Origin of the sequence: Enterobacter sp. KB-221C9, assembly GCF_041320715.1 — a bacterium.
Lineage (GTDB): Bacteria > Pseudomonadota > Gammaproteobacteria > Enterobacterales > Enterobacteriaceae > Enterobacter > Enterobacter asburiae_D.
In genome coordinates this window covers 1-56,108 of sequence record NZ_JBGIWG010000004.1, presented here as the reverse complement: position 1 = coordinate 56,108, position 56,108 = coordinate 1, and the positions used below count along the sequence as shown (strand labels likewise).

The window sequence follows — 56,108 nt, the reverse complement described above, 5'->3', positions numbered from 1 at the left end:
GATTATCGCATTCTCTATTTTATGTCTGGTATTCGGGTTGCCGTTGGGCGTGGCCGCTCTCTTTACCGGCGAACTGATTCTGGATTTTGTGTTCTTCTGGCCGCTGTTCATGTCGGTGCTCTGGATAACCGGCGGCCTCTATTTCTGGTATCAGCTTGAACGCCACTGGTCGTGGGATAAAGACACGCCCGCCCCGACGCTCGCCGGTGAGCCGCTCATCTCCATTCTTATCCCCTGTTTCAACGAGGGACGAAATGCCCGGGAGACCATCAGCGCCGCGCTGGATCAGCGGTATGAAAATATAGAAGTGATCGCCATCAACGACGGCTCGTCTGACAACACGGCGGAGGTGCTGCAGGCGCTGGCGCAGGAACAGCCGCGCCTGCGGGTGATTAACCTCGCGGAGAACCAGGGGAAAGCGCTGGCGCTCAAGGCCGGGGCGGCGGCGGCCCGGGGCGATCTGCTGGTCTGCATTGACGGCGACGCCCTGCTCGATCGCGATACCGCCGCTTATCTGGTGGCCCCGCTGATTCAGTACCCCCACGTCGGCGCGGTTACCGGGAACCCGCGCATTCGCACGCGCTCCACGCTGATTGGCCGCATTCAGGTGGGCGAGTTCTCCTCCATCATTGGGCTCATCAAGCGGACGCAGCGGATCTATGGCCGGGTCTTTACCGTCTCCGGCGTCATCGCCGCCTTTCGCCGACAGGCGCTGGCGGACGTCGGGTACTGGAGCCCGGACATGATCACCGAAGATATCGACATCAGCTGGAAGCTCCAGCTGCGCCACTGGGATATCTTTTTCGAGCCGCGGGCGCTGTGCTGGATCCTGATGCCGGAGACGCTGAAGGGCCTGTGGAAACAGCGTCTGCGCTGGGCCCAGGGAGGCGCGGAGGTGTTTCTGGTCAACCTGCGCAGGATTGTACGCTGGGAGCATCACCGCATGTGGCCGCTGTTTATGGAGTACGCGCTCTCAACGCTGTGGGCCTTCGCGTACGCGATGACGGTGCTGCTGTTCCTCCTCAGCCAGGTTGCGCCTGTTCCCGCCAGGCTGACCGTGGAGAGCCTTTTTCCACCGGAGTTTACCGGGCTGCTGCTGGGCGTGATGTGTCTGCTGCAGTTCCTGGTCAGCCTGTTCATCGAGCGACGCTATGAACGAAGAGTGGCCAGTTCGCTTTTCTGGGTCATCTGGTTCCCGATGGTGTACTGGATGATCGGCCTGTTCACCACCCTCGTCGCATTTCCAAAAGTCATGCTTAAACGCCAGCGCGCCCGCGCGCGCTGGATCAGCCCGGACCGGGGAAAAGGAAGCATTCAATGAACGAAAATACCTTAATTTTGACCGAGCATCGGCTATTGCCACGTCTTTTCGATGCCGCGTTAACGCTGGTGGCATGGGGAGGATTTCTGTTTTTCCTGTATGCCCGGCTCTGGATGCAGCTAACCGATGAGAGCGACCACCGCTGGGGCGTGATTATCGCGTCCTTTAATACGGTGTTGATCTATTTGCTGTTCGCCGCGCTCAACGGCTGGCTGCTGATTTTGTGGTATCAGTACAACCGCCGCCGCGCCCACGTGAGGCGGCGTCAGCCGGGCTTTTTTCACCAGGAGGAGCTGGCCCGCAGCTTTAACGTCTCACCGCAGATCATCTCCGAGATGAGCCAGTACAACCTGCTGACGGTGTACCATGACCAGATTGGCCGCATCATCGATCTGAAGATCAGCGAGCAGCTGGAAGAGGAAGAACAGTAACGAAAAGCCCCCGCAGGATGTCCTGCGGGGGCTTTTTTATCGCGGGTGTGAACTACTTATCTTTGACCACAATCAGCGGCTCGATATCGCTCTCTTTCTTCACCACCAGCGAGTCATCGCCGCGCAGGCAGGTTCCCCCGTAATTCCCGCCCACGGTAAAGGTACAGACCTGTATGTACTTGCCGTCAACCTTCGGCAGGCACCACAGCTGCTGGTAGATATTTTTACGGTCGACAAACTTGCCGCTGGATTTATCCAGCAGTTCGTCCTGGGCGCTGATCAGATCGATATTGCTGCCGCAGCGTCCGGCAATCGGCTTGACGGCGTATCCGGTCTGCTTCAGCAGATCGTTAACCTCAAAATCGGTGTCGAGCAGGTAGCGGTGGTTCGGGAACAGCTGCCACAGCACAGGGAGAATCGCCTTGTTGCCGGGGATCACGGTCCACAGCGGCTCAAAGACCAGCACCTCCGGGCGCAGCAGGACGTCAATCAGGCGCACTTCTCCTTCGGGATGTCCGGTGCGGATCGGCACGGCGGCGTATTCGGTTTCGCTGACCTCGCGGATCTGCTCTATCGCCGTTTCCCACGCCCAGGTTTTCCACACGCAGTTGACGTGACGGCCTTCGTCGTCAATCAGTTGCCCGGCGGTATCCCAGCTGAGCGCCTCCAGCCCGTGCAGGATTTTGGTTTCGAAGCCGGCCTGCATCAGCGAACGCTGAATAAAGAGCGCGTGATAGTCCTCTTCGACATCGTTGTCCTGCATGATGTGGACGAACGGCCGCGCGTGGCTGTGCTTCCAGGCGCCGGTCAGCTCTTCCAGCAGCCCTTCCGCCGGGTTATGCCCGTTGCCGCGATAGCCGTTTTTCACCCACTCTTCGAGAATCAGCCCGCCCTCGGTATGGCAGGACGCAGAGTCGGCGTTGTACTCGTAGACCTTAATGCCGCGCTCATCCATGCAGAAATCCATACGACCGGTGATCATATGGTGGCGACGCCACTGCCAGGAGAGGCGCAGGCGCGGCCAGAGGATTTTCGGGATGTCGAAAAGCGCCAGCAGGCTGTCGTCTTTCAGCACCTTATCCGTCGCGTGCAGGTACATCAGGTGCAGCTCGTTGGTGGCCTTGATCAGCTCCTGCTCGGCGCTTTCGGTAATGGTGAAGTACTGGCAGGGATCTTTGTTGATCACATGGCCGTTCGCGCGGATATACGCCTGCTGCAATGCGTCATTTTCGTTAAGCCATTTTCCGTCGAACTGACGCGTGTTTTTCAGCCGCGCGCCGCTGATTTTCAGCAGCTCGCCGTCGATTTCCGGCTGGGGAATGCTGTGTTCCGCGTCGTCGGTCTGGATCATCCAGCCGAGGATCTCCGTGTCGTTGAAGGTGTCATGGATCGTATAACACCCGTTCTCCACGCTCAGACGCAGCTCGCGCGTCCACTGCTGCCCGAGCGGCAGCGGGGAGTGAATCACGTTCTGCTCCGCAATACGCACCTTATCGTCCAGAAGCTGGGTGATCACCGCCACGTGGCCGGTCTCGTGAAATTCGCCGCCCTTTTGCCAGATCAGCAGCGCCCCGGCGCGCGGCGCGCGTTTCGAACCGTTGGCAAAAGCCTGAAGGGGCAGAATGTTATCGTTCACCACCTGACGCAAAAAGCGCAGGGAGAAGATTTCCCACGCCATGCCGACGTCGGTAAACACGAAGCCATAGTTGAGAAACAGGAAACGGCGGGCAAACTCAACGCACTGCCACTTGTGGCCCATGTATTCGTTGCCGATATAGCTGCGGAAATCCGCATCTTCCGGGTAGCTGCGCGGGTCCAGACTGCCGTAATTTGAAGAGTAAATCGCCACGCCACCGGGCGCATAGCCTAACAATGTCCCGAATGGCGCATCACTGCTTAACTTTCCTTTACGCATGTATCCAACCTAAAACAGGCAGGCGGCAATTTTTTTAGGGGTTGTCGTCGTCTGCACGTTGTGATTAACCTGACAGAGGGATATTTATCATACACCTGCGTGGCAAATTATTCGTCGCAACAATGACTAAAATTCACAACATCAGGAGTCAACATGAGCGTACAGGCGCAAGCGCTGGAATGGGGCCACGGCCCGCGAACCTTTGAAGTGTTTCTGGAACCAACCTGCCCCTTCTCGGTGAAGGCGTTTAATAAGCTGAATGCGTTTCTGGAACTGGTGGGGGAAGACAAGGTCACGGTCAAAATCCGCCTGCAATCCCAGCCGTGGCATCTGTTTTCCGGCACGATCGTGCGCTGCATTCTGGCGGCATCCACGCTGCCGGACGGCAAAACCGCCGCACGTAAGGTGATGCAGGCGGTGGCCGACCATCGCGAAGAATTTGAATTTACCGACCACTGCAGTGGCCCGAATATGCAGGCCACGCCGGACGAGATTATCGCCCGGATCGAGGGCTACAGCGGGGTGCAGGTTGCAGGCGCGTTTGCCCGGCCGGAACTGCAAAATGAGATCAAATGGCACTGCAAATACGCCCGCCAGAACGGCATTCACGTCTCGCCGACCTTTATGGTTAACGGCCTGGTGCAGGCTGATTTAGGCAGCGGCGATGACGTAGAGGTTTGGGCGAAGCGGGTACTGGGATAGCGTTGTGCCGCCGGTCATGCCGGGTGGCGGCTTCGCCTTACCCGGCCTACGAAACGCAACCCCCTGTAGGTCGGGTAAGCGAAGCGCCACCCGACACGTTTAAGGCTCAAATCTTAAACAACCAGCACGCCGCGAAATGCCCTGGCGCAATCTCCTGCATGGCAGGCTCCTGCGTCTGGCAAACCGGCATGGCGTGCGGGCAGCGGCTGCAGAACTTACAGCCCGGCAGCGCGGACGTGGGGCCTGGAATGTCGCCGCGCAGGGTGGCGTCTTCGAGATTGCGTATGCGCGGATCGGGCTGGGGAACCGCCGCCAGCAGCGCGCGGGTGTAAGGGTGTGCCGGACGCTGATACAGTTCATTCGCCGGGGCCACCTCCACCAGTTTACCGAGATACATCACCCCAATGCGGCTGGAGATATGGCGCACCATGGAGAGATCGTGGGCGATAAACAGGTAGGTTAGCCCCAGCTCCTGCTGCAAATCCTGCAAAATATTCACCACCTGCGCCTGCACCGAGACGTCCAGCGCCGAGAGCGGCTCATCGCACAGCACAAATTCAGGATGCACGGACAACGCGCGGGCAATACTGATGCGCTGGCGCTGCCCGCCGCTGAACTCGTGCGGGAACCGTTCAAGGTGTTCGTGCTTCAGCCCCACTTTGTAGAGCAGCGTTTCCGTGCGTTCCCGCTGTTCTTCACGGCTGTAGCCGTGGATCTGCATCGGTTCGGCCACCAGCTGTCGCACGGTCATACCGGGGTTGAGCGAGGAGTAAGGATCCTGAAAGATCGCCTGCATCCGCTTGCGCAGCGGCTTGAGCTCTTTTTCACGGGCGTGGGCGATCGCCTGCCCGGCGAAGTGGATTTCGCCCGAGGTGATATCGAAAAGGCGCAGGATGGCGCGCCCGAGGGTGGATTTGCCGCAGCCGGACTCCCCCACCAGGCCAAACGTCTCGCCGGGCTGGATATCAAAGCTCACGCCATCAACCGCCTTCACGGCCACGCCTTTACGCAGCAAACCGCCGCTAAGCAGATAGTGCTTGCGCAGATCGCGCACGCTCACTAATGGCGCCTGTTGTTCACTCATGCCTGAATCTCCTTATCGGCCCAAAGCCAGCAGGCGGTGCGATGGCCCTCTCCGGCGGTGTAAAATGCGGGCTGTCGTTCACACTGGGGCATGCGCTTCGGGCAGCGTTCCGCGAACGGACAGCCCGGCGGCGGGTTAAGCAGGCCGGGCGGCGAACCTTCAATGGGCGATAAACGCTGATTCACCTCATTCGGGCGCGGCAGCGAGGCCAGCAGCCCCTGGGTGTAAGGATGCGCAGGGCGATAAAAAATGTCCTCCACGCTCCCCTCCTCCATCACCAGCCCGCCGTACATCACCACCACGCGGCTGCAGACCTGCGCCACGACGCCGAGATCGTGGGTGATCAGCAAAATCGCGGTCCGGGTCTGCTGCTGGAGACTTTTCAGCAGGCGCAGGATCTGCGCCTGAATGGTCACGTCCAGCGCGGTGGTCGGCTCGTCGGCAATAAGAAGCTTCGGGTTGCAGGAGAGCGCAATCGCGATCATCACCCGCTGGCGCATCCCGCCGCTGAACTCGTGGGGATACTGGTCGTATCGGCGTTCCGCCTCGGCAATGCCCACCTGTTCCAGCATGGCTATCGCCGCCGCTTTGGCCGCTTTTTTGGTCAGCCCTTTGTTGCGCATCAGGATCTCAGCCATCTGCTTGCCGATGGTCAGCACCGGGTTCAGGGCGGTCATCGGATCCTGGAAAATCATCGCGATCTCGTTGCCGCGAATGGCGCGCATCTGCGCGGGCGTTTTCTGCGCCAGGTCCTCATTCTGGAAGCGAATGCTGCCGCCGGTTATCCGTCCGTTGCTCCCCAGAAGCTGGATAATCGACTTACAGGTGACGCTTTTCCCGCAGCCCGACTCGCCGACGATACCGACGAGTTCACCCGGCTGAACCTGAAAGCTTACGCCGCGCACCGCGTGAACCTCGCCCTCGCGGGTGCGGAACGTGGTTTGCAGGTTCTCAAGCGCTAATAAGTTACTCATCGCGATTCGCTCCTGGCTCAAAGGCGGTACGGAACACATCGCCCAGCACGTTAAAGCTAAACACCGTCAGCAGGATCAGAATGCCGGGGAACATCGCCAGCCACGACGCTTCGCCAATATAAGACTGCGCGTTGTTAAGCATACTTCCCCACGACGCCGCAGGCGCCTGCACGCCCAGCCCTAAGAAGCTGAGCGTTGACTCCATCAGAATGGCCGAGGCGATATTGAGCGTGGCCGCCACGATAATGGTCGGCAGCACGCCGGGAATGATATGGCGCACGATAATACGCAGCGGATGCTCTCCCGACGCGCGGGCATAAAGCACGTACTCGCGCTCTTTCACCGACAGGGTTTCAGCACGCACCAGTCGCGACATGTTCATCCACGTCAGCAGGCTGATAATCAGAATGATGTTATCCACGCCCGGCTTGAGGTAAGCATTCACCACCAGCAGCAGGAAGAAGGCCGGAATGGCCATCAGGATATCCACGGCGCGCATCATCAGGTTATCCAGCCAGCCGCCAAAATAGCCGCTCACCGTTCCCACCACCGTGCCGATAAGCGTGGAAAAGAGCATCGCCAGAAAACCGACCATCAGGGAGATCTGGCCGCCATACAGCGCGCGGGTAAAGTAGTCGCGGCCATACTCGTCGGTGCCGAACCAGTGCGCGGCATCCGGCGGTAGCGTGCGCGCGCCGAGCGCCATCCGATCCGGATCGTACGGACTTAACCCCGCACAGAGCGCGGCGACAACGAAAATAAAAAGCACAAAAAGAGAGAACTGCGCCGGACGGTTGCGGCGCAGCTGGTGACGAACCTGCTGCCAGCGTCTGCTCATCCGGGTTACCTCAGCGTACGAATGCGGGGATCGGCGAAGCGATAAAGCACGTCGGCGATCAGGTTACCGACGATCAGCATCATCGACGAGAGCATAATGATCGCCATGATCAGCGGGTAGTCCAGCGAGGCGATCGACTGGATCCCGAGCAGCCCCATCCCCGGCCAGGAGAAGACGCTCTCGGTTACATAAGCCCCCACAATCAGCTCGCCGAACGACAGGCCGAACAGGGTAATCACCGGCAGCAGCACGTTTTTCAGCACGTGGCGGAACAGAATACTGGAACGCGTGGCGCCGTAGGCAAGCTGGGTCTGCACGTAGTCGGCCGAAAGCTGCGAGATGGTGTTGGAGCGGATGTAGCGCACGTAGCTGGAGAGGTTGTAGAACGTGAGGGCAATACACGGCAGCACGCCGTGACGCAGCAGGTCCAGCCCGTTGTCCTCCATGCCGATGGTGCGCATCCCCATGCTCGGGAACCAGTTAAGCTGCACGGCAAAAACGGTGATGAGCAAAATGCCGAACCAGAAAATCGGTACCGAGATGCCAATATAGGCGAACAGGTTCAGGAGGTGATCCAGCCAGCGGTGCTTAAATGCCCCCGCCAGCAGGCCCAGCGGGATCGCCAGCACGACCGCCATCAGCAGCGATGCGCCCATCAGCCCCAGCGTGGCCGGAATGCGTTCGCCGATCATCTCCAGCACCGGGCGGTGGTAAATCAGCGAATAGCCGAGATCGCCCTGCAGGACGTTTTTCAGCCACAGGACGTACTGCGTGACCAGCGGCTTATCCAGCCCCAGGCTCTGGCGAATACGTTCGATATCTTCCGGGGCCATGCGCGGCGTGATGTACGCCGCCACCGGATCGCCGGGCGCGAGCTTGACCAGCAAAAACGCCACCAGCGAAATGAAGAAAAGCATCGGCAGCAATTGCAGCAGCCGACGCGTGAGGAGTGTGTTCACGACGTGCCCTTACAAAAGCCCCGACCTGACGGCCGGGGCAATCACTTATTTCTGATAGATTTTTGACAGATCCTGGAACAGATAGACCGGTTTCGGCTCTGCTTCCTGGGTGCCGCCGAAGCGCTTGTCCACCGCGACGGTCGCGTTGGTGTAGGCAATCGGGTAGTAGGTCATGTCGTTCGCCACGGTCTGCTGAATTTGCTTGTAGATATCGGCACGTTTCGCGGCGTCGGTTTCCACTGCGCCTTTATCCCACAGGGCATCAAACTGCGGATTTTTGTAGTGCGCGTAGTTATAGGCTTCGTTGCTCATGAACAGCGATTTGTAACCGTCCGGCTCTGAGCCCATGATGTAGCCGCCCAGGTTCAGCTCCCACGCGGTGTTGTTCATATTGAGGCTGCGCTGAGACATGGCGTTGGAGTCCAGCGGCATCAGCTCCACGTTCACCCCAATGCCCTTCAGCGCCTGCTGTATGTAGAGCGCCATGCTCTCCTGGGTTTTGTTGGTGTTCACATACGCCAGTCGCAGCTTGAGGTTGTCCGGCGCGCCGGACGTCTTCAGCAGGTCTTTGGCTTTTTGCAGATCGAATTTGTACTGTTCAACGTCATCCGTCTTGTAAAGCGTATCCGGCGTCAGGAACGAGGTCGCCGGTTTAGCGTAGTCGAGCGAGGTAAAGGCGGTCTGGGTCAGCTCGTCCTTATTGATGGCATACGCGATGGCCTGACGCAGCGCTTTGCTCTTCATCACCGGCACGTTCTGGTTGAACGTCATATAGGCCAGACGGCCTTCCGGATAGACCACAAAGTCAAACTTACCGGTATTTTTCAGGCGGTTCACATCCTGCGGGTCAACCATCTTGAGGTTGATTTCACCGTTTTGCAGCGCCAGGTTGGCGGCATTGCTGTCTTTGGCGAAACGGTAGGTGACCGAATCAAGCTTCGCTTTGCCGTTCCAGTAATCATCAAAACGGGTCAAGGCGTAATACTGCCCGGCGCGATACTCTTTAAATTTGAACGGCCCGGAGCCGACCGGCGCATCGTTTTTGGTGCTCTTTTCCAGGTCGCCTTCACCGGCGAACACGTGCTGCGGGATCGGGTAGATCTGTACCAGAGTGCCGGTAAAGGCCGCGCTGACCTGCGGTAAGGTGAACTTAACGGTGCGCTCATCCACCTTGCTCACCTCAACAGGCTTGCCGCCGTAGGTAAACATGCTGCGGAAGAAGCTGTGCTGTTTGGCGTCCAGCAGCTTATTGAAGGTGAAGACCACGTCGTCCGCTGTCAGCGGCTGGCCGTCCTGCCATTTGAGGTTGGGTTTTAACGTCAGGGTATAGCTCAGGTTGTCGGCGGAGGGCGTCAGGCTTTCCGCCAAGCCCCACTCAATGTTGCCGTTATTAAAGCTGTACAGCGGGGCATAAAGCGCCTGCATGATCGTTAACGTTGTACGGTCACTGGCATAGAGCGGATTAACGGCTAACGGGTCGCCGGAGGTAATACCGATAATCAGCGAACCGCCCTCTTTTGGCGCGTCGCTTTTTGCCGCTGAGGGCGTATTTGTCTCTTTATTTTTCGCATCATCACAGCCCGCCAGGCCTAACGCGAGCGAAACGACCACTGCCGATAACAGAAGCTTGCGCATCTCACTAACTCCTTGCCTTATAAAGTGTTTATTACTGCATCTTTTATTTATGTTGAAGCATCATATTCAGCTTTATCGGTTTACGCATTAATTATGAAAATGCGATTTTCGATTAAGCTTATGCCGGATTTGATATATATAAGCGCCGGAAGGAATAGCGGCAGATCGATTACGCTCAGTTCGTTAAACGCTTCACAAATCTCCTGCTACACTGCCTCAACACATCACTCAAAAGGCAGGCCAACATGTCAGACAACACGTATCAGCCACCAAAAGTGTGGGAATGGAAAAAGAACGGCGGCGGCGCGTTCGCCAATATTAACCGCCCGATTTCCGGCGCGACGCATGAGAAGGATTTACCCGTAGGCTCCCACCCGCTGCAGCTCTACTCGCTGGGGACACCCAACGGCCAGAAAGTGACGATTATGCTCGAAGAGCTGCTGGCGCTGGGCGTGACGGGCGCGGAGTATGACGCCTGGTTGATCCGCATCGGCGAAGGCGATCAGTTCTCCAGTGGATTCGTCGACGTGAACCCGAACTCGAAAATACCGGCGCTGCGTGACCACTCCACGAACCCGCCAACGCGCGTATTTGAATCCGGCAATATCCTGCTCTATCTGGCAGAGAAATTCGGTCACTTCCTGCCGAAGGATCCGGCGGGACGCACCGAGACGCTGAACTGGCTGTTCTGGCTGCAGGGCGCGGCGCCGTTCCTCGGCGGCGGTTTTGGCCACTTCTACAACTATGCCCCGGTGAAAATTGAGTACGCGATTGACCGCTTCACCATGGAAGCCAAACGCCTGTTCGACGTGCTGGATAAACAGCTGGCGCGCGGTCGCTACGTGGCGGGCGAGGAGTACACCATCGCGGATATCGCCATCTGGCCGTGGTTCGGCTGCGTGGCGCTGGGCAGCGTGTATAACGCCGCCGAGTTCCTGGATGCAGAGAAGTACGCTAACGTGCAGCGCTGGGCGAAAGACGTGGCGAACCGCCATGCCGTTAAGCGCGGACGCATCGTTAACCGCACCAGCGGCGAGCTGAACGAGCAGCTTCACGAACGCCACGCGGCGAGCGACTTCGAGACGAATACCGAAGACAAACGTCAGGCGTGACGACTGACCGGGCGGTTCGCCGCCCGGCAGCAACGATCCTTATCCAGGGCATGATTAGCTTAAAGGTTGAGTCGGTATTGCTGGCACTATCTGGACGTTTTTCTCGCGTCAGAGAGTGAGAAATGACGTCTCAACCGACAGCAGTCACAAAGGATCTGTTATGAAACTTATTAAAACAACGCTGGTTATCAGCGCCCTCATTTTTTCCACCTCTGGAATGGCCATCGACAAAACCGCCGCTGGCGCGGTAGCGGGCGCTGCCATTGGCGCGGCCACGGGCAAAGATCTGAAATCGACCGTTGGCGGTGCCGTTGTTGGCGCAGGCACCGGTGCCATGTTCAAAAACGGCGACAAAGGTAAAGCCGCGCGTAAAGGTGGCGCGGTAGGCGCTGCCGTGGGCGCAGGTGCCGCGGCGGTTACCGGCAAGAGCGTGCTGAAAGGTGCGGCGGTTGGTGCGGGTACAGGCGCGCTGATTGGTGAAGCGACGCACTAAGGCTGTGTGCCACCTTGTGAACAGGCATGAATAATAAACCCAGCGATCGCGCTGGGTTTTTTGTGTTTTTGAATCAGATATGCGCACGTTCGAACAACCGACGCGCGGCTGGCGTTAACCCTGACATATGAATGCAGGCATGCACCATTCCCGGCAACCGTTCACTGCGTACTGGCACCCCCGCCTCCTCAAGCCGCAGCGCATACTCTTCAGCCTCATCGCGCAGGGGATCATATTCACAACTCAGGATGGTTGCTGGCGGTAACCCCTTCAGCGAGGCCATATGCAGCGGCTCGGCATAAGGATGACGACATTCTCCCAGATAGTTTTCCCAGCAAAACGCCATCGCATCTCGCGTTAAATAATAACCTTCAGCAAATTCACAATAGCTTTGGGACGACATTTCGCGACTTAACGCCGGGTAGAGCAGCAACTGATGCTCAATGTGAGGACCGCCGCGATCCCGGGCCAGCAGAGCTGTCGCGGCAGCAAGATTGCCGCCTGCACTGTCGCCGCCCACCGCCAGACGGGTCGCATCTATTCCCAAAAGCGCGGCCTGTTCACTGGCCCAGCACAGTGCCTGATAAACATCTTCTAACGGCCTTGGGAAGGGGAACTCCGGTGCCAGACGGTAATCAACGGAGAGTATTTTCCGGCCAGTCGCATTGGCTAATGCCTGACAGGGCCGATCGTACAGCGACAGCGAGCCCAGACACCATCCGCCGCCGTGAGCAAACAGCATTGCAGGCTGCGCGATTTCAGCGTTTGAGGCAGCAGGCGTATACGCGCGAAGACCGATAGCGTAACCATCGTCAGCGATAACAACGTAATGTTGAATGCCGCCACCTGTTTCCTCCTCACCCTGTAGCCGCAGCAAATCGACCTCGGTGGCGGCACGCAGGTCTGCTAACGACGCCGGTTGCGGCGCGCCCGATGATGCAGCCAGAAAGTCAGCAATGTGTTTATCAAGCGGCACGAGTGATGTCCTCTGAGAGAAAGGGTACGATTAGCCCAATAAACGCCTCATGACACTCTTCGGTAATAAAATGCCCGCAGTCCGCCACCGTCTCGCCACGCAAATCAAGGGCATTGCCCTGTAGGGTTATCAACGGCGCATCGCGCGTCGCATGTTCGGCCCCCACCGTTAACACCGGCATGGTTAAAGGCGTTTGCGCACGGCGCTGGTTCTGCCGGATGGTTTCCGGGATAGCGCGATAATAGTCGAAGCCCGCACGCAGCCCGCCGGGTGTTGAATAGGCGGCGATATACACTTCTGCGGCAACCCGTTCACGTCGATGAGACCAGCGGTCGAAAATATAGCTGAGATACTGTGATTCGCGCCCGCTGGTCAGGGTTTCGGGTAGATCCGCCAGCTGATTGAACATGAAGTGCCAGAGAAAGATGTTCTCTTCCGGTGCGACAAAAATCGGCGGAGGTGGGGCCAGTCCAGGGATAACCGCTTCTGTTAGCACAAGTCGTTCTATCGCCTGAGGAAAATCGCTCGCCATGGCGTATCCAACCCACATGCCAATATCGTGGCCTACTATGCTATAACGCGCATGACCCAACTGCGCCATCATGGTATGCAGCATGGCGCCGACACGTCCGGTATCATAGCCGTCGCGCGGTTTATCTGACTCGCCAATGCCCGGAGGGTCGACCGCTATCGCCTGAAAACCCGCCGCCGCCAGCGCCTGAAGGACATAGCGCCAGGTATACCAGGTCTGCGGCCAGCCCGGTATCAGCAATACCGGTTGTCCTTTTCCCGCCACGACGCAGTGGATGCGCTGTCCGTTCACTTTCGTATAGACGTGTTCTGCCCTGAGATCCGCGTGCGCGATCTCACCGTATTGTTGTTCCATGGGGACTCCCTGTGATGTCGTGGCTTAGCGAATGCCGAGTAATGCGTTGATTTGCTGAGGGTTAACTGGCGCACCGGCGAAATCATCGAAGACTTTATCGGTGATGTGAATAATGTGGTCGCGGATGAATGCTGCCCCTTCTCTGGCACCATCCAGCGGGTTTTTCAGACAACACTCCCACTCCAGGGTTGCCCAGCCAGCATAATCGTATTGGGTCAGCTTCGAGAAAATAGCCCTGAAATCAACCTGGCCGTCACCCAATGAGCGAAAACGTCCTGCACGATCGACCCAGGACTGATAGCCACCATAAATACCCTGACGCCCGGTCGGATTAAATTCAGCGTCTTTGACGTGGAACATGTTGATCATGTCCTTATAAATATCAATAAACTCCAGATAGTTAAGCTGCTGTAGCACCATGTGGCTGGGATCGAAAAGTATCCGGCAGCGGGGATGCTCTTTCACCCTTTGATAAAACATTTCAAACGTCACCCCATCATGCAGATCTTCGCTCGGGTGGATCTCATAGCAGAGGTTAATACCCTGCTCGTCACAGGCGTTGAGCACCGGCATCCAGCGCCTGGCCAGCTCGTCAAAGGCAGTTTCAATTAACCCTTCCGGGCGCTGCGGGAACGGGAACAAATAGGGCCACGCCAGCGAGCCAGAGAAGGTACCCAGATCGCTGAGCCCAAGCCTGGCAGAGGCCTTGACCGCCATCAGTAGCTGTTGCTGTGCCCATTCGCCGCGGGCCTGTGGGTTGCCGTGTACTTCCGGCGGCGCAAAGCTGTCGCATAAGCTGTCGTAAGCAGGATGTACCGCCATCAGTTGGCCGAAGATGTGGCTGGTCAGCTCACTCACCACCAGGCCATGCTCCGCCAGCATACCGGTCAGATCGTCGCAGTAGGTCTGGCTTTCTGCCGCCGTCGCCACGTCGAAGAGACGGCGATCCCATACCGGGATTTGCAGAGCGCTAAACCCCGTTTCCGCCGCCCACCGGGCTATTGCAGGCAAATTATTGAATGGGGCCGCATCATCGCTGAACTGAGCCAGATGGAGAGAGGGACCTTTAAGGGTTTTCATCGTATACTCCTATTGTTTGTCGATTGACAAACAATAGGAGTAAAGCCGGATAACCGCAAGCGAAAATTATAAATTCATTGGTAATCCAGATGATTTAGGCGATCCTGTTTCACTGAATTCAGGACCAACCGGAGCAACAAAATGGCAGGCAGACCGCGCCAGTTCGATCGTGACCAGGCGCTTATCAAAGCGCGCAACCTGTTCTGGCGACAGGGTTATGAAGGAACCTCAATGTCGGATCTGGTGGCGGAGCTGGGGATTGCATCGGCACGGATTTACAAGGCGTTCGGTTCAAAAGAGCAGCTCTTTCGGGAAGCTATCGCCGATTACGAAAAACAGGAAGGCGGTTTTGCGGATCGAGCCCTATCCGCAGGTGGCAACGTGCGGGATACCATCCAGACGCTGTTAATGGATGCGGTTCACCTGTACTGCCATCCGGATTTGCCGCAAGGATGTATGGTGGTGGCCTCTGCTGCCAGCGTCAGTGCGGAAAATGAAACGCTCAAAACCTGGCTGGCACAGCATCGCCTGCAGCGTACGCAGCAGATCATCGACCGTCTCCATCAGGCAGTGCATAACGGTGAACTGCCGGATACGACCGATGCGGAGAGTTTGGGAGACTTTTTTGCCGTCTTTTTACATGGTTTGTCGGTGCAGGCCCGGGACGGTGTTCCGGAATCACGTTTGCAGGCGGCGGTTAAGCAGGCGCTTAGCCTGCTGCCGCATTGCTGAGTGCGATGCTGAGAAAGGCCGGGCACAGCGGTCTCTCATTTTTGCGATCCGCTTTCAGAAATCACATCTTCCCCACTGTCACAACCCTGTGAACAGTTGCCTGTCGTAGCCTGAAGATTACAATGCATTTGCTTATCGTAAACTACAGGCTACAATAATGGCTAAGGTTAAACACTACATCACAGCTGACGGGTACGACCCTTTTGATGCCTATCTGAGAAGTGTGAAAGATCCCATAGCAAAAGCCATGATTGCTACGCGTGTCGCCAGAATGTCAACGGGTAACTATGGTGATTGCAAACCATGCAGAGAGAGCGTTTCAGAGCTCAGAATTAACCAGGGGCCGGGTTACCGTGTCTATTTCAGCGAAGTCTCCGATCCGGCAGATGGCGCAGTGAGTCTGGTGTTATTGACTGGAACGAAGAAAAAGCAAAATGCAGATATTGAAAGGGCCGTTGAGTACCTCAACGACTACAAGCGCAGAATATAAGAGGAAATCGCAATGGCTAAATCAGTACTTCATGATGACGCAATGGTACAACTCCTGAAAGATTCTCCGGATTTCGCGCCCGTATATCTTCATCAGGCTTTCATTGAAATTGACGAGCCCGGAGGCTATGAGGCGTTTATGATGGCTTTACGCCATGTCATTGAAGCCTCTGGCGGGATGACCGTCATCGCAAAACGTGCAGGTATTTCCCGCGAATCACTCTACAAATCACTTTCACCAAACGGTAACCCCTCATTTAAGCGTATCGCAGAAGTGGCATCTGCAACGGGAAACCCGATTTCCCGAATTGCAACAGCAGGATTAAACGCAACAGCGTGAGAAGTGCTTCAAAATAGGCCCGGATGTGCCACCCGGGCGAAGCATCAATGATGATCGTCGTACTGATGCTCAATCACCATCCCTTCCGCCACGCTCGCCACATGCCGCGCACGCGGGTGATAAACCGGAGCTGGCGCGGCATAAACAGTTTGTGACGGTGCTGGCGCGACGGTTACCGCCTGCGGAACCGTGGTGGATGACGGGACAATCACCACTTTATAACCGCTCGGAACATCCACGGTGACGCTTTGCGCCATTGCTGAATTGACCATAGCCAGGCCTGCCATGGCGGCCAATACGATATAGAGCTTTTTCATAGACTGTATTATTTCCGATAAAATAAGAAAATTAATTATGTCGGGAGGAGCTTAAGACTATATTAATGCCCATCGCTTTTACGATGCAGAAAATGCCAAATATATTGTTACATTAACACATGAAAATAATAACGCAGGCCGGGTAAGGCGCAGCCGCCCCCCGGCAACAGAAGACAATCTTAATTAATCGCGATATTTCCTTCCGGCGTATTTATCCAGCGCGGCGCTTTCAGCGTATCGGCGTAATATCCCACCAGTTCACACAGCAAATCCTCTATCACGCGCGCCATCTCCTGTGGCAGGGCGCGGCTAATCAGCAACTGGGTTAAAACCTGGCAGTATTGACCGAGTTGGTCGCTTTCCGGTTCGAAAGCAGGCAGCCGTGCGGGAAGATCGTTCACGATAAAATGCGGGATCAAATGCGCCGGAACAGGTTCATGGAGCGTGGATTGCAGCAGTGCCAGACAGGTGGAGAGACGCCCGCATAACGCCAGCTTCTCGGTAATGTCGTCGCATTCCACCAGAGAATAAGCGTAGTGCTCGCAGTTGTCCGCCAGCTCGGTGAAATCGGTGGTATGAGAAAACGGCGTGGTAAATAACGCGTGTGTCTGGGTTGGGGTTGTAGCCATGATGGCAGCCTCCGATAAATAGTTTAAAACCCACCGTCAGAGGTTCCAATCTCATGGCGGTGGACTGTGCGAGGTTGGAACTACCGGCTTTATCGGATACCGGCGCATCTTACGATGCCCCCGCCAGCCCACCATTGAGGTGCAGCAAAGCGTACGACATAAAGCTTCTCATGTCGCCGATAAAGTCACTCAGGGTTCCAATCCCGACGCCTGATTTTGCAGGCGCGGCAAGAAGATACTGCGATTAGCGCGAGGCGACAAGGTGCATTCCCGGAAGCCGTCTCGCAAATCTGATCAATACTTAATGTCCCGCGCTTTTTGTCTTCCGGACTGTTTCATCTGACGCTTGTCCTGACGGCAGTCGTGATTACTCTGGTTATTGTTCACCACGCAGGCCTGCTTCACCTGCCGTGACGCGTCGCGGGTTTCCTGCCTGACATCACGCGCCACGCGCCGTTCCTGCGCCTGCTGGGTCGCACTGGCAAAAACCGAGAACAGCATCAGAAATATGAAAGAGAGAACAGGGATAACTGATAACGATCTGTTCATAGCAACACCTCATAGAAGAGAGTCCAGAACGTCAGGGGGATTAGCAAAAGAATAGCAGTTTCAGCGCGCGCTGAATGGGAAAGGCGTTAATAATGCAAGGCCGCACAAGGCGGCCTTGCAACGTTGCGTTATGCCGTCAGGCGGAACTTTTGCACCGAGCGCTGAAGATCTTCGGTCTGGCGCTCCAGCGCCGCCGCCGCCGCGGAAACCTCTTCCACCAGCGAGGCGTTTTGCTGGGTCACGCCGTCCATCTGGGTAATGGCAATCCCGACCTGCGAAATGCCCTTGCTTTGCTCCTCAGAGGCGGAAGCGATTTGCTTCATGATGGTAGTCACTTCCGTCACGTCACGCAAAATGGCATCCATGGTTGTGCCGGTGTCGCCCACCAGCTTCGCCCCCTGCTCTACGCGGGAAACGGAGTCGGTAATCAGCCCCTCGATCTCTTTAGCCGCGTTGGCGCTGCGGCTTGCCAGGTTGCGAACTTCACCTGCCACCACCGCGAAGCCACGACCCTGCTCGCCCGCGCGCGCCGCTTCAACCGCCGCATTGAGTGCCAGAATATTGGTCTGGAAGGCAATGCTGTTGATCACGTTGGTGATTTCAGCAATTTTCTTCGAGCTTTCCGAAATTCCGCTCATGGTGGTCACCACCTCTTCCACCAGCGAACCGCCGCGGCTGGCGGTGGTTGAGGCCACATCGGCCAGCTGGCTTGCCTGACGCGCGCTTTCCGCGTTCAGTTTCACCGTGGCGGTCAGCTGCTCCATGCTGGCTGCCGTCTCTTCCAGCGCAGCCGCCTGCTCTTCGGTACGGGAAGAGAGATCGTTGTTACCGCTGGAGATTTCCGTCGCGCCGCGCCAGATATTTTCACTGCCGGAGCGAATCGTGCTGACCGCTTCGCGCAGGCTGTCCTGCATGGCGCTCAGCAGCGGCACCAGCTGCCCCACGCAGTTGCGGCCAAACGGCTCAATGGGCTGGCTGAGATCGCCCTGGGCAATCTGGCGGAACTGCTGGCGAATGCGGTCCAGCGGTTTGACCAGCATCGCCACCAGGTAGCGGTCGGTGAAGAGCAGGATCAGCAGACCGATAATCGTGGCGACGATAATCACCGTGCGGGTCATGCTTGTCAGGCCGTCCACCACCACGCGGGTGCTGTCGAGCGACTTCGCGGCAGCATTGTTGAATTCCTCAGCGGCCGCGCCGAATGCCCGGCTCAGCGGAGGCGTGACGTTATTGGCCTGCTGGCGATACCCCTCCAGAGCCTCCAGCTTTGCCTGCTGCATTTGCGGCGTGACGCCCTGTTCAAGCAGCGCCTGCCAGGTGCCGATCACCCGGGAAGAGATCTGCTCATCCATCGGGCCCGGGGAGATCGCTTTCATCTCGGCCAGTTTCTTGCCCATGTTATCCAGCGCCTGTTGGGCAGAGGCCAAATCCGGCGTGCCGCCTGCGGCTTTAACTTCCATCGCGCGGCTCAGACGGGTCACAAAGCGGAAATACTGATCGTTGCCCTGGCTGAGTACCGTCATCTGTTTAACCAGCTGGCGATCGACTTCATTGCCATCCGTTACGCGAGAAAGGGACCAGGTGCTGTACAAGCCAACGCCCGCCCACATTAAACAAAAGATCCCGAGAATCGTCAGCATGACGAAGCGGATCGTGAAATTACGGAGCATATTCATAAGTCTTCCTTGCCGTGAGGGTGAGTTCGCCCAGAGGCGAGTACTACTCTCGTTATCGGCAGGAACGAGGGAAATTATAACGTTTTGTGATCATTTTTAATTAGCGTGGCTTCACTGGTCGCACAGCCACCGTTAACCATTATCTTCGCTCTTTGTGATGTGATAAGTTCAGAATGAAAACGACGTTTCAAAAAATTATCGATAAGAAAAGGAGACATCATGTCCTGGCACCCTGACGCTACCCGCTATGAACATATGCAGTACCGCTACTGTGGAAAGAGCGGCCTGCGCCTGCCCGCGCTGTCGCTGGGTCTGTGGCACAGCTTCGGCCACGTCCAGCCTCTTGATACCCAGCGCGCGCTGCTGCGAAAAGCCTTCGACCTTGGCATCACCCATTTCGATCTCGCGAATAACTACGGACCTCCGGCGGGCAGCGCGGAAGAGAATTTCGGCCGCCTGCTGCGCGAGGATTTTGCCGCATATCGCGACGAGCTGGTTATCTCCACCAAGGCGGGTTACGACATGTGGCCTGGGCCGTACGGTTCGGGCGGTTCGCGTAAGTATCTGCTCGCCAGCCTCGACCAGAGCCTGAAGCGTCTGGGCGTCGAGTACGTGGATATTTTCTATTCCCACCGCGTGGATGAAAACACGCCGATGGAAGAGACGGCCTCTGCGCTGGCCCACGCCGTGCAGAGCGGCAAAGCGCTGTATGTGGGCATTTCCTCCTACTCGACCGAGCGCACGCAAAAAATGACCGAGCTGCTGCGCGAGTGGAAAATCCCGCTGCTGATCCACCAGCCGTCCTATAACCTGCTTAACCGCTGGGTCGATAAGACCGGCTTGCTGGATGCGCTGGAAGCAAACGGTACGGGGTGTATCGCTTTTACCCCGCTGGCGCAGGGTCTGCTGACCGGAAAATACCTGAACGGTATTCCTGAAGGTTCACGCATGCAGCGCGAAGGGAATAAAGCGCGCGGCCTAACGCAGAAGATGCTGACCGACGCCAACCTGGAAAGCCTGCGTTTGCTGAATGAGATGGCGCACGCCCGCGGTCAGACCATGGCGCAGATGGCGCTAAGCTGGCTGCTGAAAGATGCGCGCGTGACGTCCGTACTGATTGGCGCAAGCCGCCCGGAACAGCTGGAAGAGAATGTTCAGGCGCTGGAGAACCTGCACTTTAGCGAAGATGAGCTGGAAAGAATCGATCGGCATGTTGCGGATGGGGAGTTGAATCTGTGGCAGGCGTCGTCGGATAAATAGTGCGGTCTGATGCCCTCATCCCGGCCCTCTCCCTGTGGGAGAGGGTTAGGGTGAGGGGAAATTATTTCTTACTGATCTTATCCAGATACCCCATCACAAACGCAGACAGCACAAACGTCAGGTGGATGATGACGTACCACATCAGTTTGTTATCCGGCACGTTCTTCGCGTCCATAAACACGCGCAACAGGTGGATGGAGGAGATCGCCACGATCGACGCGGCCACCTTATTCTTCAGCGACGAAGCATCCATTTTGCCCAGCCAGCTGAGCTTCTCTTTACGCTCGTCGATATCAAGCTGGGAGACAAAATTCTCGTAGCCGGAGAACATCACCATCACCAGCAGCCCGCCCACCAGGGTCATATCCACCAGCGACAGCAGAACCAGAATCAAATCCGCTTCGGCAATGGAAAAAATGTTCGGCAGAACATGCCAGATTTCCTGAAAGAACTTAATCGTCAGCGCGACAAGTGCCAGCGAAAGGCCAAAATAGACGGGAGCCAGTATCCAGCGAGAGGCGTACATGGCATTTTCAAAAAAGCGTTCCATAAAGTCCTGTTTGCAAAAGAAACCAGCGCCCAGTATATCTCAACGGCGCTGACTGTTTGCAATAACTCAACGGTACGTTACTCAGACGTTGTCCGGGTTAACCTCGGGACGTGCGTACTCCGGCCAGACCAGCGCCACCAGCTCAGGATAGGCTTCCAGACTGAACTCGCGAAAACACTGCCGCAAATTTAATACGTCCAGATCGGAATAAGATACCTTCTCGCCGTTAAGGCAGCGCTTTTTGATATTGTCATAATATTTATACACTGCTGAATTCAGGTCGCTACAGCGACGCTGCGCCTCAAACAGTCCAGGCGTGTCATTAATTTCCGACATTTTCATGCGTTTAATTGTCGCGTGTAAAAAGTCGATATATTCGTGGTTCACCCGCCAGTACCAGACAGGCGTAACAGAGTTCATCAATACAGAGAAATGGTCTTCACCTTCCTCTTTTGTCATCAGTTCAGGTTGCGGGGGTTCACTGGCGTCTTCCGACACTTTCGTTTTATTGAACTCCTGCATCAATAAAAGAACACCAGCGGTCAGTAATAGTAATGTGATGACCGTAAAAAAGATGCTGTTCATGGGTAGGCTCCATTTTTTTTGATTTTAAATTTGCCTCATGATATTGTCAACGAATCTCACGCCTTTACCAACCCCACCCTGTTGAAATTAAAGGAAATTAAAAATGCTGCCCGACTATCTCGTCCCGGCTAAGTACCACATCACGCCTGTGGAACAGCAACCGACGGAAGCAGAAAAAGAGGCCAGTTTCACTCAGGGGAAAAGAAAGCTCTCTGATTTCGAGCCCGATATATTAATTGGTGTTTCCCGAACTGGCAAATCCCGAAATATGTTGCTGGAAGAGCACGATCGCCATATAAAAGACCGCTTATTTCGCGCCATAAAAATTGAAGCCTTTGTCCACCTGCTGAATGACCTGCAGGCCGAAGGTGAAATAGATGCGCAGAAACTAAGTCAAATAATAGCCGAGAAAACTGAAGAAATTAATGAAGCGGGCAATGAAATTTGGCTTAACTTAATTACGCGCGAAAAAAATAACCCAATTTTTTATACCCTGGGGGAAGATTAACGTGAAAGAAGTTAAAAATAACGACGTTTATTTGACTTTAGATGATAAAAAAAGTGATGAATTTATCTTAAAGCAAAATCTCGACGCACTCAGAAAAACAAAAAATGACGAGATGACGCGTATTACACAAGACCTGGTATCGATCCCGGCGACGCTGGTTCGTCTGAAATGGCAGAATCGCCGTGAAATTTATCCGCTACAGGTTAAAGAAGAAATATACGGTGCCGTGATGAACGCCATCATTGAACAGCGGCCAGAACTGAAAGAGAAGATTCTCGGACGTCTTGAGGCCAATTATCAGTACCTGCTTGCGAGAGAAATCGCCACCCTGCGCCTGACGCGCAAGCTGTCAGACGGTGAGTACCGTACGTCAAACGTCACCTGCGTGGCGCTTGATGAGGACGCGCTGACAACACCCCCTACCGCACCGACGGATAGCAAAAACGCATAAACCGACAGGCATAAAAAAAGCCGGCTTTCGCCAGCTTCTTTATCACTTCGAGGCCGCCTTCTCTTCGCCGACCAGTCCAATCTTCAGGTAACCCGCCTGATGCAGCGTGTCCATTACCTTCATCATGGTTTCATAATCAACGGTTTTATCCGCCCGGAAGAAGACCGTGGTGTCTTTCTTACCGCCGGTAAGCTGCTCCAGCGCCGGGATGACCGAGTCGGCCGTCACCGGGTCGTTCCCGAGGAACATGGATTTATCCGCCTTCACCGACAGGTAGATAGGCTTCTCCGGGCGCGGCTGCGGCTGGCTGGAAGAGGCAGGCAGATTCACCTTCACATCCACCGTCGCCAGCGGCGCAGCCACCATGAAGATAATCAGCAAAACCAGCATAACGTCGATAAACGGCGTCACGTTGATTTCATGCATTTCGCCGTTATCGTCCAGATTTTCGTTTAGACGCATCGCCATACTATTAACCTGCGCGCAGTTTAGACGCCGCATGCACCGGCTTAACCGAGCTGGCATTCAGGTCGAGATCGCGACTTTGCAGCAGCAGAACCTGCGCGGCAACGTCACCCAGCGTGGCTTTGTAGTTGCCAATCATACGCGCGAAGATGTTGTAGATAACCACCGCCGGAATAGCGGCTACCAGACCGATTGCCGTCGCCAGCAGCGCTTCCGCGATACCCGGCGCCACGACAGCCAGGTTGGTGGTTTGGGTCTGCGCGATACCGATAAAGCTGTTCATGATGCCCCAGACCGTACCGAAAAGACCGATGAACGGTGAGATCGCACCGATGGTCGCCAGATAACCATTGCCGCGTCCCATGTGTCGGCCAACGGCCGCAACGCGACGCTCCAGGCGGAAACCGGTACGTTCTTTAATGCCTTCGTTATCTTCACTGCCAGCGGAGAGTTCCAGCTCGTTCTGTGCTTCATTCACTAACAGGGTGGTCAGGCTTTTCGCATGGAAGGATGAGGTCATGTCTGAAGCCTGATCCAGAGAGCGGGCTTCAGCCAGCTGCTGCTGTTCCCGCTTAAGGCGACGCTTCTGCGAAAGCAGCTCGGCGCTTTTGCTGAAGAAGATAGCCCAGGTGACAACGGACGCCAGAATCAGGCCGATCATCACAATCTTAACCACGATGTCAGCATGCTGATACATGCCCCAAACGGAGAGATCCGTCTGCATCAAATTATTACCCACTCTGTATCTCCAGGACGCAAATCACAAAATCTGAGCGTAATAATATCAAAACGTCGTCGAATTGATAGTAGTTCTCATTAGTATTTGCATGGTGCCGTAATTTTCGCTCACTTTCCTTGCGCTTACGCAGTAAAAATTTCTTATGCGGTTTTTTGCTAATATTTTCTGCTTATTCGATAAGCCTCCGGGTGCAGTTTTTTCCAATCGTGGTAGTCTGGACGTCCAGACGTATAAAAAACAGGGTTAGCGAACATGACAAAAAAGCATCTTGATACCACGCTGGTACAGGCAGGACGCAGCAAAAAATATACTCAGGGATCGGTCAACAGCGTGATTCAACGAGCCTCCTCGCTGGTGTTTGATACCGTTGAGGAGAAAAAAATCGCCACGCGCAACCGCGCGAAAGGCGGGCTGTTTTATGGCCGTCGCGGCACGCTAACCCATTTTTCTCTGCAGGAGGCGATGTGCGAGCTGGAAGGCGGCGTGGGCTGCGCGCTGTTCCCGTGCGGGGCGGCTGCGGTCGCCAACACCATTCTGGCGTTTGTGGAACAGGGCGATCACATCCTGATGACCAACACCGCCTACGAGCCCAGCCAGGACTTTTGCACCAAAATTCTCAGCAGGCTCGGCGTGACCACCGGCTGGTTTGACCCGCTGATTGGTGAAGGCATTGCCGAACTCATTCAGCCAAACACGCGCATCGTGTTCCTGGAATCTCCAGGGTCACTCACCATGGAAGTTCACGACGTGCCGGCTATCGTGAAGGCCGTGCGCAGCAAAGCGCCAGAGGCGATCGTGATGATCGACAACACCTGGGCGGCGGGCGTGCTGTTCAAAGCGCTGGAATTCGACATTGATATCTCGATTCAGGCGGCGACGAAATACCTGATAGGCCACTCTGACGGCATGATTGGCACTGCGGTCTCCAACGCGCGCTGCTGGGATCAGCTGCGAGAAAATGCCTATCTGATGGGCCAGATGGTGGATGCGGACACGGCCTACATGACCAGCCGCGGACTCCGCACGCTGGGCGTTCGCCTGCGTCAGCACCATGAAAGCAGCCTGAAGGTGGCCGAATGGCTGGCGCAGCATCCGCTGGTTGAGCGCGTTAATCACCCCGCGCTACCGGGCAGTAAAGGCCACGAATTCTGGCAGCGTGACTTTACGGGCAGCAGCGGTCTGTTCTCGTTCGTGCTGAAAAAAAGGCTGAATAACGACGAGCTGGCGAGCTATCTGGATAATTTTACCCTCTTCAGCATGGCCTACTCCTGGGGCGGGTTTGAATCCCTGATCCTGCCTAACCAGCCGGAACAGGTTGCGGCTCTGCGCCCCGGCGGAGAAGTGGACTTCAGCGGTACCCTGATTCGACTGCATATCGGTTTAGAAAATGTTGACGATCTGATTGCCGATTTAGCGGCAGGGTTCGAGCGTATCGTGTAAAGTGCTGGCTGAAAATGTACTCCCTGGACGCTTTTGTGGACACCGCAAGCAGAAAAGTCTGCATGAGTTGCGCCCGGGATCAAACCCGAAGGACGAATAAGGGAGTACAATAGCGCTATATCTGCTGTTCCACAGGAAAGTCCATGGCTGTTATTCAAGATATTATCGCGGCGCTCTGGCATCACGACTTTGCCGCGCTGGCGGATCCTCACGTCGTCGGTATCGTCTATCTCGTGATGTTCGCAACGCTGTTTCTGGAAAATGGATTACTGCCAGCCTCATTTCTTCCCGGTGACAGCCTGCTTTTACTGGCCGGGGCGTTAATCGGCAAAGGCGTTATGGACTTCACGTCAACGATGGTTATTCTCACCTCCGCCGCTAGCCTGGGCTGCTGGCTGAGCTATCTGCAGGGCCGCTGGCTGGGGAATACCCGCGTCGTGAAAGGCTGGCTGGCGCAGTTACCGCATAAATATCATCAGCGTGCGACCTGCATGTTCGATCGGCACGGCCTGCTGGCATTGCTGGCGGGGCGTTTCCTGGCGTTTGTTCGCACGCTTCTGCCTACCATGGCGGGCATTTCCGGTCTGTCGAACCGCCGCTTCCAGTTCTTCAACTGGCTGAGCGCCCTGCTGTGGGTAGGTGTAGTCACCACGCTCGGCTACGCGCTGAATATGATCCCCTTTGTGAAACACCACGAAGATCAGGTGATGACCTTCCTGATGGTGCTGCCGATGTTCCTGCTGGTGGCAGGGCTGGTAGGGACCATCGCGGTAGTGATTAAGAAGAAGTACTGCAGCGCATAATTCAACAAAGCCGGGTGGCGCTGTCGCTTACCCGGCCTACATTTCCCGTCAGGCTCCCTGCATCGTTCGGATGCGTGATGCATCTTCTCCCGGCGTAACGCCGAAATAGCGCTTAAACTCCCGACTGAACTGCGACGCGCTTTCGTAACCCACCCGCATCGCCGCCGCGCTGGCCTTCATGCCGTCGTGAATCATCAGCATCCGCGCCTTGTGCAGCCGATAGGTTTTAAGGTACTGCAGCGGCGAGGTGCTGGTCACCGATTTAAAATTATGGTGAAACGCCGAGACGCTCATGTTCGCTTCCGCCGCCAGCTGGTCGACGCTGAGGTTTTCCGTGTACTGGCTTTCGATACGCTTGAGCACGCGGCTTATCAGGCTGAAGTGGGTCTGTCGGCTCACCAGGGCCAGTAACGCCCCGCCGCCCGGGCCCAGCAGCACGTGGTAGAGAATTTCGCGGATAATCTGCTTGCCCAGAATGCGCGCGTCCAGCGGCCTTTCCATGACGTCCAGCAGACGCTCAATGGCGCAGAGGATCTCTTCCGACAGCGTCGCCGAGTTAATCCCGCTCGACGCCATTGACGGCTGGAAGAGCTCATCTTCGCCAATCTCCATCAGCAGCTCCTGCAGCTGAAGGATGTCAACGTTGACGCGAATACCCGCCAGCGGAACGGCCTCTGTCGCGAAGGTTTCACATTCGAAGGGTAAAGGTACTGTCAGAAGCAGATATTCATTAGTGTCGTAGCGGAACACGCGCTCGTTGATATAGCCAATTTTATGGCCCGAGAAGAGAAAAACGATGCCCGGCTGGTACATGACAGGCGTGCGCGTCCCCGGCTGCGTGCCATAGAGCAGGCGAATGTCCGGCAGCAGATCGCTGGCATGATTATCATTATCTATCAATTTCTTAATCTGCGCAGTGAGCTGCTGGCAGATAGCCTCACGGTTCATCTTGCGTTACTCCGGGTACGGTTTTCGACGTTAACAGTGTGCGTCGTTTTCCATGCTTTCTCCAGCGCTCTGTAGAAATGGGCAAGACATCGGCAGGAATGTGCATTGAGAGGATAGCCCCGGGCGGCCACAATGTGCAGCATCAGGTAGCCCTCCGCGCCACCACGGTTTTTCACCCACTAAAGGGAACGAGCAATGAACAACTTTAATCTTCACACCCCAACACGCATTCTGTTTGGTAAAGACGCTATCGCCGATCTGCGCGCGCAGATCCCTGCTGACGCCCGCGTACTGATCACCTACGGCGGCGGCAGCGTGAAAAAAACCGGCGTGCTGGATCAGGTTTACAGCGCGCTGGACGGTCTGGACGTGCGTGAGTTCGGCGGCATCGAGCCAAACCCGTCTTACGAAACGCTGATGAACGCGGTGAAAATCGCCCGCGAAGAAAACATCACCTTCCTGCTGGCCGTCGGCGGCGGCTCCGTGCTGGACGGCACCAAATTCATCGCGGCGGCAGCGCACTACGCTGACGGCATCGATCCGTGGCAAATCCTGGAAACCCGCGGCAGCGACATTAAAAGCGCCATCCCGATGGGCTCCGTGCTGACCCTGCCAGCGACCGGCTCTGAATCCAACAAGGGCGCGGTGATCTCCCGTAAAACCACCGGCGACAAACAGGCCTTTATGAACGAACACGTTCAGCCTGTGTTCGCCATTCTGGACCCGGTTTACACCTACACCCTGCCCGCGCGTCAGGTGGCGAACGGCGTGGTCGATGCCTTTGTTCATACCGTTGAGCAGTACGTAACATATCCGGTGAATGCCAAAATTCAGGATCGCTTCGCGGAAGGCATTCTGCTGACGCTCGTCGAAGACGGCCCGAAAGCGCTGAAAGAGCCGGAAAACTACGACGTGCGTGCCAACGTAATGTGGGCCGCAACGCAGGCGCTGAACGGCCTGATCGGGGCTGGCGTGCCGCAGGACTGGGCCACCCACATGCTGGGCCACGAGCTGACGGCAATGCACGGTCTGGACCACGCTCAGACGCTGGCCGTTGTGCTGCCTGCCCTGTGGAACGAAAAACGCGATACCAAGCGCGCCAAGCTGCTGCAGTACGCTGAACGCGTGTGGAACATCACCGAGGGTTCTGACGATGCGCGTATTGATGCCGCCATCGAAGCGACCCGCAGCTTCTTTGAAGGTCTGGGCGTGCCAACGCGCCTGTCCGGCTACGGTCTGGACGGCAGCTCCATCCCTGCCCTGCTGGCGAAACTCGAAGAACACGGCATGACCCACCTGGGCGAGCACGGCGACATTACGCTGGACGTGAGCCGTCGCATCTACGAAGCGGCGCGCTAAGCGTTTTTGCCCTCCCGACTTTCGTTTTTTGACATTTCGTCCAGACTTAATGCACACCCCATCGCCGGAGGAACCCTCCGGCGATGCGCACCTGAAGGAGGAAAAATGGCAAACCAAACCGTAATCAAGCTGCAGGACGGCAACGTGATGCCCCAGCTGGGGCTAGGTGTATGGAAAGCCGGTAACGACGAGGTCGTCTCCGCCATTCATAAAGCCCTGGAAGTCGGCTATCGGTCCATTGATACCGCTGCCGCATACAAAAACGAGGACGGCGTGGGTAAGGCACTCGCCAACGCCGGCGTCCCCCGCGATGAGTTATTCATCACCACTAAACTCTGGAACGACGATCAAAAACGCCCCCGCGAAGCCCTGCAGGAGAGCCTTGAAAAGCTCCAGATCGATTTCGTCGATCTCTGGCTGATGCACTGGCCGGTTCCGGCTATCGATCACTACGTTGATGCCTGGAAAGGGATGATTGAACTGCAAAAAGAAGGGCTGGTGAAAAGCATCGGCGTCTGTAATTTCCAGGTTCATCACCTGCAGCGGCTGATTGACGAGACGGGCGTTGCGCCGGTGATTAACCAGATCGAGCTGCACCCGCTGATGCAGCAGCGCCAGCTTCATGCCTGGAACGCCACGCATAAAATCCAGACCGAGTCCTGGAGCCCGCTGGCGCAGGGCGGCGAAGGGGTGTTTGATCAAAAGATTATCCGTGAGCTGGCGGATAAATACGGTAAAACCCCGGCGCAAATCGTCATTCGCTGGCATCTGGACAACGGCCTGGTGGTCATTCCGAAATCGGTCACGCCATCGCGCATCGCCGAGAATTTCGACGTCTGGGATTTCCGCCTGGATAAAGATGAGCTGGGTGAGATTGCGAAGCTGGATAAGGGCAAGCGGCTTGGGCCGGATCCGGATCAGTTTGGCGGGTAATACCTAAAATGAGCCCGGTCTTCCGCCGGGCTCATTTTAATCTATAAACCGGACTGACATCTCGCTTCTCCGGGAAGGTCAGGCAATGTGCAAATAACGTTATACGCTTTCCCTTCAAGGTTATGTGGCCCACCGAGACCGCCGCCTGCTTCTGCTTCATATTCCTTTCCGTTGACGCTTATCTGGAGCGGGGTGTGATAAATCCAGTCCATCGGACCTATTGGCAGAAAAAAGATCCACTCATGCTGGCCCTGAAGAGCAAAACGACCGTTTTCGTCAGAAAGCGTCTGCTCCCTCTCTAATACTATTTTTGCGTCCGGGACTGGCTTACCTGCGCTGTCGATTAGACGTCCTTCCACTTCTGGCTGTGTCTGGCGGTGCATTACACAACCGCATAGCGTCAGGCCAATCAGCATCGCTCCTGTTAACTTCCTTATTTTCATTTTGGGCCTCATACCCTTATGCAGAAAAAAGCCGGGTGGCGGCTTCGCCTTACCCGGCCTACGCGCTGACCTGTAGGCCCGGTAAGCGCAGCGCCACCGGGCATTGTTACAGGTTTAACCGATCTTACGTTTTACGTTCTTCTTCGTTCCCGCCCCACCGTTCGAACGCTGATGCACAATCGGCGTGTGCTTGGTCAGCGCCGGGCGCGTATTGCGGTTCTGGCGACGCGCTTCGCGCATCTCATCCAGCGTCGGGGCCGGTACCAGGCAGTCGCGGCGGGAGCCGATCAGGTGTTTTTTACCCATCTCTTCCAGCGCCTGACGGATCAGCGGCCAGTTTTTCGGGTCGTGGTAACGCAGCAGCGCCTTGTGCAGACGACGCTGTTTATCCCCTTTCGGCACCACCACCTCTTCACTCTTGTAGCCAATCTTACTCAGCGGGTTCTTGCCGGTGTAATACATGGTCGTCGAGTTGGCGAGCGGTGACGGATAGAAGTTCTGCACCTGATCCAGGCGGAAGCGCCGCTGCTTCAGCCACAGCGCCAGGTTCACCATGTCCTCATCGCGCGTGCCCGGGTGCGCGGAGATGAAGTACGGGATCAGATACTGCTCTTTGCCCGCCTGCTTCGAATAGGTGTCGAACAGCTCTTTAAAGCGGTCGTAGCTGCCCATGCCCGGCTTCATCATTTTCGACAGCGGGCCTTCCTCGGTGTGCTCCGGCGCAATCTTCAGATAGCCGCCGACGTGGTGCGTTGCCAGCTCTTTGATGTAGCGCGGATCTTCCACGGCGATGTCGTAACGTACCCCGGAAGCGATGAGGATCTTCTTGATGCCCTTCAGGTCACGCGCGCGGCGGTAGAGGTTGATCGTCGGCTCGTGGTTAGTGTCCATGTGCTCGCAAATGCTCGGATAGACGCAGGAGAGGCGACGACAGGTTTGCTCCGCGCGCGGCGACTTGCAGCGCAGCATGTACATGTTCGCGGTTGGGCCGCCGAGGTCAGAGATCACGCCGGTAAAGCCCGGCACCGAGTCGCGAATGGCTTCGATCTCATTGATGATCGAATCTTCAGAGCGGCTCTGGATAATACGGCCTTCGTGTTCGGTAATGGAGCAGAACGAGCACCCACCGAAGCAGCCGCGCATGATGTTGATCGAGAAGCGAATCATCTCATACGCCGGGATACGGGCGTTGCCGTACGCCGGGTGCGGCACGCGCTTGTACGGCAGCGCAAAGACGCTGTCCATCTCTTCGGTGGAGAGCGGGATCGCCGGCGGGTTGATCCAGATAAAGCGCTCGCCGTGCTTCTGCATCAGCGCGCGGGCGCAGCCCGGGTTGGTTTCATGGTGCAGAATACGGGACGCGTGCGCGTAGAGCACCTTGTCGGCTTTCACCTTCTCGTAGGACGGCAGCAGCACGTAGGTCTTTTCCCACGGCTTCGGGCGCGGCGGCTGCACAACGATAGCCTTCGCTTCCGCTTTTTTTGGCTCAACCGGCTTGTTATCGGCACACGGCAGATCTTCGCCGTACGGGTGCGGGATCGGGTCGATTTTGCCCGGCATATCAATGATGCGGGAATCCACCCCGCTCCAGCCCGGCAGCGCCTCTTTGACCATGATCGCGGTATTGCGCACGTCGCGGATGCTGCTCACCGGTTCACCCTGCGACAGACGGTGCGCCACTTCCACCAGCGGACGCTCGCCGTTACCGTAAATCAGCATGTCGGCTTTGGAATCCACCAGCACCGAGCGGCGAACGGTATCTGACCAGTAGTCGTAGTGCGCGGTGCGGCGCAGGCTCGCCTCGATGCCGCCCAGGATCACCGGCACGTCTTTCCAGGCTTCTTTACAGCGCTGGGTATAGACCAGGGTCGCGCGGTCGGGGCGTTTACCCGCCACGTTATCCGGCGTGTAGGCGTCGTCATGGCGCAGCTTACGGTCGGCGGTATAGCGGTTGATCATTGAGTCCATGTTGCCTGCGGTGACGCCGAAGAACAGGTTCGGTTTACCCAGACGCATAAAGTCGTCTTTGCTGTTCCAGTCAGGCTGGGAGATGATCCCCACGCGGAAGCCCTGCGCTTCAAGCATACGGCCACAGATGGCCATACCGAAGCTCGGATGGTCAACGTAAGCATCGCCCGTGACCAGAATGATGTCGCAGCTGTCCCAGCCCAGTTGGTCCATCTCTTCACGGGACATCGGCAGGAACGGCGCCGGTCCAAAGCAGGCTGCCCAGTACTGGGGCCAGGAGAAGAGGTCACGATCCGGCTGGATCAGGGAAATTGCGCTCATAATGCTTCCGAAGAAAAAATAGACAAAAGGAGCGGGATTATACGCTGGATCAATGTGGGAAATGAAGGGGTATTTATTGCCCGGTGGCGCTACGCTTACCGGGCCTACGGGCCTGTAGGTCGGGTAAGGCGAAGCCGCCACCCGACTCGTTTTACGGTGCCGGATTCACCAGCATCTGCCCCACGGAGCCCCTGTCCATCATCTCCAGCGTCTGGCTGTGGAACAGGAACGGGAAGTGCGGCCACGAAGGCTGACCGTAGTAGACGAGCAGTTCAACCTGACCGTCCACCCAGACGGTATCTTTCCAGCCGCGATCTTCCGGGAACGGCATCGCGCCGTTGACGTTGCGGATCAGGAATGACACCCCTTCAATGTGGAACGACTGCGGCATATCTGAACGGACCGTCCAGCGCTCCCAGGTGCCCTGCTGCGCGGTAATGTCGATGCGGTTGACGTCCCACAGCGCGCCGTTGATCCCCGGATCGTCGCCCAGGCTGATATCACGGCTGCGCACCGGCGAGCCGCTCATGATCTCCTGCGGCAGCAGACGCATTGGCAGGCTATCGGTCACCAGCGGCAGCAGACCGGTTGGACGCAGGGTCAGCACCAGGGTCGAGACAAGTATGCTCGACGGTTCAAAGAACCCGCGAATACGGTCAACAATGCTCGCCGCTTCGCCGCAGGTCAGCGACACTTCATCCCCGTTGGTCATATCCACGAGAATTTCGCGACGTTCACCCGGCGAGAGCGCCAGCTGTTTGACGGAAACCGGCGCAGGTAAAAAGCCCTGGTCGCCGGAGATCACGTGCAGCGGACGGCCATCGCTCATTTGCAGCTGATAGCGGCGCGAGTTGGAGGCGTTGAGCAGGCGCAGGCGCACCCAGCCGCGCGAGACTTCGACATACGGGCTTTGCGCGCCGTTGACCAGCAGCGTATCGCCGACGAAGCCGCCGCTGCCCGGCTCGCTGTATTCCGGCGTACCGAAATTATCCAGACGTTTGTCTTGGATGATAATGGGGAAGTCATCCACGCCGTAGTGGTTCGGGATCGGCAGGGATTTGCTGACCTCATCTTCCACCAGCCACATTCCGGCCAGACCATTATAGACCTGCTGTGCCGTGCGGTTAGGCGTGTTGGCGTGATACCACAGGGTTGCCGCGCTCTGGCGAATCGGCAGAACGGGCGCCCAGTCGGCGCTGGGTGACATCATTCGCGCCGCGCCGCCAATCAACGGGCCTGGAACCTGTAAGCCGCTGACGGTCATGGCAACATTTTCAGGGGTTCGGTTGCTGTAGATGAGCTTTACGTCATCGCCATTCCACACGCGTATGGTCGGCCCAAGATAACGTCCGTTAATGCCCCAGATAGACGCACGCGTCCCCTGGGTGAAGGACCAGTGGCTACGCTGCAGCGTCAGGAAAAGCGGCTGACCACGACGAGATTCAATTAATGGCGGAATAGGCAGCGGCTGTTGCTGCCCGGCGGCGCTGGCTGTCAGCGGCATCGCACCCGCACAAAGGGCGATCCCGGAAGCCTGAATAAACTGACGCCGACTGAGTGACATATAAGCTCCATCTGAAACGACTAACAACGCGGGAATTCGTTTTCCCTTCAACGCCGGATTAAATCTTACCGGCGGCTTCTCTCTCTGCGACTTCTTTGTCGAGCAGCGCAATATGCTGAGCCATCAGCTCACGGCAGTGCGCTGCCAGCTCGCGCACCTGGTCTTTACCGTATTTGCTGGTATCGACGGGGGGCAGCATTTCGACAATCACCAGCCCGTTATTCAGGCGGTTAAGATTAATCTTATTCGAAGTATTGGAAACGCACACGGGAATAATTGGAACACCTGCCGCAATTGCGGCATGAAACGCACCGGTTTTAAACGGCAGCAGGCCGCGGCCGCGGCTGCGCGTTCCTTCCGGGAACATCCAGATTGAGATTCTGCGCTTTTTGAAATGATTCACCACTTCCGCAATGGTGCTGTGCGCTTTTGCACGGTTGTTACGGTCGATCAGCAGGTTACCGGTAAGCCAGTACAGCAGGCCAAAAAACGGGATCCACAGCAGGCTTTTTTTCCCCACCGTCACGGTCGGCGGCAAAACGATATTTGCGGCGGTCACCATATCGTAGTTGTTCTGATGGTTAGCGATATAGATGGCGTTGCCGAAATTTTCAGCGCCTTCAGGCAGACGTTTTTCAACCTTAAGACCGAACAGCGGCGCAAGACGACCGAACATGTGGCCAAAGGTAGCAACATGCTTCGGATTACGCGGGCTGAACAGGCAATATATGCAGCCGAAAATACAGACCAGAATGCAGTAGATAACGGTAAGAATGAGACGAACAATGTATAGCATAGCGACCTCTGAAGCCCTGACAGCTGACAATTATACTTCACCTGTGGCCAGGTAAGGACTTTATTACGAGCGCGTATTGTTAATCGCAACGCACGAATTAACAACGATTTTACGGGAAATTTTACTGAAATTCCCCCTCCGGACGGAGGGGGAGATCACGGCATTACTCTTCGCTGTCACCCGCGGCGCTGCGTGCAGGAGAGTCAATCTCCACGCGGTCGATACGCTGCAGACCGCGCATCAGCGAGCCGCGGCGACCGCGCTCACCCACCACTTTCTGCAGCTCTTCCGGGCGAAGCTTGATCTTACGCTTGCCGACGTGAATGGTCAGCGTGCTCTGCGGCGGCAGGAGGAAGAGGTGCGCCAGGCCATCTTCGCCTTTCGCGGCTTCCGCCGACGGGATGTTGATGATCTTGTTACCCTTGCCTTTCGACAGCTCCGGCAGATCGCTGACCGGGAACATCAGCATACGTCCGGCGGTAGTAATCGCCAGCAGCATGTCGCTTTCGTTCTCAATCACCAGCGGCGCCATCACGTGAGCGTTGTCCGGCAGGCTGATCAGCGCCTTACCGGCACGGTTGCGGGAGACGAGATCGTTAAAGGTACAGATAAAGCCGTAGCCCGCATCGGACGCCAACAGCAGCTTCTGGTCATCGGCTTCCATCAGCATATGGTCAACCGTCGCACCCGGCGGCAGCGTCAGCTTGCCGGTGAGCGGCTCGCCCTGCCCGCGCGCGGAAGGCAGCGTGATCGGGTCGATGGCGTAGCTGCGTCCGGTGGAATCGATAAACGCCACCGGCTGGTTGCTCTTACCTTTCACCGCCGCTTTGAAGCTGTCGCCCGCTTTGTAGCTCAGCCCCGGCGCGTCGATATCGTGGCCTTTGGCGCTACGCACCCAGCCGCTCTGCGACAGAACAATGGTCACCGGCTCGGACGGCTGCATGTCGTGCTCGTTCATCGCCTTCGCTTCTTCGCGCTCGTGCAGCGGAGAGCGACGGTCGTCGCCGAAGGCGTCTGCATCGGCCTGCAGCTCTTTCTTCAGCAGGGTGTTCATCTTGCGCTCGGACGCGAGGATCGCCTGCAGCTGATCGCGCTCTTTTTCCAGCTCGTTCTGCTCGCCGCGGATCTTCATCTCTTCCAGTTTGGCGAGATGGCGCAGCTTCAGTTCGAGGATCGCTTCGGCCTGGGTTTCGCTGATGCCAAAGCGCGACATCAGCGCCGGCTTCGGCTCGTCCTCGGTACGGATGATCTCAATCACTTCGTCGATGTTGAGGAACGCCACCAGCAAACCTTCAAGGATATGCAGGCGCTTAAGCACTTTCTCCAGACGGTAATTCAGACGACGGCGTACCGTATCGCGGCGGAACGTCAGCCATTCGGTGAGGATCTCCAGCAGGTTTTTCACCGCCGGGCGTCCGTCGAGGCCGATCATGTTCAGGTTGATGCGGTAGCTTTTTTCCAGATCGGTGGTGGCGAACAGGTGGTTCATCACCTGCTCCATGTCCACGCGGTTCGAGCGCGGCACGATGACCAGACGGGTCGGGTTCTCGTGGTCGGATTCGTCGCGCAGGTCGTCCACCATCGGCAGCTTTTTATTGCGCATCTGGGAGGCGATCTGCTCCAGCACTTTGGCACCGGAAACCTGATGCGGCAGCGCGGTGATGACGACTGCGCCGTCCTCTTTGTTCCACACCGCGCGCATGCGCACGGAGCCGCGACCGTTCTGGTAGATTTTGCGGATTTCCGCGCGCGAGGTGATGATTTCGGCTTCGGTCGGGTAGTCCGGCCCCTGCACGATATCCAGCAGCTCGTCCAGCGAGGTTTTCGGCTGCTCGATCAGGGTGATGGCGGCTTTCGCCACCTCACGCAGGTTGTGCGGCGGAATGTCCGTCGCCATACCGACCGCGATACCGGTGGTGCCGTTCAGCAGGATGTTCGGCAGACGCGCAGGCAGCATCTTCGGCTCCTGCATCGTACCGTCGAAGTTAGGTACCCAGTCAACGGTTCCCTGACCCAGCTCGCCCAGCAGCACTTCTGCATATTTAGAGAGACGGGATTCGGTATAACGCATCGCCGCGAAGGATTTCGGATCGTCCGGCGCACCCCAGTTCCCCTGCCCGTCCACCAGCGGGTAGCGGTAAGAGAACGGCTGCGCCATCAGCACCATCGCTTCATAACAGGCGCTGTCGCCGTGCGGATGGTATTTACCCAGCACGTCACCGACGGTACGGGCGGATTTCTTGAACTTGGCGCTGGCGCTCAGACCCAGCTCGGACATCGCATACACAATGCGGCGCTGAACGGGCTTCAGGCCATCTCCGATAAACGGCAACGCCCTGTCCATGATGACGTACATGGAGTAGTTCAGGTAGGCGTTTTCCGTGAATTCATGTAGCGCGAGGCGCTCTGCCATATCGCTCATTACGTGTGATTCCTCAACTCAGAAACCGAAGGGTTTCAGGCAATATTGCCGCAGATACTACCTTATCTGGCGAGTTGAGTCACAAAGAAAAAGGGCCGCATCTGCGGCCCTTTTCGGGTTATTTGTTCAGCTTAATAACCTGCTTCACGTCGATTTCAAAATCGTTCCACTCTTTATCGACCTTGCCCTGGATTTCCACTTTATCCTGCGGGGTGACGGTCACGCCGTTCCAGCGCTTGTGGTCAATCTCCACGTTGACCGTGCCGGTCTCATCGCGGAAGGTGTAGCGGTCATCGGACAGGCGCTCGGTAATGTTCCCGCGCAGCTTCACCCAGGCATCGTCCTTCAGGTCTTTCACTTTTGCCGCGGTGGTGAGGTTGGCGTTGTTATCGACAAAACCGCCCTGCTGAGTTTGCGTCTGGGTCTGTGTGGCCGATGGGCCAGTAAAACCGCCCTGAGCAGCAAAGACCGGCGCGGTGGTCATCATCATGATGGCAGCAATTGCAGCGAATTTTTTCATCTTCATCTCTCCCTTTAATGTCGTTTCGCAATCCATTTAACAGGGTAATCCTTAACAACTTCTTAAGGGAAAAATTTATTTATTATTGCTGTACAGCGGGCGCTTGCAGAGGGTTTACTGACGGCATCAAGGAGGGAACATGCGCATTTTACTGGTAGAAGACGACAGGTTAATTGGCGACGGCATCAAGGCGGGATTAAGCAAAATGGGCTTTAGCGTGGACTGGTTTACCGACGGAAAAACCGGTCAGGCCGCGCTCGCTTCTGCACCCTATGATGCCGTGGTGCTGGATCTGACGCTGCCGGAAATTGACGGTCTGGAGATCCTGCGCGCGTGGCGCGAAAGCGGGCGCAGCGAGCCGGTACTGATCCTGACCGCGCGGGATGCGCTGAACCAGCGCGTCGAAGGGCTGCGCCTTGGCGCGGATGATTATCTCTGTAAGCCGTTCGCTCTGATTGAAGTGGGGGCTCGCCTCGAAGCGCTGGTCCGTCGCAGCCACGGCCAGGCGTGCAGCGAGCTACGCCACGGTAAGGTTACGCTCGATCCGACCCGCCTCGTCGCCACGCTGGACGGCGCTCCCCTGACGCTAAAGCCCAAAGAGTTCGCGCTGCTTGAGCTGTTAATGCGTAACGCGGGCCGGGTGCTTCCGCGAAAGCTTATCGAGGAAAAACTCTATACCTGGGACGATGACGTCTCCAGCAACGCCATCGAGGTTCACGTCCATCATTTGCGCCGCAAGCTTGGCAGCGAGTTTATCCGCACCGTGCACGGCATCGGCTACACCCTGGGTGACGTATGAAGCTGACGCAACGCCTGAGCCTGAAGCTGCGCCTGACGCTTCTCTTTTTACTCCTGTCTCTGACGGCCTGGTTTGCCGCCAGCGTTGTCGCCTGGCAGCAGACAACCCACAAGCTCGACAAGCTGTTCGATACCCAGCAGATGCTGTTTGCCAAGCGGCTGCTGACGATGGATCTGGACGAGATCCGCGCCCCCGAACGCATGCGCGAGATCCCGAAAAAAGTGAAGCATGGTCGTCTGGACGATGACGCGCTGGCGTTCGCCATTTACGCCGTCGACGGCAAAATGATCCTCAACGATGGCGAAAACGGGCGCGATATTCCGTACCACTATCGCCGCGACGGGTTCGATAACGGGCAGCTACAGGGCGACAACGACGAATGGCGCTTTTTATGGCTGACCTCACCCGACGGGAAGTACCGCGTGGTGGTCGGCCAGGAGTGGGAGTACCGCCAGGAGATGGCGCTGGACGTGGTCAGCTCGCAGCTTACGCCGTGGCTGGTGGCGCTGCCCGTAATGCTGCTGTTGCTGATCCTGCTGTTGAGCCGCGAGCTGAAGCCGCTGAAAAAGCTGGCGCAGACCCTGCGCTCCCGCTCGCCGGATGCCACCGATAACCTGCCGACGGAGGGAGTCCCGACGGAAGTGCGCCCCCTGCTCGACGCGCTGAATCATCTCTTCGCGCGCACCCAGGAGATGATGACCCGCGAGCGCCGCTTTACGTCCGATGCCGCCCACGAGTTACGCAGCCCGCTGGCGGCCCTGAAGGTGCAAACTGACGTGGCGCAGCTCTCTTATGACGATCCGCAGGCGCGGGAAAAGGCGCTGACGCAGCTGCATGCGGGCATCGACCGCGCCTCCCGGCTGGTGGATCAGCTCCTCACGCTGTCGCGTCTGGACTCGCTGGATAACCTTGACGATGTCGAACCGATTATCCTGGCCGACTTGCTGCAGTCGGCCGTGCTGGATATCTGGCATCCGGCGCAGCAGGCGGGCATTGATGTTCGCCTGAACATCCATGCACCAGAGGTTAAACGCCCGGGCCAGCAGCTGCTCCTGAGCCTGCTGGTGCGCAACCTGCTGGATAACGCGATTCGCTACAGCCCGCGCGGCAGCGTGGTGGACGTGACGCTGGACGCGCGTAGCTTTACCGTGCGCGACAACGGCCCCGGCATTTCACCGGACGCGCTGGCGCGCGTCGGCGAGCGCTTTTATCGTCCGCCGGGCCAGGATGCGACGGGCAGCGGGCTGGGATTATCCATCGTAAAACGCATCGCCGCCCTGCACGGGATGCGCGTTTCGCTGAGCAATGCCTCTGAAGGCGGTTTTGAAGCGAAGATCAGCTGGTAAGGGATTATTGCGTTTAATGCAAAAGACTTTGCACATTTTGCTCATTTTACCGCACCGTCCTCGCGCGTAGAATACTCGCCATACTCTCATCATCGAGGACAACTCATGAGCAACATTCTGATTATCAACGGCGCAAAAGAATTTGCGCACTCTAAAGGCCAGCTGAATGACACCCTGACCGAGGTCGCGGACGGTTTCCTGCGCGACGCCGGGCATGATGTTAAGGTCGTGCGTGCAGACAGCAACTACGACGTGAAAGCCGAAGTGCAGAACTTCCTGTGGGCTGACGTGGTGATCTGGCAGATGCCAGGCTGGTGGATGGGCGCGCCGTGGACCGTGAAAAAATACATGGACGACGTGTTCACTGAAGGTCACGGCTCACTGTATGCCAGCGATGGCCGCACCCGCTCTGACGCCTCTAAGAAATACGGCTCGGGCGGCCTGATTCAGGGCAAAAAATATATGCTCTCCCTGACCTGGAACGCCCCGCTGGAAGCCTTCACCGAGAAAGATCAGTTCTTCGAAGGCGTAGGCGTTGACGGCGCGTACCTGCCGTTCCACAAGGCGAATCAGTTCCTGGGCATGGATCCGCTGCCGACCTTTATCGTCAACGACGTGATTAAAATGCCTGACGTCCCGAGCTATATCGCAGAATATCGCAAGCATCTCGCGGAAATTTTTGCTTAACTGGTAGCCTGGAATTAAAGGAGTAGTAAACATGCTTACCGTTATCGCAGAAATCCGTACTCGTCCAGGTCAACATCACCGTCAGGCGGTGCTGGATCAGTTCGCGAAAATTATCCCGACCGTACTGAAAGAAGAAGGCTGCCACGGCTACGCGCCGATGGTGGATGCTGCCACTGACGCCAGCTTCCAGGCGACCGCGCCAGACTCGATCATCATGGTTGAGCAGTGGGAAACCGTCGCGCATCTTGAAGCGCACCTGCAGACCCCGCACATGAAAGCGTGGAGCGACGCGGTGAAGGGTGACGTGCTGGAAACCCACATCCGTATTCTGGAGCAAGGGGTTTAAGCTCGTGGAATTTGCCGGGTGGCACTGCGTTTACCCGGCCTACAAAACCTGAACCGTAGGCCCGGTAAGCGCTAGCGCCACCGGGCTTTGTTTTAGCTGCTTTTCTTCCCCGGCTTTAACCCACGATGTAACTCGTTGATGCGCTTCATCGACTTGATGGTGCGCTGCGGCTCGGTGGAGGCCACGGATAAAATAATCATCTCCAGACACAGAAGCACCGTGCCGTGGAGCGGAATTTTGCCCTTTTCGCCGCCGCGCGGAACGTGGATCACCACGCTGGCCTCCTTGCTGAAGCGCGAATCAAGGGCGTTGGTCAGCAGGATGGTGGGAATGCCCAGACGTTTTGCTTCACGCAGCGTGGTTTGCCCCTCCCGGTGCGCGGATTTCTGCGCCATCATCACCAGCACGTCGCCGCGCTGAAGCGCGATCAGCTGCTCGGCAAGCCCTATCCCGGTACGGTTAAGCGGCGTAGCGGGTAACCCCATACGACTGAACAGCCTGGCGGTGTACTCGGCCAGAATGCCGGAGGCGCCAATACCAAATATGGCGACCTGCCTCGCCTGCGCCAGCAGAGAGACCGCCTGCGCCATCGCGTAGCGGTTGTGAGGCTCGGATAACACCTCGCAGGTGTGTTGATGCCCCTCCAGCACGAAATCAATGCTCGCGTTAACGTCGCTGGCGAGCGTGTTCACCGTGGAGGACATCTTTTCGCTGGAGGTGACCACCGGGCCAAACCACTGCTCCAGCGTCTGCTTGAGATCGCGCAGCCCGGCGAAACCCAGCGCCTGAATGGCGCGAACTACCGTGGCATCCGACGTTTTCAACAACGCCGCAATCTCCATTGCGGTCTGTTCCATCACCGCTTCGCGGTTGTCATGGATATAGCGTGCAACCTGCAGCAGACGCGGCGTCAGCTGATGCGCGCGGGCGCGAAAGCGGTCGCCGTAGACATCCACGCGCCCTTTCTCTTTGCGGATCACCGTGTCGCCTCCGGCAGCGGACGCCCGGCAATTTGCGACTGCACCTGCGCGGCCATCATCCCTAAAGAGGCGAACGAATTCGAGATGGCCTCTTCGCGCGAGATCAGCACGTAGTGCCCGGTTCGGCAGGCCTTCAGGAACTGACACCAGCCCGGCATCACCGCCTCCATCGCCGCCAGCTCGTCCTGCGGTTTACCGCCCGTATCCCCGCGCCAGGTGGCGAAGACGAAATCGGCATCCAGCTCCGGCAGGCGCTCGGCGCTGACGTCAATCCGCCCCCCTTCCGGGATGGACTCAATCAGCGGCGGGAAGGTGAACCCGGCATCGCGCAGCACGCGGCCCAGCGAGTGGTAGCTGTGCATGGCGTTAATCTTTCCCTGATTCGCCTGAATCACGGACACGGTCACCTTGCGGGTATCAATAGTCGCCTTCAGCGCCTTAATCTGCTCCTGATAGCGCCGCTCCAGAACCTTGAGTCGCGCCTGCGTTCCCGTCAGCTGAGCCAGCTTGCGGTAGATCTCCGGCGCGCCGCCGTCGAGATGATCGATGCTTACCGTCGGGGCAATTTTTTCCAGCTGTTCCACCGGGGTGTTGCGGGTCGGCTCGGTAATAATGAGGTCAGGCTTTGCGGCGGCGATAGCTTCAATGTCGATATCGGCCGTGCCGATAAATTTAATGTCGGAATTATCGAAGTCGACGCCGGTCAACATGCCGCTTGAGCGCAGAAAGTGGCTGCCGTCCGGCCGCGTGCGGCCATGGCTTGCCACCGGCGGTACGCCAAGTTCAATCAGCGGAATGGTGATATCCAGATCGTGTAAGGAGACAATCCGCTTCGGATGAACCGGCACCACCACTTTTCGGTTGAGATCGTCAGTAAACGTCTGCGTCGGCTCCGCCGCACTCACCGCGAACCCCACCAGCAACAGCATCGAAAACACTACACGCATTATAGTCCCCTAAAATCTGTCCCGACGCTGCCAGAGCAGCAGCAGGAAAAACGGTCCGCCAATCAATGAAATCACAATTCCCGCCGGCAGCTGCAGCGGGAGGAATGCCAGACGTCCGACGTTATCCGCCAGCAGCACCAGCAGCGCGCCCAGCGCGGCGCTTCCCGTCAGGAGCGCCGTTTGCCCACCGCGCAGCAGCAGGCGCGCCATATGCGGGGCAATCAGCCCCACGAAACCAATACTGCCCACGCAGGAGACGCAGGCCGCCGTCAGCACCACCGGGGCAAGAACCCGCAGCAGCGCCAGCCGGGTTGTGCGCACGCCAAGGCCCGCTGCGGCCTGATTGCCGAGCAACGCCACGTCCGCTGCCCGCGCGGTAAACAGCAGCAGCGCAAACGCAGGGGCAGCCCAGAGCGCGGCTAACCCCACCAGCGTCCAGTTTGCCGCATGCAGGCTTCCCGCCAGCCACAGCATCGCCGTCTGCACGTCCCGCACGTCGGCGGTGGTGATAAAGACGCCCATTGCTGCGGCAAAGGCCCATGACACGCCGATGCCGATCAGGATGAATCGCGGGCGCGAGATATCGCGCGCCAGGGCGATTACCAGCAGCGCGGTAAGCAGCCCACCGGCCATGCCGACCAGCGGACGCCAGGCCAGGCCCAGCGCCGGGAACTGAAAAATCAGCAGCAGAACCGCCGCGCTACAGCCCTCCTTCACGCCGATAAGCCCGGGATCAGCCAGGCCATTGCGGGTGATGGACTGCATTGCCGCCCCCGCCATACCGAGCATCGCCCCGCACAGCACCGCCATCAGCAGGCGCGGCAGGCGGATATCCATCACGATGTAGCGCGTCTCCGTCGTCAGACTCTCAGGCGAAAACAGCGCGCGCCCGATGGCGGAGGCGGGAATGGGCAGAGAACCGTGCGTCAGGCCAAAGCCCAGCAGGCTTAGCGCCACCAGCGCTAAAAGGGTCAGGCACGCCAGCGCCCGCGGGCGAACCAGCGCCGAGAGGCGGCCAATTCGGATCGCGCGGAATCCGGCCCGGTTCATTTGAACATCCTCGATGCCATGAAGATGAACACGGGCGCGCCGACCAGGGCCGTCATAATGCCGGTTGCCAGCTCCCAGGGCGTAAACAGCGTGCGGGCGGCGATATCGGCCAGCAGCAACACCAGCGCGCCGCACAGGGCAGACAGCGGCACCATCACGCGTAAATCAACCGATACCAGACGGCGAATGAGCTGCGGCACGACCAGGCCGATAAAGCCAATCGGCCCGGCGATAGAGACGGCCGCGCCGCAGAGCAGCGCGATGGCCAGCAGGGCGAGCAGGCGAGTTTTCAGCAGCGACACGCCAAGCCCCTGCGCCATCCGGTCTCCCAGCGCCAGCATGTTGAGCGAGGGCGACAGTCCAATAGCGAGAACAAAACCGGCTGCTGCAGCCCAAAGGGCGCTCTGGAGCGTCTGAACGCTGACCCCGGCCAGGTCTCCTGCCAGCCAGGTGCGCATGGCGAGCAGCGTCTGTTCATCAAGAATTAACACCGCGGCGGTAATCGACGAGGCAAACGCCGACATCGCCACGCCGCACAGCGTGACCTTCATCGGCGTAAGCCCGGTGCGGCCGGACGAGGAAAACAGCAGCACCAGCAAAAACAGCGCGGCGGCACCGGCGGCGGCAACGAGCGGGCGACCAAACGGCAGCGACAGCCCAAGCGCGCTGGTAATCACTACCGCCAGCGCGGCCCCGGCGTTGAGCCCCAGAATATGCGGCTCGCCGAGCGGGTTGCGGATCACGGACTGCAGCAGCACGCCCGCCACGCCGAGGGCGGCGCCCGTCACCATCGCGGCGCAGAGGCGCAGCAGTCGTAATTTGATAATGACGCTATGGTCGAAATTGCGCGGGTCGAAATGGAAGAATGCCTCCACCACCGTCTGCGGGGCGATAAAGCGTGCGCCGATCCCCAAGTGCAGAATCGCGCCCAGTGCCAGCAGCAACGCGAAGATCGGGAAGGCGAGAGAGGAGCGCATCATGACTGAACGGTACCCTGGCGAAACGGCATAAAGAACGGCTTGCCGGTCAACGGGTTTATGGACATATGCACGTCCACATCAAACACCGCTTTGATCAGCTCCGGCGTGCAGGCATCGCCCTCATGCAATACGCCTTCAACTTTTCCATGGCGTAAAAAGACCAGCGAATCGCCGTAGTTCACGGCAAAGTTGAGATCGTGCAGCACCACCACCACGGTACGCCCGTGCTGGCGGGTCAGGACGTGCAGCAGTTCCAGGATCTCCACCTGATAGCGGAGATCGAGAAACGTCGTAGGCTCGTCAAGCAGGATATACGGCGTTTGCTGCGCCAGCGCCATGGCGATCCAGCAGCGCTGACGCTGGCCGCCGGACAGGCTTTCCACCGGCAAATGGGCAAATTCTGCCGTACCGGTCAGGCGCAGGGCCTCTTCCACCGCCAGTTCGTCCTCGTCGCTCCACTGACGCATAAAGTTCTGCCAGGGAAAACGCCCGCGCGAGACCAGTTCAAAAACGGTTAACCCTTCCGGCAGCAGCGGAGACTGCGGGAGAATGCCAAGCTGACGGGCGACAGCTTTGGTCGGCTGCTCATGAATGGCTTTACCGTCCAGCAGCGCGGCGCCTCCCAGCGGCTGCAGCAGCCGCGCGATCGTGCTCAACAGCGTGGATTTCCCACAGCCGTTCGCCCCTACCAGCACCGTCATTTTCTGCTGTGGGATCGCAAGAGAGATATCATCAACGATGATTTTTTTCTGATAGCCCGCAGAGAGGTTCTCCAGAACCAGTCCCGGTTGTTTTGTGTTGTGAGCCACGTGAACGCCAACGTAATGAAACACCAACAAATAAAAATAAAAATAAAACTCATTCTCTTTTGAGAGTTTGACGCTGCGCCATGTAGTAGTCAAGAGAAGAAACACCCTGAAAAAACCAGGGGTAAGCCAGAGGGAAGACGAACATGGCATGGCTTACAAAAACTTTAATTTCAATAAGTTAACTATTAACCCGCTGCGCTTATGCGTAGGGTTAAACGCTGTAGCCTATTTTTTCTTTTTTCCATTTACTACTACATTCGCTCGTGATTGAATGATTCTCAATTACATGTTCGATGCCCACTGTGGCTAACGGACAGACCGTAAAGGGCAATGACTCACACATTTTTCCGCGAAACGTCATTCGCGGGATATTTCGGGATAACAGATGTAATGGCTACGTTCACACCTTCACTCTCTGGGGTAAAAGGGCGCGCGCTCTTTTCACTGCTGTTTATGGCACCGCTGGTGCAGGCAGCAGGCACCACCACGGCTAAAGACGGCGAAACGCTTACCGTCACCGCCGATCCAACTACTGCGGCAGAGGCCACGAATGGCTATCAGCCGTTGAATACCTCCACCGCGACGTTAACCAACATGCCGATGCTGGATATCCCACAGGTGGTCAATACCGTCAGCGATAAAGTGCTGGCGGATCAGCACGCCACCACGCTGGATGAAGCGCTCTATAACGTCAGCAACGTGGTGCAGACCAACACCCTGGGCGGTACGCAGGATGCCTTCGTGCGCCGCGGGTTTGGCGCGAACCGCGACGGCTCGATCATGACCAACGGCCTGCGCACCGTCCTGCCGCGCAGCTTTAATGCCGCAACCGAGCGCGTGGAGGTGCTGAAAGGCCCGGCCTCAACGCTCTATGGCATTCTCGATCCGGGCGGCCTGATTAACGTCGTCACCAAACGCCCGGAGAAAACCTTCGGCGGTTCCCTTTCCGCCACCTCTTCCAGCTTTGGCGGCGGCACCGGTCAGCTCGATGTTACCGGCCCGATTGACGGCACGCGCCTGGCGTATCGCCTGACGGGCGAATATCAGGACGAGGATTACTGGCGCAATTTCGGCACCGAACGCAGCACCTTTATCGCCCCGTCGCTCACCTGGTTTGGCGACGATGCCACCGTGACCGTGCTCTATTCGCATCGCGACTATAAAACGCCGTTCGATCGCGGAACGATCTTCGATCTCAACACTAAAAAAGCCGTCGACGTGGATCGCAAAACCCGCTTCGATGAGCCGTTTAACGTGACCGACGGCCAGTCCGATCTCGCTCAGCTCAACGCAGAATATCGCCTCAACGGCCAGTGGACCGCGAAGTTCGACTACAGCTACAGCCAGGATAAGTACAGCGATAACCAGGCCCGCGTGATGGCCTACGATTCAAAAACCGGCAACCTGACCCGCCGCGTGGATGCGACCCAGGGCTCGACCCAGCGTATGCACACGACGCGAGCGGATCTGCAGGGGAACGTGGACATCGCGGGCTTTTACAATGAGATCCTGACCGGCGTGTCGTATGAGAATTACGATCTGCTGCGTACGGACATGATCCGCTGTAAGAACGTTAAGGATTTCAATATTTACAACCCGAGCTATGGCAGCCTCGGCAAGTGCACCACCGTCTCGGCATCCGACAGCGATCAGACCATCAAGCAGGAGAGCTACTCCGCCTACGCGCAGGACGCGCTGTACCTTACCGATAAGTGGATCGCCGTCGCCGGACTGCGCTACCAGTATTACACCCAGTACGCGGGGAAAGGCCGTCCGTTTAACGTGAACACCGACAGCCGCGACGACCAGTGGACGCCGAAGCTGGGTCTTGTTTATAAGCTCACCCCGGCGGTTTCGCTGTTTGCCAACTATTCCCAGACGTTTATGCCGCAATCGTCTATTGCGAGCTATATCGGCGACCTGCCGCCGGAAACGTCGAACGCGTATGAAATCGGCGCTAAGTTTGACCTGTTCGACGGCATTACCGCCAACATCGCGCTGTTTGATATCCACAAGCGCAACGTGCTGTACACCGAAAGCATTGGTGATGAAACCGTCGCCAAAACCGCAGGTCGCGTGCGCTCGCAGGGCGTGGAAGTGGATCTTGCCGGGTCGTTGACCGAGAACACCAACATTATCGCCAGCTACGGCTATACCGACGCGAAGGTGCTGGAAGACCCGGACTATGCGGGCAAACCGCTGCCGAACGTGCCGCGCCATACCGGCTCCCTGTTCCTGACCTACGATATTCACAATGCGTTTGCCGGGAATACCCTGACGCTGGGCGGCGGCGGGCACGGCGTAAGCCGTCGTTCCGCAACCAACGGTGCGGATTATTATCTGCCGGGCTATTTCGTGGCGGATGCGTTTGCGGCGTACAAGATGAAGCTGCAGTACCCGGTGACGCTGCAGGTGAACGTGAAGAATCTGTTTGATAAGACCTACTACACATCGTCCATTGCGACCAACAACCTGGGCAACCAGATTGGCGATCCGCGCGAAGTGCAGCTGACGGTGAAGATGGAGTTTTGACGTCAGTGCGGGGTGTTCCCCTCACCCTAACCCTCTCCCCAAAGGGGCGAGGGAATCGATCGTAGGCCCGGTAAGCGCAGCGCCACCGGGCAAAAAAAAGCCCTGCATCGCAGGGCTTTTTCAGCATCAGGCCTCAATATCCGCCATATCGCCTTTCTCCTGCAGCCAGTTACGTCGGTCTTCCGAACGTTTCTTGGCAAGGAGCATATCCATCATGGCGTTGGTTTGCTGTTCGTCTTCATCGCTGATCGTCAACTGCACCAGACGGCGCGTGTTCGGATCCAGCGTCGTTTCGCGCAGCTGCATCGGGTTCATCTCGCCCAGCCCTTTAAAGCGCTGCACGTTCGGTTTGCCCTTCTTGCGCTTCAGCTGTTCCAGTACGCCCGCTTTCTCTTCTTCCGTCAGCGCGTAGTAAACCTCTTTGCCGAGGTCGATACGGTACAGCGGCGGCAGCGCCACGTGGACGTGACCGTTTTTCACCAGCGTTTTAAAGTGCTTCACAAACAGCGCGCACAGCAGCGTAGCAATGTGCAGACCGTCGGAGTCCGCATCGGCGAGGATACAGATCTTGCCGTAGCGCAGCTGGCTCAGATCGTCGCTGTCCGGATCGATACCGATCGCTACCGAGATATCGTGGACTTCCTGCGAGGCCAGCACTTCATCAGAAGAGACCTCCCAGGTATTCAGGATCTTACCCTTGAGCGGCATGATCGCCTGATATTCACGATCGCGCGCCTGCTTGGCCGAACCACCCGCCGAGTCCCCTTCCACGAGGAACAACTCGGTACGGTTGAGATCCTGCGCGGTACAGTCTGCCAGCTTGCCCGGCAGCGCAGGGCCGCTGGTCAGCTTTTTACGCACCACTTTCTTCGCGGCGCGCAGACGACGCTGGGCGCTGGAAATGGCCATTTCGGCCAGCATTTCTGCTGCCTGAACGTTCTGGTTCAGCCACAGGGTAAACGCATCTTTCACCACGCCGGAGACGAACGCCGCGCACTGACGTGACGACAGGCGCTCTTTAGTCTGACCGGCAAACTGCGGATCCTGCATCTTCACGGAGAGCACGTAGGCGCAGCGATCCCAGATATCTTCCGCCGACAGCTTCACGCCGCGCGGCAGGATATTGCGGTATTCGCAGAACTCGCGCATCGCGTCCAGCAGCCCCTGACGCAGACCGTTGACGTGGGTACCGCCGAGCATGGTCGGGATCAGGTTAACGTAGCTTTCGGTCAGCAGCTCGCCGCCTTCCGGCAGCCACAGCAGCGCCCAGTCCACGGCTTCGGTATCGCCGCTAAAGTTACCGACAAACGGTTTTTCCGGCAGCGTCGGCAGGCCGTTTACCGCTTCGCACAGGTAGTCGTTCAGACCATCGGCGTAGCACCAGGTTTGTGCGGTATTGTTAACGTGATCGGTAAAGGTGATTTCTACGCCCGGACACAGCACCGCTTTGGCTTTCAGCAGGTGCGTCAGGCGAGAAACGGAAAAGCGCGGGCTGTCGAAGAAGCTTTCGTCAGGCCAGAAGTGGACGCTGGTGCCGGTGTTGCGTTTGCCGCACGTGCCGACAACCTGCAGATCCTGCACCTTATCGCCATTTTCAAACGCGATGTTATAGACCTGGCCGTCGCGACGGACGTTCACTTCCACGCGTTTGGACAGGGCGTTCACCACGGAAATGCCCACGCCGTGCAGACCGCCGGAGAACTGGTAGTTCTTATTGGAGAACTTACCGCCCGCGTGCAGTCGACAGAGGATCAGCTCAACGGCAGGCACGCCCTCTTCCGGGTGGATATCCACCGGCATGCCGCGCCCGTCGTCGATGACTTCCAGCGACTGATCGGCGTGCAGGATAACGTCAACGCGTTTGGCATGGCCCGCCAGCGCTTCGTCAACACTGTTATCAATAACTTCCTGGCCCAGATGGTTTGGGCGCGTCGTATCGGTGTACATCCCCGGGCGGCGGCGAACCGGCTCAAGCCCGGTGAGGACCTCAATGGCATCAGCGTTATAGGTTTGCGTCATGATTTAAACTAGCAATTCGCATTGATTGTCAGTGGCTGTGCAGTCCAAGAAAATCGACAATCTGGGTGAAATGATTCTCAAAGCCCGTGAAAGCATGGTTTCCGCCCTCTTCTATAGTCTGGCGGCAGGAGGCGTAATACGCCACTGCCTGGCGGTAATCCAGCACTTCATCACCCGTCTGTTGCAGCAGCCAGATGAGATCCGGCGCCTCAAGCGGGTCGACCTGCATAACTTTGAGATCGTAAATATGGCGTGACTCTAGCACATATTGCTGGCCGGTGTAGGGGTTCTCGTTTTCGCCAAGAAAGTCCCTCAGCAGCTCAAATGGCCGAACCGCCGGATTAACCACAACGGCGGGCAGCATGAAGCATTGTGAGAGCCAGGTGGCGTAATACCCGCCCAGGGATGAACCAACCACACCGAAGGTTTCGCCGCCGTGCGCAAGCACAATAGATTCCAGCATCTCCGCGGCCTCTGCCGGGTAAGGCGGCAGCTGCGGGATAATCATCTCAACGTCGGGGTGATGCTCGCTCAGCCACTGGCGAAACTGTGTCGCTTTTGCGGAGCGCGGCGAGCTGTTGAATCCGTGCAGATAAAGGAGCGTAGACATCAATAGCCTTCTGAAGCGGTATCCGGGCGGAATTTTGCACCGGTCAAACGGCAGACTTCCGTGGTCAGCGTGCCGTCGGCATGCAGTTCCAGCCAGCGCCAGCCTGGCGCGATGGTATCCAGCGTAAAGTTGGCGCAGTGCGGCTTAAACTGAACGCAGGTTGACGGCGTCGCCAGCATGCGGCGTCCGTTCCAGTCGAGATCCTGTTCCTGGTGAATATGTCCACACAGCAGATTTTTCACCAGTGGGAACTTCGCCAGCACGCGATCCAGCGCGGCGGAGTTGCGCAGGCTGTGCTGATCGAGCCAGCTGCAGCCCGCCGGCAGAGGATGATGATGAAGCAACAGCAGCGTGTGACGTTCAGGTTCTGCAGCCAGTTTGGTCTCAAGCCAGTCGAGCTGAAACTCGCTTAACTCACCGTGCGGGACGCCAAACACCTGGCTGTCCAGCAGCAGGATCTGCCACTGTTCACCCGCAAAAACACATTTCGCCGGAGAAATCCCCGCATTCTGAAGAGAACTGAACATGGCAGGCTGGAAGTCATGGTTTCCTGGCAACCAGACGCAAGGCACGCTGAAGCTCGCGATGCCTTCAGCAAAATGCTGGTAGGCCGCGGAGGACTGATCCTGCGCCAGATCGCCCGTTGCGACAATCAGATCGCATGCACGGTTTTCAGCGTGAATGGCGTTAAGCACCGCCTGATAACTCTCCCAGGTGTTGACCCCCAGTAGCGTCTCATGCTTTTCGGCAAAAAGGTGGGTATCGGTGATTTGTAATATCCTGACTGGCGCCCCACCAGCAACAGTCAGGTTCAACAGGCTTTCCAAATGGTGTCCTTAGGTAGGTTTATGACGCTAACAAACCGGAATCGCCATTGCTCCATGTGCTAAACAATATCTTAGCCAGTCGGCTAAAAACTGGTTAATTTGATGCTTTTCGTCGCGTTGATGCAACTTTTTATTCGGGTAATCATACCGCGCCTTGAAGCGAAAGATCTGCTGGCTTGAACACACTTCAGCGACCATCGCGTCGTGATAGAGGCGCACCGTCATCGACGGCAGGCTCCAGTAGCTAATGCTGGGTGCCGTTTGCTCAATCTCCACCAGCGTAGTGTAGCGCGTTGATTCTGTTATCGTTAACCGATACTGCGCGTTGCTCACCTGATAGCTTACCGTTTCGCCGGGCGCATCGTTTCGCGGCAGCAGGCGGCGCAACTGTGCGAAATTGGTTTCGCACAGGCGCATCATTTCTGGGAAGTCAGGCGTATAGCGCTTCATTTTTTCCACTCGTTTCGTAATGTCTGATAATGCAGCTGTAGCCATTGCAGGGCGATGACAGACGCTGCGTTGTCGATTTTCCCCTCTTCTACCCACTGATAAGCCTGTTCCCGGCTCACCACATGAACCCGAATATCTTCGTTTTCATCTGCCAGACCGTGGATCCCTTCCGCCGTCGTGGCGTCCACTTCGCCCACCATAATGGACAAGCGCTCGCTGGTGCCTCCCGGGCTTGCCAGATAGCTCAGCACCGGTTTGGTGCGGCCTACCACCAGCCCCGCCTCTTCCAGCGCCTCGCGCCGGGCGACGTCTTCAACCGACTCACCTTCTTCGATCATCCCGGCCACCATCTCCAGCAGCCACGGGCTCTCGCTGACGTCATAAGCGGCGATGCGGATTTGCTCCACCAGCACAACTTCGTCACGCACTGGGTCAAAGGGTAGCAAGACTGCCGCATGCCCGCGCTCAAAAATTTCGCGTCTGATTTCGCCGCTCATTTCCCCGTTAAACAGGCGATGCCTGAAACGGTAAAGATCCATTGAAAAAAAACCGCTATAAAGCGTTTCTCGTGCAATAATTTCTACATCGTTTTTGGCGAATGTCACGGGCAACTTTTCTGGTTTTTGCATGAGTCGAGTCCTGGTAGCAATGGTGATGAAATTGTGAATTTCAAGGCTGTTTGGCTGCCGTTTGTAAGGCTATATGGTAGATTGGTGCAAATTACCGCCAGATGGCACGTAACGCCAACCTTTTGGTATGGAAGATTCTGTTAGAATCGGCAATTATTTTTTTAATTAGATCAGCGCTAATACTGCTTCACAACAAGGAATGCAAATGAAGAAATTGCTCCCCATCCTTATCGGCCTGAGCCTGACGGGCTTCAGTGCAATGAGCCAGGCGGAAAACCTGTTACAGGTCTACCAGCAGGCACGTCTGGGCAACCCTGATTTACGTAAATCAGCGGCCGATCGTGATGCTGCGTTTGAAAAGATTAACGAAGCGCGTAGCCCCTTGCTGCCACAGTTAGGTTTAGGTGCAGATTATACCTACAGCAACGGTTTCCGCGACGCTAACGGCGTTAACTCCAATGCTACCAGCGCCTCACTGCAATTGACACAGACGCTGTTTGATATGTCCAAATGGCGCGCCCTGACCCTGCAGGAAAAGAGCGCGGGTATCCAGGATGTGACCTATCAGACCGACCAGCAGACGCTGATTCTGAACACCGCCACGGCGTACTTCAACGTGCTGAGCGCCATTGACGCGCTCTCCTACACCGAAGCGCAGAAACAGGCGATTTACCGCCAGTTAGATCAGACCACCCAGCGCTTCAACGTGGGCCTGGTCGCGATCACCGACGTGCAGAACGCCCGTTCACAGTACGACACCGTGCTGGCCAACGAAGTGACCGCGCGTAACAACCTCGATAACGCGCTGGAATCCCTGCGTCAGGTCACCGGGAATTACTATCCTGAGCTGGCGTCTCTGAACGTGGACAGCTTTAAAACGGATAAACCGCAGGCCGTTAACGCCCTGCTGAAAGAGGCGGAAAACCGCAACCTGAGCTTGCTGCAGGCGCGTCTGAGCCAGGACCTGGCCCGCGAGCAAATTCGTCAGGCGCAGGACGGCCATCTGCCAACCCTGAGCCTGAGCGCGTCTACCGGTGTCTCTGATACCAGCTATAGCGGCTCTAAAACCAACTCTTCCCAACAATATGACGATAGCAATGTTGGTCAGAATAAAGTGGGTCTGAGCTTCTCGCTGCCGCTGTATCAGGGTGGTCAGGTCAACTCCCAGGTGAAACAGGCGCAGTACAACTTTGTTGGCGCGAGCGAGCAGCTGGAAAGCGCGCATCGCAACGTGGTGCAAACCGTGCGCTCCTCCTTCAACAACGTGAACGCCTCGATCAGCAGCATCAACGCCTATAAACAGGCCGTTGTGTCTGCACAGAGCTCCCTGGATGCGATGGAAGCAGGCTACTCGGTCGGTACACGTACCATCGTTGACGTGCTCGACGCGACCACCACGCTGTACAACGCGAAGCAGCAGCTCTCAAGCGCGCGTTACCAGTACCTGATTAACCAGCTGAACATCAAACAGGCTCTGGGTACGCTGAACGAGCAAGACCTGCAGATGCTGAACAGCGCGCTGGGCAAACCGGTCTCCACCTCTCCGGAGAGCGTTGCACCTGAGAATCCCGATCAGGTTGCAGCCGTAGATAACTTCAACGGTAACAGCAACACCCCTGCTGCACAGCCTGCTGCCGCGCGTACCACTGCGCCTGCCAGCAAAGGCAATAATCCGTTCCGTAACTAAGCATTGCCCGATGGCGCTTCGCTTATTGGGCCTACGTAATCGTAGGCCGGGTAAGCGCAGCGCCACCCGGCGCAAAATCACCCCCGAACGTAAGCCAACGTAAAGATCCCCCTGATTCCGCCCCTCTTCGCTTCATTTTCAACCACTCATCCTCTATCCTGAGCGTTATTACCACTGGGTCCAGGAAGACAAAGATGAAACGGACAAAATCTATAAATCACGCTTCGTTCCGCAAGAGCTGGAACGCGCGTCACCTCACCCCTGTTGCGCTGGCGGTTACGGCTGTCTTTATGCTGGCAGGCTGTGAGAAAAATGACGAAACGGTTTCGCTGTATCAAAACGCAGACGACTGCTCTGCCGCAACCGGCAAAGCCGCCGAGTGTAAAACGGCTTATACGAGCGCGCTGAAAGAAGCGGAACGTACCGCACCGAAATATGCCTCACGCGAAGACTGCGTAGCGGAGTTTGGTGAAGGTCAGTGCCAGCAGGCACCGGCTCAGGCAGGCACCGCACCTGAAAATCAGGCGCAGGCGCAGTCCAGCGGCAGCTTCTGGATGCCTCTGATGGCAGGCTACATGATGGGGCGTCTGATGGGCGGCGGTGCTGGCTACCAGCAGCAGCCACTGTTTAGCTCGAAAAACCCGGCCAGCCCGGCTTACGGTCAATATACCGATGCCAGCGGCAAAGGCTACGGCGCAGCGACCCCTGGGCGCACCGTGACCGTTCCGAAAACGGCGATGGCGCCGAAGCCCGCCACGACCAACACCATCACCCGCGGCGGGTTTGGTGAATCTGTGGCGAAGCAGACCAGCATGCAGCGCAGTGCGACAGGCACCTCCTCTACTCGCTCAATGGGCGGCTGATCATGGAACGAGTCAGTATCACCGAGCGCCCGGACTGGCGTGAAAAAGCCACCGAGTATGGTTTTAACTTCCACACCATGTACGGCGAGCCGTACTGGTGTGAAGACGCCTATTACAAGCTCACGCTGGCCCAGGTGGAAAAACTGGAAGAGGTGACCGCCGAGCTGCACCAGATGTGCCTGAAGGTCGTGGAAAAGGTCATCGACAGCGACGAGCTGATGGCAAAGTTCCGCATTCCGAAGCACACATGGGGCTTTGTGCGCCAGTCGTGGAAAACGGATCAACCTTCGCTTTACTCTCGCCTGGATCTGGCGTGGGACGGCAAAGGTGAACCGAAGCTTCTGGAAAACAACGCCGATACACCAACCTCTCTGTACGAAGCGGCGTTCTTCCAGTGGATCTGGCTGGAAGACCAGGCCAATGCCGGAAACCTGCCGGAAGGCAGCGACCAGTTTAACAGCCTGCAGGAAAAGCTGATTGAGCGTTTTGCCGAGCTGCGCGAACAGCATGGCTTCAACCTGCTACATCTCGCCTGCTGCCGCGACACGGAAGAAGACCGTGGCACGGTTCAGTATCTGCAGGACTGCGCTGCCGAAGCGGAAGTGGCGACCGAGTTCCTCTATATCGAGGATATCGGCCTGGGTGAAAAGGGTCAGTTTACGGATATGCAGGACCAGGTGATCAGCAACCTGTTCAAGCTCTACCCGTGGGAATATATGCTGCGCGAGATGTTCTCCACCAAGCTGGAAGATGCTGGCGTGCGCTGGCTGGAACCGGCATGGAAGAGCATTATCTCTAACAAAGCCCTGCTGCCGATGCTCTGGGAGATGTTCCCGAACCATCCGAACCTGCTGGCGGCGTACTTTGCGGAAGATGACCATCCGCAGATGGATAAGTACGTCGTGAAGCCGATTTTCTCCCGCGAAGGCGCAAACGTCTCGATTATCGAAAACGGTAAGACGCTGGAAGCGGTTGAAGGGCCGTACGGCGAAGAAGGGATGATCGTCCAGGAGTTCTATCAGCTGCCGAAGTTTGGCGACAGCTATACGCTGATTGGCAGCTGGCTCATCAACGATCGGCCGGCCGGGATTGGCATTCGCGAAGATCGCGCGCTGATCACGCAGGATCTGTCACGGTTTTATCCGCACATCTTTGTGGAGTAAGATCTGCCGGGTGGCGGCTTCGCCTGACCCGGCCTACGGTTTTGTAGGCCCGGTAAGCGTAGGGTATGAACCGGAAACATGGGTAACACTTTAGACCGGATACATGGGTAACAGTTATAACTGGCATAGAAGAGGAGACTCGCTATGCCCTGGACTGAGACCCGACCTATG

At 57.3% G+C, this 56,108-nt stretch carries 57 protein-coding genes (1 of these 57 running past the window's edge); 23 read left to right on the top strand and 34 right to left on the bottom strand.

The genetic code is table 11. From position 1 onward, the window contains the following. Together pgaC and pgaD are read left to right on the top strand one after the other, a co-directional pair. On the top strand, positions 1 to 1,321 hold the 3' portion of the coding sequence (gene pgaC / locus AB8846_RS06440) for a poly-beta-1,6-N-acetyl-D-glucosamine synthase (protein ID WP_063930487.1). Its footprint begins 11 nt before the window's first position; the window shows 1,321 of its 1,332 coding nt (coding positions 12-1,332); its start codon lies beyond the left edge, outside the window; its stop codon occupies positions 1,319 to 1,321. Further along, positions 1,318 to 1,752: a poly-beta-1,6-N-acetyl-D-glucosamine biosynthesis protein PgaD gene (gene pgaD / locus AB8846_RS06435; protein WP_370732336.1), complete on the top strand. Its 435-nt coding sequence runs from the start codon at positions 1,318 to 1,320 to the stop codon at positions 1,750 to 1,752. Before pgaC ends, pgaD begins: the two co-directional genes overlap by 4 nt. A 52-nt stretch (positions 1,753 to 1,804) precedes the next feature. Here the strand turns inward: pgaD and gss are convergent, their stop codons facing one another. Further along, entirely contained in the window at positions 1,805 to 3,667 is a 1,863-nt protein-coding gene (gene gss, locus AB8846_RS06430; RefSeq protein ID WP_370732335.1) for a bifunctional glutathionylspermidine amidase/synthase, read from the bottom strand. Positions 3,668 to 3,820: 153 nt separating this feature from the next. Between gss and AB8846_RS06425 the strand changes: the two genes are divergently transcribed. Continuing rightward, positions 3,821 to 4,369, top strand: a complete 549-nt coding sequence (locus AB8846_RS06425; RefSeq protein WP_063930484.1) for a thioredoxin domain-containing protein — start codon at positions 3,821 to 3,823, stop codon at positions 4,367 to 4,369. A 106-nt stretch (positions 4,370 to 4,475) separates the two neighbouring features. On the opposite strand, the gene AB8846_RS06420 is transcribed toward AB8846_RS06425, so the two are convergent. Genes AB8846_RS06420 through AB8846_RS06400 form a run of 5 tightly spaced genes read right to left on the bottom strand, consistent with a single transcriptional unit; the run spans position 4,476 to position 9,859 of the window. Next, positions 4,476 to 5,453 carry an ABC transporter ATP-binding protein gene (locus tag AB8846_RS06420; RefSeq protein WP_370732334.1) on the bottom strand — a complete coding sequence of 326 codons (978 nt, stop codon included), beginning with the start codon at positions 5,451 to 5,453 and terminating at the stop codon, positions 4,476 to 4,478. After that, positions 5,450 to 6,427, bottom strand: coding sequence for an ABC transporter ATP-binding protein (locus tag AB8846_RS06415; protein ID WP_370732333.1), 978 nt, complete (start codon positions 6,425 to 6,427; stop codon positions 5,450 to 5,452). The genes AB8846_RS06420 and AB8846_RS06415 overlap by 4 nt, the downstream gene beginning before the upstream one ends. Continuing rightward, on the bottom strand, positions 6,420 to 7,265 hold the full coding sequence (locus AB8846_RS06410; RefSeq protein WP_023294546.1) for an ABC transporter permease: 846 nt from the start codon (positions 7,263 to 7,265) through the stop codon (positions 6,420 to 6,422). Before AB8846_RS06410 ends, AB8846_RS06415 begins: the two co-directional genes overlap by 8 nt. Before the next feature lie 5 nt (positions 7,266 to 7,270). Next, positions 7,271 to 8,224: an ABC transporter permease gene (locus AB8846_RS06405; RefSeq protein WP_370732332.1), complete on the bottom strand. Its 954-nt coding sequence runs from the start codon at positions 8,222 to 8,224 to the stop codon at positions 7,271 to 7,273. Between the two features lie 45 nt (positions 8,225 to 8,269). After that, positions 8,270 to 9,859: an ABC transporter substrate-binding protein gene (locus tag AB8846_RS06400; RefSeq protein WP_370732331.1), complete on the bottom strand. Its 1,590-nt coding sequence runs from the start codon at positions 9,857 to 9,859 to the stop codon at positions 8,270 to 8,272. 245 nt (positions 9,860 to 10,104) lie between these two features. Here AB8846_RS06400 and yghU point away from each other — a divergent pair, with 245 nt between their 5' ends. Beyond that, positions 10,105 to 10,971: a glutathione-dependent disulfide-bond oxidoreductase gene (gene yghU / locus AB8846_RS06395; RefSeq protein ID WP_213330191.1), complete on the top strand. Its 867-nt coding sequence runs from the start codon at positions 10,105 to 10,107 to the stop codon at positions 10,969 to 10,971. 160 nt (positions 10,972 to 11,131) lie between these two features. After that, on the top strand, positions 11,132 to 11,464 hold the full coding sequence (locus AB8846_RS06390; protein ID WP_008499797.1) for a glycine zipper domain-containing protein: 333 nt from the start codon (positions 11,132 to 11,134) through the stop codon (positions 11,462 to 11,464). Positions 11,465 to 11,537: 73 nt separating this feature from the next. Here the strand turns inward: AB8846_RS06390 and AB8846_RS06385 are convergent, their stop codons facing one another. The 3 genes from AB8846_RS06385 to AB8846_RS06375 are packed head-to-tail and all read right to left on the bottom strand — an operon-like array spanning position 11,538 to position 14,406. Continuing rightward, positions 11,538 to 12,440, bottom strand: coding sequence for an alpha/beta hydrolase (locus AB8846_RS06385; RefSeq protein WP_370732330.1), 903 nt, complete (start codon positions 12,438 to 12,440; stop codon positions 11,538 to 11,540). Further along, positions 12,430 to 13,326: an alpha/beta fold hydrolase gene (locus tag AB8846_RS06380; protein WP_370732329.1), complete on the bottom strand. Its 897-nt coding sequence runs from the start codon at positions 13,324 to 13,326 to the stop codon at positions 12,430 to 12,432. Before AB8846_RS06380 ends, AB8846_RS06385 begins: the two co-directional genes overlap by 11 nt. A 24-nt stretch (positions 13,327 to 13,350) precedes the next feature. Further along, positions 13,351 to 14,406: a sugar phosphate isomerase/epimerase family protein gene (locus AB8846_RS06375; RefSeq protein ID WP_370732328.1), complete on the bottom strand. Its 1,056-nt coding sequence runs from the start codon at positions 14,404 to 14,406 to the stop codon at positions 13,351 to 13,353. Between the two features lie 141 nt (positions 14,407 to 14,547). Between AB8846_RS06375 and AB8846_RS06370 the strand changes: the two genes are divergently transcribed. The 3 genes from AB8846_RS06370 to AB8846_RS06360 all read left to right on the top strand — a co-directional run bounded on the left by AB8846_RS06370 (position 14,548) and on the right by AB8846_RS06360 (position 15,967). Next, positions 14,548 to 15,138: a TetR/AcrR family transcriptional regulator gene (locus AB8846_RS06370; RefSeq protein ID WP_331411251.1), complete on the top strand. Its 591-nt coding sequence runs from the start codon at positions 14,548 to 14,550 to the stop codon at positions 15,136 to 15,138. Between the two features lie 157 nt (positions 15,139 to 15,295). Beyond that, a complete protein-coding gene (locus tag AB8846_RS06365; protein WP_025759776.1) occupies positions 15,296 to 15,628 on the top strand; it encodes a type II toxin-antitoxin system RelE/ParE family toxin in 333 nt (110 codons plus the stop codon). Positions 15,629 to 15,640: 12 nt separating this feature from the next. After that, positions 15,641 to 15,967, top strand: coding sequence for a DNA-binding protein (locus AB8846_RS06360; RefSeq protein WP_370732327.1), 327 nt, complete (start codon positions 15,641 to 15,643; stop codon positions 15,965 to 15,967). A 44-nt stretch (positions 15,968 to 16,011) separates the two neighbouring features. On the opposite strand, the gene AB8846_RS06355 is transcribed toward AB8846_RS06360, so the two are convergent. From AB8846_RS06355 to AB8846_RS06340, 4 genes are all read right to left on the bottom strand, one after another. Continuing rightward, positions 16,012 to 16,284, bottom strand: coding sequence for a hypothetical protein (locus AB8846_RS06355; protein WP_063145568.1), 273 nt, complete (start codon positions 16,282 to 16,284; stop codon positions 16,012 to 16,014). Between the two features lie 179 nt (positions 16,285 to 16,463). After that, a complete protein-coding gene (locus AB8846_RS06350) occupies positions 16,464 to 16,913 on the bottom strand; it encodes a hypothetical protein (RefSeq protein WP_370732326.1) in 450 nt (149 codons plus the stop codon). 294 nt (positions 16,914 to 17,207) lie between these two features. Beyond that, positions 17,208 to 17,462: a hypothetical protein gene (locus AB8846_RS06345; RefSeq protein WP_370732325.1), complete on the bottom strand. Its 255-nt coding sequence runs from the start codon at positions 17,460 to 17,462 to the stop codon at positions 17,208 to 17,210. Positions 17,463 to 17,590: 128 nt separating this feature from the next. Next, positions 17,591 to 19,138, bottom strand: a complete 1,548-nt coding sequence (locus tag AB8846_RS06340; RefSeq protein ID WP_370732324.1) for a methyl-accepting chemotaxis protein — start codon at positions 19,136 to 19,138, stop codon at positions 17,591 to 17,593. Positions 19,139 to 19,357: 219 nt separating this feature from the next. On the opposite strand from AB8846_RS06340, the gene AB8846_RS06335 reads away from it, so the two are divergent. Then, the gene (locus AB8846_RS06335; RefSeq protein ID WP_370732323.1) at positions 19,358 to 20,398 is read left to right on the top strand and encodes an aldo/keto reductase; all 1,041 of its coding nucleotides are present in this window, start codon (positions 19,358 to 19,360) and stop codon (positions 20,396 to 20,398) included. A 61-nt stretch (positions 20,399 to 20,459) separates the two neighbouring features. On the opposite strand, the gene AB8846_RS06330 is transcribed toward AB8846_RS06335, so the two are convergent. Together AB8846_RS06330 and AB8846_RS06325 are read right to left on the bottom strand one after the other, a co-directional pair. Further along, entirely contained in the window at positions 20,460 to 20,948 is a 489-nt protein-coding gene (locus AB8846_RS06330) for a TIGR00645 family protein (RefSeq protein ID WP_047347852.1), read from the bottom strand. A gap of 81 nt (positions 20,949 to 21,029) precedes the next feature. Then, positions 21,030 to 21,533 (bottom strand): ESA_00282 family adhesion-associated protein, encoded by a 504-nt coding sequence (locus tag AB8846_RS06325; RefSeq protein ID WP_063145573.1) that lies wholly within the window; start codon positions 21,531 to 21,533, stop codon positions 21,030 to 21,032. Positions 21,534 to 21,636: 103 nt separating this feature from the next. Here AB8846_RS06325 and AB8846_RS06320 point away from each other — a divergent pair, with 103 nt between their 5' ends. Beyond that, positions 21,637 to 22,041: a hypothetical protein gene (locus tag AB8846_RS06320; RefSeq protein WP_063145574.1), complete on the top strand. Its 405-nt coding sequence runs from the start codon at positions 21,637 to 21,639 to the stop codon at positions 22,039 to 22,041. Position 22,042: 1 nt separating this feature from the next. Then, entirely contained in the window at positions 22,043 to 22,492 is a 450-nt protein-coding gene (locus AB8846_RS06315; RefSeq protein ID WP_063145575.1) for a hypothetical protein, read from the top strand. A 42-nt stretch (positions 22,493 to 22,534) separates the two neighbouring features. Here AB8846_RS06315 and exbD read toward each other — a convergent pair whose 3' ends face one another. Then, entirely contained in the window at positions 22,535 to 22,960 is a 426-nt protein-coding gene (gene exbD / locus AB8846_RS06310; protein WP_023309173.1) for a TonB system transport protein ExbD, read from the bottom strand. 4 nt (positions 22,961 to 22,964) lie between these two features. After that, entirely contained in the window at positions 22,965 to 23,696 is a 732-nt protein-coding gene (gene exbB / locus AB8846_RS06305) for a tol-pal system-associated acyl-CoA thioesterase (protein ID WP_063145576.1), read from the bottom strand. Between the two features lie 252 nt (positions 23,697 to 23,948). Here exbB and metC point away from each other — a divergent pair, with 252 nt between their 5' ends. Further along, the gene (metC, locus tag AB8846_RS06300) at positions 23,949 to 25,136 is read left to right on the top strand and encodes a cystathionine beta-lyase (RefSeq protein WP_370732322.1); all 1,188 of its coding nucleotides are present in this window, start codon (positions 23,949 to 23,951) and stop codon (positions 25,134 to 25,136) included. A gap of 143 nt (positions 25,137 to 25,279) precedes the next feature. Continuing rightward, positions 25,280 to 25,939, top strand: a complete 660-nt coding sequence (gene yghB / locus AB8846_RS06295; protein ID WP_063145578.1) for a DedA family general envelope maintenance protein YghB — start codon at positions 25,280 to 25,282, stop codon at positions 25,937 to 25,939. A gap of 48 nt (positions 25,940 to 25,987) precedes the next feature. On the opposite strand, the gene AB8846_RS06290 is transcribed toward yghB, so the two are convergent. Then, positions 25,988 to 26,887 (bottom strand): AraC family transcriptional regulator N-terminal domain-containing protein, encoded by a 900-nt coding sequence (locus tag AB8846_RS06290; protein WP_370732321.1) that lies wholly within the window; start codon positions 26,885 to 26,887, stop codon positions 25,988 to 25,990. 195 nt (positions 26,888 to 27,082) lie between these two features. Between AB8846_RS06290 and yqhD the strand changes: the two genes are divergently transcribed. Next, positions 27,083 to 28,246 (top strand): alcohol dehydrogenase, encoded by a 1,164-nt coding sequence (gene yqhD / locus AB8846_RS06285; RefSeq protein WP_370732320.1) that lies wholly within the window; start codon positions 27,083 to 27,085, stop codon positions 28,244 to 28,246. Positions 28,247 to 28,351: 105 nt separating this feature from the next. Continuing rightward, positions 28,352 to 29,179 carry a 2,5-didehydrogluconate reductase DkgA gene (dkgA, locus tag AB8846_RS06280; RefSeq protein ID WP_370732319.1) on the top strand — a complete coding sequence of 276 codons (828 nt, stop codon included), beginning with the start codon at positions 28,352 to 28,354 and terminating at the stop codon, positions 29,177 to 29,179. Between the two features lie 41 nt (positions 29,180 to 29,220). Here the strand turns inward: dkgA and AB8846_RS06275 are convergent, their stop codons facing one another. The 6 genes from AB8846_RS06275 to AB8846_RS06250 form a co-directional block, all read right to left on the bottom strand. Then, positions 29,221 to 29,595, bottom strand: a complete 375-nt coding sequence (locus tag AB8846_RS06275; RefSeq protein WP_370732318.1) for a carboxypeptidase regulatory-like domain-containing protein — start codon at positions 29,593 to 29,595, stop codon at positions 29,221 to 29,223. Positions 29,596 to 29,736: 141 nt separating this feature from the next. Next, positions 29,737 to 31,911: a YgiQ family radical SAM protein gene (locus AB8846_RS06270; protein ID WP_023333410.1), complete on the bottom strand. Its 2,175-nt coding sequence runs from the start codon at positions 31,909 to 31,911 to the stop codon at positions 29,737 to 29,739. A gap of 151 nt (positions 31,912 to 32,062) precedes the next feature. Further along, positions 32,063 to 33,475: a cell division protein FtsP gene (gene ftsP, locus AB8846_RS06265; RefSeq protein WP_063145583.1), complete on the bottom strand. Its 1,413-nt coding sequence runs from the start codon at positions 33,473 to 33,475 to the stop codon at positions 32,063 to 32,065. A gap of 58 nt (positions 33,476 to 33,533) precedes the next feature. Next, positions 33,534 to 34,271, bottom strand: a complete 738-nt coding sequence (plsC, locus tag AB8846_RS06260) for a 1-acylglycerol-3-phosphate O-acyltransferase (RefSeq protein WP_370732317.1) — start codon at positions 34,269 to 34,271, stop codon at positions 33,534 to 33,536. Positions 34,272 to 34,434: 163 nt separating this feature from the next. Further along, positions 34,435 to 36,693: a DNA topoisomerase IV subunit A gene (parC, locus tag AB8846_RS06255; RefSeq protein WP_063145585.1), complete on the bottom strand. Its 2,259-nt coding sequence runs from the start codon at positions 36,691 to 36,693 to the stop codon at positions 34,435 to 34,437. Positions 36,694 to 36,811: 118 nt separating this feature from the next. Beyond that, positions 36,812 to 37,213, bottom strand: a complete 402-nt coding sequence (locus AB8846_RS06250; RefSeq protein ID WP_063145597.1) for a YgiW/YdeI family stress tolerance OB fold protein — start codon at positions 37,211 to 37,213, stop codon at positions 36,812 to 36,814. A gap of 139 nt (positions 37,214 to 37,352) precedes the next feature. Here AB8846_RS06250 and qseB point away from each other — a divergent pair, with 139 nt between their 5' ends. The 4 genes from qseB to AB8846_RS06230 all read left to right on the top strand — a co-directional run bounded on the left by qseB (position 37,353) and on the right by AB8846_RS06230 (position 40,391). Next, positions 37,353 to 38,012, top strand: a complete 660-nt coding sequence (gene qseB / locus AB8846_RS06245; protein ID WP_370732316.1) for a quorum sensing response regulator transcription factor QseB — start codon at positions 37,353 to 37,355, stop codon at positions 38,010 to 38,012. After that, complete coding sequence (gene qseC / locus AB8846_RS06240; RefSeq protein WP_370732315.1) at positions 38,009 to 39,358, top strand: quorum sensing histidine kinase QseC; 1,350 nt, start codon at positions 38,009 to 38,011, stop codon at positions 39,356 to 39,358. The genes qseB and qseC overlap by 4 nt, the downstream gene beginning before the upstream one ends. 105 nt (positions 39,359 to 39,463) lie before the next feature. Further along, entirely contained in the window at positions 39,464 to 40,045 is a 582-nt protein-coding gene (locus AB8846_RS06235) for an NAD(P)H-dependent oxidoreductase (protein WP_047650114.1), read from the top strand. A 31-nt stretch (positions 40,046 to 40,076) separates the two neighbouring features. Then, complete coding sequence (locus AB8846_RS06230; RefSeq protein ID WP_032640570.1) at positions 40,077 to 40,391, top strand: putative quinol monooxygenase; 315 nt, start codon at positions 40,077 to 40,079, stop codon at positions 40,389 to 40,391. A gap of 92 nt (positions 40,392 to 40,483) precedes the next feature. Here the strand turns inward: AB8846_RS06230 and AB8846_RS06225 are convergent, their stop codons facing one another. From AB8846_RS06225 to AB8846_RS06205, 5 genes are read right to left on the bottom strand one after another with little or no spacing between them, the layout of a single operon-like run. Then, complete coding sequence (locus tag AB8846_RS06225; RefSeq protein ID WP_331411242.1) at positions 40,484 to 41,371, bottom strand: MurR/RpiR family transcriptional regulator; 888 nt, start codon at positions 41,369 to 41,371, stop codon at positions 40,484 to 40,486. Beyond that, a complete protein-coding gene (locus AB8846_RS06220) occupies positions 41,368 to 42,318 on the bottom strand; it encodes an iron-siderophore ABC transporter substrate-binding protein (protein WP_370732314.1) in 951 nt (316 codons plus the stop codon). The genes AB8846_RS06225 and AB8846_RS06220 overlap by 4 nt, the downstream gene beginning before the upstream one ends. Before the next feature lie 9 nt (positions 42,319 to 42,327). Continuing rightward, positions 42,328 to 43,368, bottom strand: coding sequence for a FecCD family ABC transporter permease (locus tag AB8846_RS06215; RefSeq protein ID WP_370732313.1), 1,041 nt, complete (start codon positions 43,366 to 43,368; stop codon positions 42,328 to 42,330). Next, positions 43,365 to 44,348 (bottom strand): FecCD family ABC transporter permease, encoded by a 984-nt coding sequence (locus AB8846_RS06210; protein WP_370732312.1) that lies wholly within the window; start codon positions 44,346 to 44,348, stop codon positions 43,365 to 43,367. Before AB8846_RS06210 ends, AB8846_RS06215 begins: the two co-directional genes overlap by 4 nt. Then, the gene (locus AB8846_RS06205) at positions 44,345 to 45,157 is read right to left on the bottom strand and encodes an ABC transporter ATP-binding protein (protein ID WP_370732311.1); all 813 of its coding nucleotides are present in this window, start codon (positions 45,155 to 45,157) and stop codon (positions 44,345 to 44,347) included. The genes AB8846_RS06210 and AB8846_RS06205 overlap by 4 nt, the downstream gene beginning before the upstream one ends. Before the next feature lie 390 nt (positions 45,158 to 45,547). Between AB8846_RS06205 and AB8846_RS06200 the strand changes: the two genes are divergently transcribed. Next, complete coding sequence (locus AB8846_RS06200; RefSeq protein WP_370732310.1) at positions 45,548 to 47,689, top strand: TonB-dependent siderophore receptor; 2,142 nt, start codon at positions 45,548 to 45,550, stop codon at positions 47,687 to 47,689. A 126-nt stretch (positions 47,690 to 47,815) separates the two neighbouring features. Here the strand turns inward: AB8846_RS06200 and parE are convergent, their stop codons facing one another. From parE to nudF, 5 genes are read right to left on the bottom strand one after another with little or no spacing between them, the layout of a single operon-like run. Then, positions 47,816 to 49,708 carry a DNA topoisomerase IV subunit B gene (gene parE / locus AB8846_RS06195; RefSeq protein WP_029740698.1) on the bottom strand — a complete coding sequence of 631 codons (1,893 nt, stop codon included), beginning with the start codon at positions 49,706 to 49,708 and terminating at the stop codon, positions 47,816 to 47,818. Positions 49,709 to 49,736: 28 nt separating this feature from the next. Then, positions 49,737 to 50,318 (bottom strand): esterase YqiA, encoded by a 582-nt coding sequence (gene yqiA / locus AB8846_RS06190; RefSeq protein ID WP_008502976.1) that lies wholly within the window; start codon positions 50,316 to 50,318, stop codon positions 49,737 to 49,739. Continuing rightward, a complete protein-coding gene (cpdA, locus tag AB8846_RS06185; RefSeq protein ID WP_063145593.1) occupies positions 50,318 to 51,145 on the bottom strand; it encodes a 3',5'-cyclic-AMP phosphodiesterase in 828 nt (275 codons plus the stop codon). Before cpdA ends, yqiA begins: the two co-directional genes overlap by 1 nt. A gap of 27 nt (positions 51,146 to 51,172) precedes the next feature. Continuing rightward, a complete protein-coding gene (locus AB8846_RS06180; RefSeq protein WP_003862516.1) occupies positions 51,173 to 51,595 on the bottom strand; it encodes a DUF1249 family protein in 423 nt (140 codons plus the stop codon). Further along, positions 51,592 to 52,224, bottom strand: a complete 633-nt coding sequence (gene nudF, locus AB8846_RS06175; RefSeq protein ID WP_023333429.1) for an ADP-ribose diphosphatase — start codon at positions 52,222 to 52,224, stop codon at positions 51,592 to 51,594. Before nudF ends, AB8846_RS06180 begins: the two co-directional genes overlap by 4 nt. A gap of 205 nt (positions 52,225 to 52,429) precedes the next feature. On the opposite strand from nudF, the gene tolC reads away from it, so the two are divergent. The 3 genes from tolC to AB8846_RS06160 all read left to right on the top strand — a co-directional run bounded on the left by tolC (position 52,430) and on the right by AB8846_RS06160 (position 55,937). Further along, entirely contained in the window at positions 52,430 to 53,911 is a 1,482-nt protein-coding gene (gene tolC / locus AB8846_RS06170) for an outer membrane channel protein TolC (protein WP_331411236.1), read from the top strand. A 194-nt stretch (positions 53,912 to 54,105) separates the two neighbouring features. After that, on the top strand, positions 54,106 to 54,774 hold the full coding sequence (locus AB8846_RS06165; protein ID WP_063145595.1) for a DUF1190 family protein: 669 nt from the start codon (positions 54,106 to 54,108) through the stop codon (positions 54,772 to 54,774). Positions 54,775 to 54,776: 2 nt separating this feature from the next. Further along, positions 54,777 to 55,937 carry a glutathionylspermidine synthase family protein gene (locus tag AB8846_RS06160; RefSeq protein ID WP_370732309.1) on the top strand — a complete coding sequence of 387 codons (1,161 nt, stop codon included), beginning with the start codon at positions 54,777 to 54,779 and terminating at the stop codon, positions 55,935 to 55,937. Positions 55,938 to 56,108 lie beyond the last annotated feature (171 nt).

Bases quoted from the DNA above. Each gene is read 5' to 3' on its own strand.
- pgaD (WP_370732336.1), top strand. From the start codon at position 1,318: ATGAACGAAAATACCTTAATTTTGACCGAGCATCGGCTATTGCCACGT.
- gss (WP_370732335.1), bottom strand. From the start codon at position 3,667: ATGCGTAAAGGAAAGTTAAGCAGTGATGCGCCATTCGGGACATTGTTA.
- AB8846_RS06425 (WP_063930484.1), top strand. From the start codon at position 3,821: ATGAGCGTACAGGCGCAAGCGCTGGAATGGGGCCACGGCCCGCGAACC.
- AB8846_RS06420 (WP_370732334.1), bottom strand. From the start codon at position 5,453: ATGAGTGAACAACAGGCGCCATTAGTGAGCGTGCGCGATCTGCGCAAG.
- AB8846_RS06415 (WP_370732333.1), bottom strand. From the start codon at position 6,427: ATGAGTAACTTATTAGCGCTTGAGAACCTGCAAACCACGTTCCGCACC.
- AB8846_RS06410 (WP_023294546.1), bottom strand. From the start codon at position 7,265: ATGAGCAGACGCTGGCAGCAGGTTCGTCACCAGCTGCGCCGCAACCGT.
- AB8846_RS06400 (WP_370732331.1), bottom strand. From the start codon at position 9,859: ATGCGCAAGCTTCTGTTATCGGCAGTGGTCGTTTCGCTCGCGTTAGGC.
- yghU (WP_213330191.1), top strand. From the start codon at position 10,105: ATGTCAGACAACACGTATCAGCCACCAAAAGTGTGGGAATGGAAAAAG.
- AB8846_RS06390 (WP_008499797.1), top strand. From the start codon at position 11,132: ATGAAACTTATTAAAACAACGCTGGTTATCAGCGCCCTCATTTTTTCC.
- AB8846_RS06380 (WP_370732329.1), bottom strand. From the start codon at position 13,326: ATGGAACAACAATACGGTGAGATCGCGCACGCGGATCTCAGGGCAGAA.
- AB8846_RS06375 (WP_370732328.1), bottom strand. From the start codon at position 14,406: ATGAAAACCCTTAAAGGTCCCTCTCTCCATCTGGCTCAGTTCAGCGAT.
- AB8846_RS06370 (WP_331411251.1), top strand. From the start codon at position 14,548: ATGGCAGGCAGACCGCGCCAGTTCGATCGTGACCAGGCGCTTATCAAA.
- AB8846_RS06365 (WP_025759776.1), top strand. From the start codon at position 15,296: ATGGCTAAGGTTAAACACTACATCACAGCTGACGGGTACGACCCTTTT.
- AB8846_RS06360 (WP_370732327.1), top strand. From the start codon at position 15,641: ATGGCTAAATCAGTACTTCATGATGACGCAATGGTACAACTCCTGAAA.
- AB8846_RS06355 (WP_063145568.1), bottom strand. From the start codon at position 16,284: ATGAAAAAGCTCTATATCGTATTGGCCGCCATGGCAGGCCTGGCTATG.
- AB8846_RS06350 (WP_370732326.1), bottom strand. From the start codon at position 16,913: ATGGCTACAACCCCAACCCAGACACACGCGTTATTTACCACGCCGTTT.
- AB8846_RS06345 (WP_370732325.1), bottom strand. From the start codon at position 17,462: ATGAACAGATCGTTATCAGTTATCCCTGTTCTCTCTTTCATATTTCTG.
- AB8846_RS06340 (WP_370732324.1), bottom strand. From the start codon at position 19,138: ATGAATATGCTCCGTAATTTCACGATCCGCTTCGTCATGCTGACGATT.
- AB8846_RS06335 (WP_370732323.1), top strand. From the start codon at position 19,358: ATGTCCTGGCACCCTGACGCTACCCGCTATGAACATATGCAGTACCGC.
- AB8846_RS06330 (WP_047347852.1), bottom strand. From the start codon at position 20,948: ATGGAACGCTTTTTTGAAAATGCCATGTACGCCTCTCGCTGGATACTG.
- AB8846_RS06325 (WP_063145573.1), bottom strand. From the start codon at position 21,533: ATGAACAGCATCTTTTTTACGGTCATCACATTACTATTACTGACCGCT.
- AB8846_RS06320 (WP_063145574.1), top strand. From the start codon at position 21,637: ATGCTGCCCGACTATCTCGTCCCGGCTAAGTACCACATCACGCCTGTG.
- exbD (WP_023309173.1), bottom strand. From the start codon at position 22,960: ATGGCGATGCGTCTAAACGAAAATCTGGACGATAACGGCGAAATGCAT.
- metC (WP_370732322.1), top strand. From the start codon at position 23,949: ATGACAAAAAAGCATCTTGATACCACGCTGGTACAGGCAGGACGCAGC.
- yghB (WP_063145578.1), top strand. From the start codon at position 25,280: ATGGCTGTTATTCAAGATATTATCGCGGCGCTCTGGCATCACGACTTT.
- AB8846_RS06290 (WP_370732321.1), bottom strand. From the start codon at position 26,887: ATGAACCGTGAGGCTATCTGCCAGCAGCTCACTGCGCAGATTAAGAAA.
- yqhD (WP_370732320.1), top strand. From the start codon at position 27,083: ATGAACAACTTTAATCTTCACACCCCAACACGCATTCTGTTTGGTAAA.
- dkgA (WP_370732319.1), top strand. From the start codon at position 28,352: ATGGCAAACCAAACCGTAATCAAGCTGCAGGACGGCAACGTGATGCCC.
- AB8846_RS06275 (WP_370732318.1), bottom strand. From the start codon at position 29,595: ATGCTGATTGGCCTGACGCTATGCGGTTGTGTAATGCACCGCCAGACA.
- AB8846_RS06270 (WP_023333410.1), bottom strand. From the start codon at position 31,911: ATGAGCGCAATTTCCCTGATCCAGCCGGATCGTGACCTCTTCTCCTGG.
- ftsP (WP_063145583.1), bottom strand. From the start codon at position 33,475: ATGTCACTCAGTCGGCGTCAGTTTATTCAGGCTTCCGGGATCGCCCTT.
- plsC (WP_370732317.1), bottom strand. From the start codon at position 34,271: ATGCTATACATTGTTCGTCTCATTCTTACCGTTATCTACTGCATTCTG.
- parC (WP_063145585.1), bottom strand. From the start codon at position 36,693: ATGAGCGATATGGCAGAGCGCCTCGCGCTACATGAATTCACGGAAAAC.
- AB8846_RS06250 (WP_063145597.1), bottom strand. From the start codon at position 37,213: ATGAAAAAATTCGCTGCAATTGCTGCCATCATGATGATGACCACCGCG.
- qseB (WP_370732316.1), top strand. From the start codon at position 37,353: ATGCGCATTTTACTGGTAGAAGACGACAGGTTAATTGGCGACGGCATC.
- qseC (WP_370732315.1), top strand. From the start codon at position 38,009: ATGAAGCTGACGCAACGCCTGAGCCTGAAGCTGCGCCTGACGCTTCTC.
- AB8846_RS06235 (WP_047650114.1), top strand. From the start codon at position 39,464: ATGAGCAACATTCTGATTATCAACGGCGCAAAAGAATTTGCGCACTCT.
- AB8846_RS06230 (WP_032640570.1), top strand. From the start codon at position 40,077: ATGCTTACCGTTATCGCAGAAATCCGTACTCGTCCAGGTCAACATCAC.
- AB8846_RS06220 (WP_370732314.1), bottom strand. From the start codon at position 42,318: ATGCGTGTAGTGTTTTCGATGCTGTTGCTGGTGGGGTTCGCGGTGAGT.
- AB8846_RS06215 (WP_370732313.1), bottom strand. From the start codon at position 43,368: ATGAACCGGGCCGGATTCCGCGCGATCCGAATTGGCCGCCTCTCGGCG.
- AB8846_RS06210 (WP_370732312.1), bottom strand. From the start codon at position 44,348: ATGATGCGCTCCTCTCTCGCCTTCCCGATCTTCGCGTTGCTGCTGGCA.
- AB8846_RS06200 (WP_370732310.1), top strand. From the start codon at position 45,548: ATGGCTACGTTCACACCTTCACTCTCTGGGGTAAAAGGGCGCGCGCTC.
- parE (WP_029740698.1), bottom strand. From the start codon at position 49,708: ATGACGCAAACCTATAACGCTGATGCCATTGAGGTCCTCACCGGGCTT.
- yqiA (WP_008502976.1), bottom strand. From the start codon at position 50,318: ATGTCTACGCTCCTTTATCTGCACGGATTCAACAGCTCGCCGCGCTCC.
- AB8846_RS06180 (WP_003862516.1), bottom strand. From the start codon at position 51,595: ATGAAGCGCTATACGCCTGACTTCCCAGAAATGATGCGCCTGTGCGAA.
- nudF (WP_023333429.1), bottom strand. From the start codon at position 52,224: ATGCAAAAACCAGAAAAGTTGCCCGTGACATTCGCCAAAAACGATGTA.
- tolC (WP_331411236.1), top strand. From the start codon at position 52,430: ATGAAGAAATTGCTCCCCATCCTTATCGGCCTGAGCCTGACGGGCTTC.
- AB8846_RS06165 (WP_063145595.1), top strand. From the start codon at position 54,106: ATGAAACGGACAAAATCTATAAATCACGCTTCGTTCCGCAAGAGCTGG.
- AB8846_RS06160 (WP_370732309.1), top strand. From the start codon at position 54,777: ATGGAACGAGTCAGTATCACCGAGCGCCCGGACTGGCGTGAAAAAGCC.